Source organism: Xylophilus rhododendri (genome assembly GCF_009906855.1).
In the GTDB taxonomy this organism is placed as follows: Bacteria; Pseudomonadota; Gammaproteobacteria; order Burkholderiales; family Burkholderiaceae_C; genus Xylophilus; species Xylophilus rhododendri.
Map to the genome: position 1 here is coordinate 5167157 of NZ_CP047650.1, position 57671 is coordinate 5224827.

Consider the following 57671-nt stretch of genomic DNA (forward strand, 5'->3'; position numbering starts at 1 on the left):
TACGAGGACGAGGACCTGCTGGTGGTGAACAAGCCCGCGGGACTGGTCGTGCATCCGGCGCCGGGCAACTGGCGCGGCACGCTGCTCAACGCCTTGCTGGCGCGCCATCCGGCCGCCGCCACGCTGCCGCGCGCCGGCATCGTGCACCGGCTCGACAAGGACACCAGCGGCCTGATGGTGGTGGCGCGCAGCCGTCGCGCGATGGATGCACTGGTCAAGGCCATTGCCGCGCGCGACGTCAGCCGCCAGTACCTGGCGCTGGCGCACCGCCCCTGGAAGGGCGCCGAGGAGCGCGATATCGAATCGCCCATCGGCCGCGACGCGCGCAACCGCCTGCGCATGGCGGTGGTCGACCTGGCCCGGCAACCGGGCAAGACGGCGCGCACCCACTTCCAGCTGCTGGCCAATGCCGCCGAGGGCTGCTGGGTGCAGTGCGCGCTCTACACCGGCCGCACCCACCAGATCCGGGTGCACCTGGCCTCCATCGGCCATTCGCTGGTGTCCGATGCCCTGTACGGCGGAGGACCGGCCGGCGGCATGCAGCGCCAGGCGCTGCACGCCTTCCGGCTGGCCTTCGAGCACCCGGTCGACGGCCGGCCGCTGGCTTTCGAGGCGGCGCCGCCCGCCGACCTGATGGCCGCGCTGGCCGCATGGGGCCTCGCTTACAATCCTCCGCTGCCTGCCTAGGGCGCTCCCGACGGGGCGCCGGGTACGGCCACCACACCGCCGCAATACTGTCGGCATCCTGCGCCGCTCGCCCGGCGCCCCCCGGTCGCGGCACGCCGCGCCGCCGCCCACGCCCCGTTAACGCCAACGCCAGCCGAAAGCGCCCGACCATGAATACGGCGGATGCCAAGCGCATCCTTGAAACCGCCCTGATCTGCTCGCCCCAGCCCCTGCCGCTGCGCGAGCTGCGCCAGCTGTTCGACGACAGCCTGGGCGCCGACACCGTGCGCCAGCTGCTAGAAGACCTGCAGGCCGACTGGGCCCAGCGCGGCGTGGAACTGGTGCAGGTGGCCACCGGCTGGCGTTTCCAGAGCCGGCCGAAGATGCGGCCCTACCTGGATCGCCTGCATCCGGAGAAACCGCCGCGCTACAGCCGCGCCGTGCTGGAGACGCTGGCCATCATCGCCTACCGCCAGCCGGTCACCCGGGGCGACATGGAGGACATCCGCGGTGTGGCGGTCAACAGCATGGTCGTCAAGCAGATCGAGGACCGGGGCTGGATCGAGGTGATCGGCCACCGCGAAACCGTGGGCCGGCCGGCGCTGTTCGCCACCACCAAGCAATTCCTGGACGACCTGGGCCTGGCCTCGCTCGACCAACTGCCGCTGACCGACGGTGCCGCCGCCGAAAAGGCCTTGCGCGCCGCGCTGCAGGAAGAGGGCGGCGACGTGCGGCAGGGCGAGCTCTCGATCGACGACCTTCCGCCGGAGCGGCCCGAGCAGCCTGAACCGCCGCAGCCGGGCGAGCCCGCCGACGCGATCGATCTCGGCGAAGCCGACGCCCCCCCATTCGAGCCCAGCTCCGACCCCGCCGCGCCGGCGCCGGACCCGGGCACAGAAGATTCCAAGGACACGCCATGAACCACCCCACGCCCGAAGACGACCTGCCGCAGGACCCGAAAACGTCCCCGCAGTCCGACGCCGCTCCCGCGCCGCAGGCCACGCCCGCCGGCGCCGACGACGACCGTTTCGGCGATGTCCTGTCCGGCCGCTTCGACGTCGAAGCCGACGAGTCGCCCGAGCCCGAAGCCGCCGCCGCGCCGCCCAAGCGTGTGCTGCAGCCCCAGCAGGATTCCCCCAAGCTGCACAAGGTGCTGGCCCAGGCCGGCCTGGGCTCGCGCCTGGAGATGGAGCAGATGATCGAGGAGGGCCGCATCTCGGTGAACAACGAGCCGGCGCACGTCGGCCAGCGCATCCAGTACGGCGACCAGATCAAGGTCAACGGCAAGGCGGTGCGCATCCGCATCGATCCGCCGGCCGCGCGGGTGATCGCCTACCACAAGCCCGCCGGCGAAGTGGTGACCCACGACGATCCGCAGAACCGCCCGACGGTGTTCCGCCGCCTGCCGCGCCTGCATGCCGGCAAGTGGCAATCGGTGGGCCGGCTCGACCTGAACACCGAAGGCCTGCTGCTGCTGACCAACTCCGGCGAACTGGCCAACCGCCTGATGCATCCTCGCTTCGGCCTGGAGCGCGAATACGCGGTGCGGGTGCTGGGCGCGCTCAACAAGGAAGAAAAGCAGAAGCTGCTCGACGGCGTGCGCCTGGACGACGGCATGGCCCAGTTCGGCTCCATCGAGGACGGCGGCGGCGAGGGCGCCAACACCTGGTACCGCGTCACCATCTCCGAAGGCCGCAACCGCGAGGTGCGCCGCATGCTGGAGGCGGTGGGCCATGCGGTCAGCCGGCTGATCCGCATCCGATACGGCGCCATGCTGCTGCCGCGCGGCCTGAAGCGCGGCGCCTTCATGGAACTCGACGAGCGCGACATCAACTCCTTGATGGAAGCAGCCGGCGTGCCCAAGCCCGCGCGTGGCGAAAAACCGTTGGTGCGCGCCCCCGGCAAGCACCGCGAAGGCGGTGGCGCACAGGTGCCAGCCGCGCCCAGCCGCATCTTCGGTGCTTTCGGCAAGGGTGGCGGCGAGGGCGGTGCGCCGGCCAACACCGCCCGGCCCGCCGGTCCGCGCGGCGGCTACAAGAATGCCGCACGCGTCGAGGCGGCCCGCGGCGAGAAGGCCGAGGGCCAGCCCGATCCGCTCAAGACATCGCTCGGCTACATCGGCGCCGACAGCCTGAAGCGCCAGCGCCAGGAGACCCGCAAGACCAAGCCGCCGGGCGGCCCGCGCGGCCGAGGCCGCTGAAGCGGCGGCCCCTTAAAAAGGGCTTGTCACCGCAGGCTAAAATGCCGGGTTTTGCCGACTGGGCAAAATCCTCTTAGACATCCAGAACTCAGGAAACTCAGGAAAAACCATGGCCATCGAACGTACCCTCTCCATCATCAAGCCCGACGCCGTCGCCAAGAACGCCATCGGCCAGATCGTCTCGCGCTTCGAAGCCGCCGGCCTGAAGATCGCCGCTGCCCGCCTGGTGCAGCTGTCGCGCGCCGAAGCCGAACAGTTCTACGCCGTGCACTCGGCACGCCCCTTCTTCAAGGACCTGGTCGAATTCATGATCTCCGGCCCCGTCTTCGCGCAAGTGCTCGAAGGTGAAGGCGCGATCCTGAAGAACCGCGACCTGATGGGCGCCACCGACCCCAAGAAGGCCGACAAGGGCACCATCCGCGCCGACTTCGCCGACAGCATCGACGCCAACGCCGTGCACGGCTCCGACGCCGCCGAAACCGCCGCCGTCGAAATCGCCTTCTTTTTCCCCTCCCTGAACGTCTACGCCCGCTAAGCAGCGGCCGACGCACCGCGCATGAACACCCGGACCAATCTGCTCGACTTCGATCTCGACGGGTTGGCCGCGTTCTGCGAACAACTGGGCGAGAAGCGCTTCCGCGCCACCCAGCTGTTCCGCTGGATCCACCAGCGCGGTGCCTCCGATTTCTCCGCGATGAGCGACCTCGCGAAGTCGCTGCGCGAAAAACTCCCGGGCATCGCCGAAGTGCGTGCCCTGCCGGTCGCCGCCGAACATGTCTCGGCCGACGGCACCATCAAATGGCTGTTCGACGTGGGCGGCGGCGATGCGGTGGAAACCGTGTTCATCCCCGAGGACGACCGCGGCACCCTGTGCATCTCCTCGCAGGCCGGCTGCGCCGTCAACTGCCGCTTCTGCTCCACCGGCCACCAGGGCTTCAGCCGCAACCTGACCACCGCCGAGATCACCGCCCAGCTCTGGTACGCCGAGCACGCGCTGCGAAAGCGCCTGGGCACCACCGAACGCGTCATCTCCAACGTGGTGATGATGGGCATGGGCGAGCCGCTGCAGAACTATTCGGCCCTGGTGCCGGCGCTGCGCACCATGCTCGACGACCATGCCTACGGCATGTCGCGCCGCCGGGTCACGGTCTCCACCTCCGGCGTGGTGCCGATGATGGACCGCCTGTCGCAGGACTGCCCCGTGGCCCTGGCCGTGTCCCTGCATGCGCCCATCGATGCGCTGCGCGACAACCTGGTGCCGCTCAACCGCAAGTACCCGATCGCCGAACTGCTCGAGGCCTGCCGCCGCTACCTGGCCTTCGCCCCGCGCGACTTCATCACCTTCGAGTACTGCATGCTCGACGGCGTGAACGACCTGCCCGAACATGCCGACCGGCTAGCCGAGCTGGTGAAGGGGCAGGGCGGCTCGCCCGGCGTGTCCTGCAAGTTCAACCTGATTCCCTTCAACCCGTTTCCCGCGTCCGGCCTGAAGCGCTCGCCGCGCGAGCGGGTCACGGCCTTCGCCCAGCGGCTGAGCGATGCCGGCATCGTCACCACGGTGCGCAAGACGCGCGGCGACGACATCGATGCCGCCTGCGGCCAGCTGGCCGGCGACGTGAAGGACCGCACCCACGTGATGAAGCGCATCGCCCGGCAGCGCAGCACTCCGCTGGTGCCGGTGGCCGCGCAGGGGGAGTCCTGAGCCGATGCCAAAGACCTTGTTTCTGCTCCTTGCGGCCTGCCTCTGCCTGCTGACGGCCTGCGTGTCGCGCCAGATCACCACCCAGCAGCCGATCGGGCAGAACAACGAGGTCACCCGCCCCGAGCTGGTGACCGCATCGGACGAAAGCCCCGCCCGCCGCCGCGCCCGCATACGCATCGAGCTGGCCTCGGGTTATTTCGAGAACGACAAGACCACGGTGGCGCTGGACGAAGTCAAGCAGGCGATCGCCGCCGATCCCGACTACGCGCCCGCCTACGCCCTGCGCGGCCTGATCTACATGCGGCTCTCCGACTTCGACCTGGCCGTCGACAGCTTCCGCCGCGCCGTCACCCTCAATCCGCGCGACGCCGACACCCTGCACAACTACGGCTGGCTGCAATGCCAGCAGCGCCGTTACGACGAGGCAGACCGGCTCTTCAGCCAGGCCGCCAACACGCCCGGCTACGGCAACCGCGCCAAGACGCTGATGACGCAGGGCATCTGCGAGCTGCGCGCCGGCCGCAACGAACTGGCGCAGACCACGCTCTCGGCCGCCTACGACATCGATCCGGGCAACCCGATCGTCGGCTACACCCTGGCCAACATGCAATTCCAGCGGGGCGATGTGGAGCGCGCGCGTTTCTACATCCGCCGTGTCAACAACGGCGAATTCGCCAATGCCGAGTCCCTGTGGCTGGGCATCCGCATCGAGCGGCGCCTGGGCGACCGTGTCGCGACGGCGCAGCTGGGCGAACAATTGCGCAAGCGCTTCCCGCAGTCGCGCGAAGCCGCTTCCTTCGAGCGTGGAGCATTCGATGAGTGAGACGGACCAGCCCCGTCCGGCCGGCCCCGGCGCCGGCGCCCTGTTGCGGGACGCGCGCGAGCGAGCGGGTATGCATATCGCCTCCCTGGCCGTGATGCTGAAAGTGCCGGTGTCCCGACTCGAGGCGCTGGAGGCCGACCGCTACGACCTGCTGCCGGACCCGCCCTTCGTGCGCGCCCTGGCCGGCGGGGTGTGCCGCGCGCTCAAGCTCGATCCGGCGCCGGTGCTGGCCCTGCTGCCGCAGAAGCTGCCGCCGCGCCTGGGCGCCGACGTGAAGCGCACCGACGGCGCCACCTTCCGCACCGCCAAGGCCGCGCCCGCGAGCCTGGCCGGCCTGCGCAGCGGGCTGCGCCATCCGGCCGTGTGGCTGGTGGTGTTGATCCTGGTCGCGGCCGCGGTGTTGCTGCTGGTGCCCGCCGGCCGGCTCGATGCCTGGACGCAGATGGTGCTCGGCCCGCGCGGCGAGCCGGCGGTGCCGGCGCCGGTGGGTGGCGTGACCGATGTGACGCCGCCGTCCTCCGAACCGCCGGTCGCCGCCGTGGCGCCCGAAGGCCCTGAATCCATGCGCGGGCAGGCGGGGACAACGGTGGATGCGGCGCCCGCGCCGCAAGCAGCCGCGCCCGCGGCTGCACCGGTGCTGCAGGCTTCGCCGGCGTTGCCAGCGACGGCACCGGCTGCTGCGGCTGCAGCTGTCGCGGCCGATGGGCTCGTCAATTTCAACGCCACCGCCGCATCCTGGGTGCGCGTGAGCGACAGCCGCGGCGCCACCGTGTTCGAAAAAGTGCTGCAGCCCGGCACCGCCCAGAGCGTGGGCGGAACGCCGCCGCTGACGGTGGTGGTCGGCAATGCCGGCGCCACCGCGGTACAGGTGCGCGGCCAGGCGCTCGACCTCGTGCCGATCACCCGCAACAACGTCGCCCGCTTCGAGGTGAAGTGATGACCGTGTCCGATCTTTCCGCGTCTTTCCCGTCCGATTCCAGCGCCGGCCGGCCGATCGAGGTCGCCCATCCGCCGCCACGGCGCTCGCGCCAGGCCAGCGTGGTCTGGGGCCCGCGGGTGGTCACCATCGGCGGCGATGCGCCGGTGCGGGTGCAGTCCATGACCAACACCGACACGGTGGATGCGATCGGCACCGCGATCCAGGTCAAGGAACTGGCCCAGGCCGGCTCGGAGATGGTGCGCATCACCGTCAACACGCCCGAAGCCGCCGCGCAGGTGCCCTACATCCGCGAGCAGCTCGACCGCATGGGCATCGACGTGCCCCTGGTCGGTGACTTCCACTACAACGGCCACCGCCTGCTCACCGAATACCCGGCCTGCGCCGAGGCCCTGTCCAAGTACCGCATCAACCCCGGCAACGTGGGCAAGGGCGACAAGCACGACAAGCAGTTCGGCCAGATGATCGACGCCGCCCTGCGCTGGAACAAGCCGGTGCGCATCGGCGTGAACTGGGGCAGCCTGGACCAGGAACTGCTCGCTTCGCTGATGGACGAGAACAGCCGCCGCCCCCAGCCCTGGGACGCGCGCCAGGTGATGTACGAGGCGCTGATCACCTCGGCCATCGACTCGGCCCGCCTGGCCGAACGCATGGGCATGGACGGCCGGCAGGTGATCCTGTCCTGCAAGGTCAGCGGCGTGCGCGACCTGATCTCGGTCTACCGCGAGCTGGCGCGCCGCTGCGACTATCCCCTGCACCTGGGCCTGACCGAAGCCGGCATGGGCACCAAGGGCACGGTGGCATCGGCCGCCGCGCTGTCGGTGCTGCTGCAGGAGGGCATAGGCGACACCATCCGTGTCTCGCTCACGCCCCAGCCGGGCGAATCGCGCACCCAGGAAGTGGTGGTGGCCAACGAGATCCTGCAGGCGCTCGGCCTGCGCGTCTTCGTGCCCAGCGTCACCGCCTGCCCGGGCTGCGGCCGCACCACCAGTGGCACCTTCCAGGAGCTGGCCAAGCAGATCGACGACTTCCTGCGCATGCAGATGCCGGTCTGGCGCAAGACCTATCCCGGCGTCGAGAACCTCAAGGTCGCGGTCATGGGCTGCATCGTCAACGGACCTGGCGAGAGCAAGCATGCCGACATCGGCATCAGCCTGCCCGGCACCGGCGAGGCACCCGCCGCGCCCGTCTTCATCGACGGCGAAAAAGCCCTCACCCTGCGCGGCGAGAACATCGCCGCCGAATTCCAGCAGCTCGTAGAGCGCTACATCGCACAACGCTTCGGCAACCCGTCCACCGTGGCGGCCGCCTGATTTCTTCCCCAAATGGCTGACAACACACCCACCGCCGGCAAGGCCTCGCGCCTGGCCGGCGTGAAAGGCATGAACGACATCCTGCCGCCGGACTCGGCGCGCTGGGAGTGGTTTGAGGACAAGGTGCGCAACCTGATGTCGCGCTACGCCTTCCGCAACATCCGCACGCCCATCGTGGAGCCGACCGCGCTCTTCGTGCGCGGCACCGGCCAGACCACCGACATCGTCGAGAAGGAGATGTACTCCTTCGCCGACCGGCTCAACGGCGAGGAACTGACCCTGCGCCCGGAGAACACCCCCGGCGTGGTGCGTGCCGCCATCGAGCACAACCTCACCTACGACGGCGGCAAGCGGCTCTACTACATGGGCCCGATGTTCCGCCACGAGCGCCCGCAGCGCGGCCGCTACCGGCAGTTCTACCAGCTGGGCGTGGAAGCGCTGGGCTTCGCCGGCCCCGAGATGGACGCCGAGGTGATGCTGCTGGTGCACACCCTGTTCCAGGAACTGGGCCTGCGCAATGTGCGTGTGGAACTCAACAGCCTGGGTGTGCCGGCAGAACGCCAGGCCCACCGCGCCGCGTTGATCGAATACTTCGAAAAGCACGCCGAACTTCTGGACGAGGACGCCCGCCGCCGCCTGCATGCCAATCCGCTGCGCATCCTCGACACCAAGAACCCGGCCATGCAGGACCTGGTGCGCGCCGCGCCCCAGCTGCTCGACTACCTGGGCGATGACTCGCGCCGCCACCTGGAAACCGTGCAGGGCCTGCTGACCGCCTGCGGCGTGGCCTGGACCGTCAACCCGCGCCTGGTGCGCGGCCTGGACTATTACTCGCACACCGTCTTCGAATTCATCACCGACGAACTCGGCGCCCAGGGCACCCTGTGCGGCGGCGGCCGCTACGACGGCCTGTTCGAACTGTTGGGCGGCAAGCCGACCGCAGCGGTGGGCTGGGGCATGGGCATCGAGCGGGTGCTGGAACTGCTGCAGTCCCAGCAGACGCAGGACCTCACACCCGCGCCCGACGCCTATGCCGTCATCCCCGACGCGGCCTCGCTTGCGGTCGTCGTGCCGGTGCTGCAGGCCCTGCGCGCGGCGGGCGTGGCGGTGCAGATGCACGCCGGCACCGGCGAAGGCATGGGCAGCTTCAAGTCGCAGTTCAAGAAGGCGGACGCCAGCGGCGCAGCCTTCGCGCTGGTCTTCGGCGGCGATGAACTCGCGCGCGGCGAAGTCACCGTCAAGTCGCTGCGCGACGGCAGCGGCGCGCAGCGCCTGGAGTGCCTGGACGCCATCGCCTCCTGGGCGCCAACCCTACAATCCCGCGCTTGAAGCGCAGAGCGAAAAGCAAGCATCCATGGCCATCCATCTCGACCTCGAAGAACAAGAACAGCTCGACCAGTTGAAGCATTTCTGGGAGCGCTGGGGCACGCTGATCACCGGTGTGATCGTGCTCGTCGCCCTCGGCTTCGCCGGCTGGAACCTCTACAACTACTGGGACCGCCGCCAGGCGGCGCAGTCCGCCGTGCTGTACGACGAAGTCGAGCGCGCCGTGCAGGCCGGCGACGCCAGCCATGCCGAACGCGCCTTCCAGGACGTGCGCGAAAAATTCGGTCGTACCGTCTACGCCCAGCAGGCTGGCCTTGCCGCCGCCAAGCTGCTGCTCGACAAGGGCAACACCGACGGCGCCAAGGCCGCGCTGGCCTGGGTGGCCGACAAGGGCAGGGACGATGGCCTGCAGGCGGTCGCCCGGCTGCGCACCGCGGCCATCCTGCTCGATGCCAAGGCCTATGACGAGGCGCTCAAGCAGGTCGATGCCTCCATGCCGGCCGCCTTCGCACCGCTGGCCGCCGACCGCAAGGGCGACATCCTGGCCGCGCAGGGCAAGTCGGCCGACGCCGTGGCCGCCTACACCAGCGCCTGGAAGGGCCTGGACAGCCAGTCGGAATACCGCCGGCTGGTCGAAATCAAGCTCAACGCCCTGGGCGTCGATCCCCGTACGTCTGCAGGCGCAGAGGCCAAATCGTGAACCGTATGAACCAGAAGCTTTCCATGCGTCCGCTCTTCCTGGCGCTCGGCGTGGCCGCGGCCCTCGCGCTCGGCGGCTGCTCGATGATGCCGGACTCGATGCGCACCATCTTCGGCGGCACGCCGCCGCCCAAGCCGGCGGCGCTGGGCCCGAACGTGGTCAAGGTGGCGGTGCGCCAGGCCTGGTCGGCCAAGATCGGCTCGACCAGCACACTCTCGCTTTCGCCCCAGGTCGTCGGCGACACCGTCATGCTGGCCTCCAACGACGGCACCGTGGTGGCGCTGGACGGACGCAGCGGCCGCGAACTCTGGCGCGCCAGCGCCGGCGCGCCGCTGTCGGCCGGTGTCGGCAGCGACGGCAAGCTGACGGCGGTGGTCACCCGCAACAACGAGCTGGTGAGTTTTGCCGACGGCCGCGAAGCCTGGCGCCAGCCGCTGCCGGCCGAAGTCTTCACCGCGCCCTTCGTCGCCGGTGAACGTGTCTTCCTGCTGGCGGCCGACCGCTCGGTGCTCGCCTTCGACGGCAAGACCGGCAAGCGCCTGTGGCAGCAGCAGCGCAGCGGCGAGCCGCTGGTGCTGCGCCACGGCGGCGCGCTGCTGGCGGTGGGCGACACCCTGGTGGCGGGCCTGGCCGGTCGCATGGTCGGCATGAACCCGGGCAACGGCTCGGTGCGCTGGGAGGCGCCGGTGGCCGTCACCCGCGGTACCAACGACATCGAGCGCCTGGTCGACTTGGTCGGCCGCACCGCGCGCGACGGCAGCATCGTCTGCGCCCGGGCCTTCCAGTCGACCGTCGGCTGCGTGGATGCCTCGCGCGGCCAACTTCTGTGGGCGCGCCCGGCCGCCGGCTACACAGGCCTGGATCTGGACGACCAGCGCATCTACGGCACCGAAGCCAACGGCGTCATCAACGCCTGGAACCGCGCCGACGGCGAACGCGCCTGGACGGTGGAGCGCCTGCGTTACCGCAAGCTCAGCGCGCCGCTGGTGCTGGGCCGCTCGATCGCCCTGGGCGACGAAACCGGCCTGGTCCACATGCTCTCGCGCGAGGACGGCTCGGACGTCAACCGCCTGAGCACCGACGGCTCGCCGATCACCACTGCGCCGGTCGTGGTGGGAGACACGCTGGTCGTGGTCACCGCCAACGGCGGTGTCTACGGCTTCGTTCCCGAATAAGAAATCCGGGGCTTCAGGCCCCAAATCTCCATGAAACCGGTCATCGCCCTCGTCGGGCGCCCCAACGTCGGCAAGTCCACGCTGTTCAATCGCATGACGAAGTCGCGCGATGCCATCGTGGCGGACTTCGCCGGCCTCACCCGCGACCGGCACTACGGCAACGGCCATATCGGCCGCCGTGAATTCATCGTCATCGACACCGGCGGCTTCGAGCCCGATGCGGTCGACGGCAACATCTTCCACGAGATGGCCAAGCAGACGCGCCAGGCCGTCGCCGAAGCCGACGTGGTGATCTTCGTGGTCGATGCGCGGGCCGGCGTCTCCTCGCAGGACCACGACATCGCCAACTACCTGCGCCGCCTGGGCAAGCCCTGCGTGCTGGCGGCCAACAAGGCCGAAGGCATGCGCGAAGGCGTGCAGCTGGTCGAGTTCTTCGAGCTGGGGCTGGGCGAGGTGCACGGGGTTTCCGCGGCCCACGGCCAGGGCATCCGCGACCTGCTGGAACTGGCGCTGGAAACGCTGAACCTGCCGGAAGAGGACGAAGACGAGGAGGGCGCCGAGGACGGCGTCGTCAAGCTGGCCGTGGCCGGCCGGCCCAATGTCGGCAAGTCCACCCTGATCAACACCTGGCTCGGCGAGGAGCGCCTGGTTGCCTTCGACATGCCGGGCACCACCCGCGACGCGATCTCGGTGCCTTTCGAGCGCAATGGCACCAAGTACGAGCTGATCGACACCGCCGGCCTGCGCCGCAAAGGCAAGGTCTTCGAGGCCATCGAGAAGTTCTCGGTGGTCAAGACCCTGCAGGCCATCGAGACGGCCAACGTGGTGCTGCTGCTGATCGACGCCGCCGAAGGCGTGACCGACCAGGACGCCCATATCGCCGGCTACATCCTGGAGAGCGGCCGTGCCGTGGTCATCGCCATCAACAAGTGGGATGCGGTCGATGCCTACCAGCGCGAGCTGGTGCAGCGCTCCATCGAGACCCGGCTGGCCTTCCTGAAGTTCGCCGCCATGCTGTTCATCTCGGCCAAGAAGCGCCAGGGCCTGGGCCCGGTGTGGGATGCCATCGGCCAGGCGCACCGCGCCGCCATGCGCAAGATGCCCACGCCGGTGCTCACCCGGGTGCTGCTGGAGGCGATCCAGTTCCAGTCGCCGCCGCGCGCCGGCATGTTCCGGCCCAAGATGCGTTATGCCCACCAGGGCGGCATGAACCCGCCGGTGATCATCATCCACGGCAATTCGCTGGAGCATGTGCCGGCGGCCTACATCCGTTTCCTGGAAGGCCGTTTCCGCAAGGAATTCGACCTGGTCGGCACGCCCCTGCGCATCCAGATGAAGACTTCCGAGAATCCGTTCGCCGGCAAGAAAGCCGAGTGACCTTCCACCGCATAGGTCTGTTACGGAAATACGTGTCCGTGCGGCAGACAGGTCCAAATGCTGTGTTAAGGTGGTGTTTTACAACAACATAGTTTGAACACGGAGCATATCGTGAGCAACAAGGGCCAACTCCTCCAAGACCCGTTCCTGAACGCGCTTCGGCGTGAACATGTTCCGGTCTCGATCTACCTGGTCAACGGCATCAAGCTGCAGGGTCAGATCGAATCCTTCGACCAATATGTCGTGCTGCTGCGCAATACCGTGACGCAGATGGTCTACAAGCACGCCATTTCCACCATCGTTCCCGGACGCGCAGTGAATTTCTCCACTGCCGATACTTCCGACGATCCCGTTGCCTAAGTCGCGGCTGCCGCGAAGCGCAACCTTCCCGGCAGCATCAGCGTCGGTCAGCCTGAGTTCCGCGCATTGAATATCGACGAGTCAAACGATACCGCCCCGGCACCCGTGGTGCTGGTGGGGGTGGACCTGGGCTTTCCGAATTTCGACGGAGAACTTGAGGAACTCGGCCTGCTGGCCGAGACCGCCGGCCTGCGCCCTGTCGCCCGCATCGTGGCCCGCCGCAAGGCACCCGATGCGGCGCTGTTCGTGGGCAGCGGCAAGGCCGATGAAATCAAGATGCTCGCCGAGCACCATGGCGCCGTCGAGGTGCTGTTCGACCAGGCCCTGAGCCCGGCGCAGCAGCGCAACCTCGAACGCCAGCTGGGCATGCCGGTCAATGACCGCACCTTGCTGATCCTGCAGATCTTCGCCCAGCGTGCGCGCAGCCACGAAGGCAAGCTGCAGGTGGAGCTGGCCCGCCTGCAATACCTCAGCACCCGGCTGGTCCGGCGCTGGTCCCACCTGGAGCGCCAGACCGGCGGTGCGGGTGTGCGCGGCGGCCCCGGCGAGAAGCAGATCGAGCTGGACCGCCGCATGATCGGCGAGACCATCAAGCGCACCAAAGAGCGCCTGCAGAAGGTCAAGCGCCAGCGCGGCACCCAGCGGCGCCAGCGCGAGCGGCGCGAGACCTTCAACATCTCGCTGGTCGGCTACACCAACGCCGGCAAGTCGACGCTGTTCAACAGCCTGGTCAAGGCGCGTGCCTATGCGGCCGACCAGCTCTTCGCCACGCTCGACACCACCACCCGCCAGCTCTATCTGGGCGCGGAAGCCGGTTCGGTCTCGCTGTCTGACACCGTGGGCTTCATCCGCGACCTGCCGCACGGCCTGGTCGATGCCTTCCAGGCCACGCTGCAGGAGGCCATCGATGCCGACCTGCTGCTGCATGTGGTGGACGCGGCCAACCCGGACTTCGTCGAGCAGATCGCCCAGGTCCAGCGGGTGCTGCACGAGATCGGCGCGGCCGACGTGCCGCAGCTGCTGGTCTTCAACAAGATCGATGCCCTGCCGGACGAGCGCCAGCCGCTCTCGCCGCAGGACACCTACGAGATCGAAGGCGCCCAGGTGCCGCGCATCTTCCTCAGCGCCCAGAAGGGCACCGGCATCGCGCTGCTGCGTACCGTGCTGACCGAGGCCGTCACCGCCCACCGGGCGGCGATGGCCCGTCCGGAAGCCGGCCCATTGGCGGCTGCCGTCGACGAAGACGGCACAATGCCCTCCCACTCCACCAACGCGTCATAGTGAGATTTCGTGCAATGACTCTCCAAGCATCCGGCCAACGATGGGCAGGGCTGTCGGGCCGTATCCGGGGCATGTTCAACCTGAACGATCCGCGCTGGGGCCGCAACGAAGAGGGCGGCGACGCCCCGCGTCCCGGCCAGGAGCCACCGACCGGCCCGCGTGGCCAGGGCCCCAAGGATGGGCCACCCGATCTCGAAGAACTCTGGCGTGACTTCAACCGCAAGCTCGGCGGCCTGCTGCGCGGCGGCAAGGGCCGTAACGGCGGGCCCGGCGGCAGCGGCAACGGCGGCGGCGGTTTCCAGCCCGACATGAAGAATGCCGGTATGGGCATCGGCCTGATCGCCGGTGCGCTGGTGCTGATCTGGCTGGCCACCGGCTTCTTCATCGTGCAGGAAGGCCAGCAAGGTGTCATCACCCAGTTCGGCCGCTACAAGACGACCGTCGGCGCGGGCTTCAACTGGCGCCTGCCTTACCCGATCCAGCGCCACGAACTGGTCTTCACCTCGCCGATCCGCTCGGTCGACGTGGGCCGCGACTCCATCGTGCGCTCCACCGGCCTGCGCGAGTCGGCCATGCTCACGCAGGACGAGAACATCGTCGAGATCAAGTTCGCCGTGCAGTACCGTTTGAACGACGCCCGCCAGTACTTGTTCGAGAGCCGCGATCCGCAATCCGCCGTGATCCAGGCGGCCGAAAGCTCGGTGCGCGAGGTGGTCGGAAAGATGAAGATGGACTCGGCTCTGGCCGAGGAACGCGACCAGATCGCTCCGCGCGTGCGTAAGCTGATGCAGGACATCCTGGACCGCTACAAGGTCGGCATCGAGATCGTCGGCATCAACCTGCAGCAGGGCGGCGTGCGCCCGCCCGAGCAGGTGCAGTCCTCCTTCGACGACGTGCTCAAGGCCGGCCAGGAACGCGAACGCGCCAAGAACGATGCGCAGGCCTATGCCAACGACGTGATCCCGCGTGCCGTCGGCACCGCTTCGCGCCTGAAGGAAGAGGCCGACGGCTACAAGGCCCGCATCGTGGCGCAGGCGCAGGGCGATGCCCAGCGTTTCAGCGCGGTGCTCGCCGAGTACCAGCGCGCGCCGCAGGTCACCCGCGAGCGCATGTACTTGGACACGATGCAGAGCATCTATGCCAATGCGACCAAGGTGATCGTCGATTCCAAGCAAGGCTCGCTGCTGTACCTGCCGCTCGACAAGCTGATGCAGGCCCAGCCGGCGACGGCCCCGACGGCTGCCACCACCGCGGAAGCAGCCGTGGCCGCCACCATGGCCGGCGGCTCGGCCGCCAGCAGCGCGGCGCCGCCCACGGCCTATCCCGGCGATGTCCGCACACGCGACAACGAGCGCTCGCGCGATCGCGACTCGCGCTAGTACCCCCATAACAAGAGGCCCGGATCCGCTGTGAACAGAATCGGTTTCATCGTCACCTCCCTGCTCGTCCTGCTGCTCCTGATCAGCTCGACGGTGTTCGTCGTCGACCAGCGCCAGTTCGGCGTGGTCTATGCCCTCGGCCAGATCCGCGAGGTGATCTCCGAGCCCGGGCTGCACTTCAAGCTGCCGCGGCCCTTCCAGAACGTCTCCTATATCGACCGCCGCCTGCTGACGCTCGACAGCAGCGACACCGAGTCGATGTTGACCGCGGAGAAGCAGCGTGTGGTGATCGACTGGTACGTGCGCTGGCGCATCGTCAACCCGTCGGAATACATCCGCAACGTCGGCCTCGACGAGGCGGCCGGCGCCAACCAGCTCAACCGCGTGGTGCGCAATGCCTTCCAGGAAGAGATCAACCGCCGCACCGTGCGCGACCTGATCTCGCTCAAGCGCGACGAACTGATGACGGCCGTCAAGCGCGAGGTGCTCGAACGGGTGAAGGGCGACAAGCCCTGGGGCGTGGACGTGGTGGACGTGCGCATCACCCGCGTCGACTATGTGGAAGCGATCACCGAATCGGTCTACCGCCGCATGGAGGCCGAGCGCAAGCGTGTGGCCAACGAGCTGCGCTCCACCGGCGCCGCCGAGGGCGAGAAGATCCGCGCCGATGCCGATCGCCAGCGTGAAGTCGCGATCGCCAATGCCTACCGCGATGCCCAGAAGACCAAGGGCGAGGGCGATGCCGAGGCCGCGCGCAACTATGCCGATGCCTTCGGCCGCGATCCGCAGTTCGCCCAGTTCTACCGCAGCCTGGAAGCGTACAAGAGCAGCGTCGGCAAGAAGGGCGACGTGCTGGTCGTCGACCCGGCCACCTCGGACTTCTTCCGCACCTTCCGCAACGGTGCCTCGGGCGTGAGCCCGGCGGCGCCGGCAGCCTCCGGCCCGCGCCGCTGAGCGGCCGCGGGTGGACTGGACCGTCCTGTTGCAGGCCCTGGGCCTGCTGCTCGTTTTGGAGGGCCTGGGCCCCTTCCTGTCGCCGGGCCGGTGGCGCGCGGCGATGGCCCGGCTGGCGCAGCTCGGCGACCAGCCGCTGCGCCTCTTCGCCCTGGCCAGCATGCTGTGCGGACTGCTGCTTCTGTGGTGCGCACACTGAAATGAATCGGTGTCCCTGGCGGGTGCGTCAAGGTGTACCGGTAGAATTACGTTTTTAACAGCGTCCTACTTTTCATGTCCGCTTGGGTCCTACCGGATCACATCGCCGATGTGCTGCCTTCCGAGGCACGCCACATCGAGGAGCTCAGACGCGATCTGCTCGACACCGCTCGCAGCTACGGCTATGAGCTGGTCATGCCGCCGCTGCTGGAGCACCTCGAATCCCTGCTCACCGGCACCGGCGAAGCGCTGGATCTGCAAACCTTCAAGCTGGTCGATCAGTTGTCGGGACGCATGCTCGGCCTGCGCGCCGACACCACCCAGCAGGTCGCGCGCATCGATGCCCATCTCCTGAACCGCCAGGGCGTCACCCGCCTGTGCTACTGCGGCCCGGTGCTGCACACCCGGCCCGGCCGGCCGCATGCCACGCGGGAGCCGCTGCAGTTCGGCGCGGAAATCTATGGCCATGCCGGCGTGGAAGCCGATGTGGAAGTGCTGCGGCTGGCACTCGACTGCCTGGCTGCCGCCGAGCTCGGCGGCGTTCAGCTGGACCTGGGCGATGCGCGTATTCCCCGTGCGGTTCTGGCGCAGGTCGATGCGCCGGAGGCCTTGTTGAGCGAAGTCCGCGGCGCGCTGGCCGCCAAGGATGCCAGCGGGCTGGCCCAGCTCAGCCGTGGCTTCCAGCCGGCCGTGCGTGACGCGCTCGCCGCCCTGGTCGGCCTGTATGGCGGCTCGGAAGTGCTGGACGAGGCCGCCAAGGCGCTGGGCTCCTTCGGCGATGTCCAGGCGGCACTGCAGACGCTGCGCCGCCTGGCCGCCAGTGTCCCGGCCGAGCGCATCAGCTTCGACCTGGCCGACCTGCGCGGCTATGCCTACTACAGCGGCGCCCGCTTCTCCATGTACGTCGCGGGGGCGAGCGACGCCATCGTGCGCGGCGGCCGCTACGATGAGGTCGGCGCGGTCTTCGGCCGCAACCGGCCGGCCGTCGGCTTCAGCCTGGACCTGCGCGAGCTGGTCGGCGTGGTGCGCCCGCGCGAGCTGCGCGCCGCCATCCGTGCGCCCTGGTCCGACGATGCCACCCTGTCCCAAGCCATCGGCGCTCTGCGTGCCGGTGGCGAAACCGTGGTCTGCGTCATGCCAGGCCACGAGAGCGAGATCGACGAGTTTCGCTGCGACCGCGAACTGGCGCTGCGCGCCGGATCGTGGACCGTGTTATCCCTTTGAACTGATTTCCAGATCCCAAGATGAGCAAGACGAACGGGCCGGTTGCCGGCCGCAATGTGGTCGTGGTCGGCACCCAATGGGGTGACGAAGGCAAGGGCAAGCTGGTCGACTGGCTGACCGAGAGCGCGCAAGGCGTGGTCCGCTTCCAGGGCGGCCACAACGCCGGCCATACGCTGGTCATCAACGGCGTGAAGACCGCGCTGCACCTGATCCCCAGCGGCATCATGCGGCCGGGCGTGAAGTGCTACATCGGCAACGGCGTGGTGCTGTCGGCGGCCAAGCTGCTCGAAGAAATCGAGGGGCTGGAGAAGGCCGGCGTGGAAGTGCGCTCGCGCCTGCGCATCAGCGAGGCCTGCCCGCTGATCCTGCCCTTCCATGCAGCCCTTGACATCGCCCGCGAAGCCTATCGCGAGCGTGGCGGCAACCAGAAGATCGGCACCACCGGCCGCGGCATCGGCCCGGCCTACGAGGACAAGATCGCCCGCCGCGCCCTGCGTGTGCAGGACCTGCGCCACCCGCAGCGCTTCGCCGACAAGCTGCGCATCCTGCTGGACCTGCACAACCATGTGCTGACCCAGGTGCTGGGCGCCGAAGCCATCGACTACGACACCGTCTACAACGAGGCCATGGAGCACGCCAAGCAGATCATGCCCATGATCGCCGACGTCTCGCGCGAGCTCAACGACGCCCACCGCGACGGCGCCAACCTGCTGTTCGAAGGCGCGCAGGGCACGCTGCTCGACGTGGACCACGGCACCTATCCCTACGTCACCTCCAGCAACTGCGTGGCCGGCAACGCCGCCGCCGGTTCGGGCGTCGGCCCGGGCATGCTGCACTACGTGCTGGGCATCACCAAGGCCTACTGCACCCGCGTGGGCAGCGGCCCCTTCCCGACCGAACTCGACTGGGAAAAGCCCGGCACCGTCGGCTACCACCTCTCCACCGTCGGCGCCGAGAAGGGCGTGACCACCGGACGCAGCCGCCGCTGCGGCTGGTTCGACGCAGCCCTGCTCAAGCGCTCGGCCCAGGTCAACGGCCTGACGGGCCTGTGCATCACCAAGCTCGACGTGCTCGACGGCATCGAAGAGCTGCTGCTCTGCACCGGCTACGAACTCGACGGCGAAGTCACCGACATCCTGCCCATGGGTGCCGACGAGATCGAGCGCTGCAAGCCCATCTACGAGAAGCTCGGCGGCTGGAGCGATTCCACCGTGGGCGTCACCGTCTACGACGATCTGCCGGTCAACGCCCGCCTGTACCTGCAACGCATCGAGCAGGTGACCGGCGTGCCGATCGCGCTGGTCTCCACCAGCCCGGATCGCGACCACACGATCCTGATGCAGCACCCCTACCTGCCTTGAGCTCCAAGACCGTGTTCCCGCGTTTCCCCCAGACCTCGCCCCAGGAGTCCCCCCGATGCTGACCGAAGACGGCCAACACCTATATGTGAGCTACGACGAGTACCACAGCCTCATCGAAAAGCTCGCGATCAAGGTGCACCAGTCGGGCTGGGAATTCGACACCATCCTCTGCCTGGCACGCGGCGGCCTGCGGCCGGGCGACATCCTGTCGCGCATCTTCGACAAGCCGCTGGCCATCATGTCCACCAGCTCCTACCGCGCCGACGGCGGCACGGTGCAGGGCCACCTGGACATCGCCCGCTTCATCACCACGCCGCGCGGCGAGATCGCCGGCAAGGTGCTGCTGGTGGATGACCTGGCCGATTCGGGCCACACCCTGCATTCGGTGATGGACAACCTGCGCACCCACTACACGCCGATCACCGAGCTGCGCAGCGCGGTCATCTGGACCAAGGGCGCGTCCATCTTCACGCCGGACTATTCGGTGGAGTTCCTGCCGACCAATCCCTGGATCCACCAACCCTTCGAAGGCTACGACACCATGCGGCCGGACCGGCTGCTGGAGAAGTGGAAGATCTGAGATCCGGAGCCTGGGCTCCAGATGCAGCGAAGCCGGCGATGAGCCGGCTTTTTTCATGGTCCCGCCAGAAGCAGGGCAGGGCGCGCGGCCCCGTGTGCGACCTTATCGGTCAGACGGTACTGCGGCGCAGCACCACCTCGTCGAGCTTGTTGGCCAGCTGACCGATGGCCAGCGCAGCCGGGGAGCCGGGCGTGTTGACCAGCAGCAGCTGCCGGCGCATCACGCCGTCGCGCACGGCAGGATCGGCCGGGATGTCGCCCAGGTGCAGCAGCCGGATCGGACGGCCCGCGCCGGGCACCACGAAACGGTCGATCACCTGCTGCAGCTGGCCGGTGATGGCGCGGCCATCGCCGGCGCGTGCCGTCTGGTTGACGATCATGCGGATCTGGGTGCGCTTCTGCTGCATCGCCAGCACCTTGACCGCGGCATAGGCGTCGGTCAGCGAGGTCGGCTCGGGCGTCGCCACCAGCAGCACTTCGGATGCCAGCGACACGGCGAACAGCACCACGTCCGAGATGCCGGCGCCGGTGTCCAGGATGACCACGTCGTAGCGCGGCATGATGCTGTGCAGCACCTGCAGGAATTCGTTGCGCACCTCGGGCGTGAGCCGCGAATACTCGACCATGCCCGAGCCGGCCAGCAGCACCGAGAAGCCGCCGGGCGCGGCGATGATGGCCTGATCCAGCTGGGCGCGGCCGGTGAAGACGTCGTGCAGCGTGATCTTGGGGTGCAGGTTCAGCACCACGTCGAGGTTGGCCAGGCCCAGGTCGGCATCGAGCACGAGCACGCGGTGGCCGCGCTTGGCCAGCGCCGCGGCCAGGTTGGCAGACACGAAGGTCTTGCCCACGCCACCCTTGCCGCTGGTCACGGCGAGCACCTTGGCCGATGGGCCTGAGGGGCGGGGGATGGAAGGGGTCGGCGCTTCGCTCATTCTTTTATGCTTTCAGACAGCGCTAGCGGATGCATCATCGGGAGAGGCAGGTGCCTCCATCTCAGTATCGGCAGGACCCAGACCAAACAAAAGGCTTTTCTCTTCCGCGGTGACCGTGCTGTCGGCCTGGTCCTCGACGCAGACGCGGTTGCGTCCCAGGGACTTGGCACGGTAGAGCTCATGGTCGGCGCGTTCGATCCACAGGGCCGCGGTCGAGCGGATCCAGGGCATCGCGAACGCGCCGCCGATGCTGACCGTGATGGACAGCTCGACGCCGCTGGCGATCTGGATCGGCTCGGCCTCGATGGCCTCGCGGATGCGTTCGGCCACGACCTGGCCGAAGGCGGCCGACTGGCAGCCGGGAAGAACAATGGCGAATTCCTCGCCGCCGTAACGGGCCAGCACGTCCATGGGGCGCACGCAGGCGGTGAGGGTGCGGGCCACGGTCTGCAACACATGGTCGCCGACGAGGTGGCCGTAGGAATCGTTGACCGCCTTGAAGCGGTCGATGTCGAGCATCAGCAGCAGGGCCGACTCGCCCGAGCGGGCCACACGATCGATTTCGCGGTCCACGGCCGCGCGGAACTGGCGGCGGTTGGCCAGGCCGGTGAGGGGATCGCGCAGGGACAGAGAGCACAGGCCGTCGATGATGTCCTGCAGGTAACGCGCAGGCGACTCTGTGGAGATCGTCGTGATGTCGCCTTCACCGGGCTCGACGAGCGCGAGCGCTGTTTCCAGGCGAAGGTCGCGCAGATCGACGAGGGTGGAGGACTCCGGCTTGTGCACGTTGGCGTGGGGGCGTGAATCGATCGATGTTACCAGTAAGCCGTTCAACTATAACGGCTTGCGCTTACATGCCGGTAGTCTGGATGAAACGATTTCGTCTTTTTACCGCGAATTCAATAAGTGCCGGGACAATCAAATCTTTGACAATGTTTGCCTAAACAAATAATATCGCGGCATGAACGATGAATCACTGCCGTCCGCCGCGGCCCGCCCGCAAGTCCCGGTGTTCTGCCAGGTCGGTTCCGCCGAGGACACGGTGGGCTACCGCATGCGCCGCATCGTGAACCTGCTGGCCGGCGAGATCGAACGCCGCATGGAGCCGCTGGGCCTGACCGACGCCCAGTGGAAGCCGCTGCTGCGCATGTTCGCCTCCGGCGACACCACCGTGGCCACGCTGGCCCGCGGCTGCCACCTGGATGCCGGCGCGATGACCCGGCTGCTCGACCGGCTGGAGGCCAAGAACCTGTGCCGCCGCATCCGTTCGGTCGAGGACCGCCGCGTGGTGAACCTCGAACTGACGGACGAGGGCAGGGTGGCGGCGCGCCAGATTCCGGATGTGGTGGCCGAGGTGCAGGCGGTGGCCGCCGCCGGCTTCAGCCAGCAGGAGTTCGACCAGCTCAAGGAATACCTCGAGCGCATCCTGACCAACGTCCTGCCGTTCGGCGGCGATGCTGACGCGTCGGCGCAGCGTTCATCGGCATCCGTATCTGCTTCCGAGGGGTCCAAGAAATGACAAACAACGACAAGAAATCTTCCGCCGGCGGCGTGGTGCTGTATCTCGGCACGCTGGTGATCGCGCTGGGCCTGACCGCCTGCGCCAATATGTCCGGCATCGCGCCGCAGGCGCAGTTGCGCGAAGGCGTGTCGCTGGGCCTGCCTTCGGCGGCGACCGGCACGCCCGATCTCTTCGCCGACGGCGCCATGGCGGCCGACTGGTGGCGCGGCTTCGGCGATGAGCGCCTGGACGACCTGGTCAGCCAGGCCGTCGCCGACAGCCCCACGTTGAAATCGGCCGAAGCCCGCCTGCAGCGCGCCCAGGCCGCCGCCGACGTCACCCGCTCCAACGACGGCCCGCAGCTCAACGGCAGCGTGGACGCCACCCGCCAGCACTTCAGCGCCAACGGCATCTATCCCGCACCGCTGGGCGGCAGCACCTTCAACCTGGGCACGGTGCGCCTGTCCGGCAGCTACGAGCTGGACTTCTTCGGCAAGAACCGCGCGGCGCTGGAATCGGCGCTCGGCACCGCCAACGCCGCCGCGGCCGATGCCCAGGCCGCCCGCCTGCTCCTGGCCTGCAACGTGGCGCGCAACTACTTCCAGCTGGCGCGCCTGCAGGCGCAGCTCGAAGTGGCCCAGCGCACCCTGGCGCAGCGCCAGGAAACCCTGGGCCTGGTGCGCGACCGCGTCACCGCCGGCCTCGACACCCGCCTGGAAGAGCGCCAGAGCCAGGCCGGCATTCCCGAAGCCCGCCAGCAGATCGAATCCCTGCACGAGCAGATCGCCATCACCCGCAACGCCATCGGCGCCCTGGTCGGCCAGCCGCGCGGCATGCAGGAGCTCGAAGCCCTGCCGCTGGCCAGCTACGAAGGCGTCAAGCTGCCGGCCACGCTGCCCGCCGACCTGCTGGGCCGCCGCCCCGACGTGGCCGCCGCCCGTTGGCGAGTCGAGTCCGCCGCCAAGAGCATCGACGTGGCCAAGACCGAGTTCTATCCCAACATCAACCTGACCGCCTTCGTGGGCCTGAACAGCCTGGGTTTCGACAACCTGGCCCAGGGCTCCAGCCGCGAATGGGGCGTGGGCCCGGCGATCCGCCTGCCGATCTTCGATTCCGGCCGCCTGCGCGCCAACCTGCGCGGCCGCACGGCCGACTACGACGCCGCCGTCGAAAGCTACAACGGCACCGTGATCGACGCGGTCCATGACGCCGCTGACCAGGTCGCCTCCGCCAAATCCATCGTGCTGCAGCAGAACCAGCAGCGCGATGCCCAGGAGGCCGCCGAATCGGCCTACGACATCGCCCGCCAGCGCTACCGCGCGGGCCTGGGCACCTACCTCAACGTGCTCACCGCCGAGAACTCGGTGCTGGCCCAGCGCCGCCTGGCGGTGGACCTGGCCGCGCGCCGGCTCGACACCCAGGTCAACCTCATCCGTGCCCTCGGCGGCGGCTACACCGGCGAGACCACCGTGGCCGCCGTCACGCCGGCCGCGCAGCGCTGAGCCGCAGCTCGTCCCCCATTTCCGATCTCTCTCGAACCCGTCCGCTGGAGTCTTCCATGAACGCACCGCAAACCTCTCCGGCCGCCGCGCCCGCCGCCGAAGCCGGCAATCCCAAGCGCCGCAAGGCCCTGACCGCGCTGGCCGCCGTCGTCGTCATCGCCGGCCTCGGCTGGGGCGCCTACGAATGGATGGTCGCCAGCCACTACGAAGGCACCGACAACGCTTACGTGCAGGGCAACGTCATCCAGATCACCCCGCAGATCGGCGGCACCGTCATGGCCATCATGGCCGACGACACCGACTTCGTGAAAGCCGGCCAGCCCCTGGTCAAGCTCGATCCCGCCGACGTCCGTGTGGCCTACGAGCAGGCCGAGGCCAACCTCGGCCAGGCCGTGCGCCAGGTGCGCACGCTCTACGCCAACAATGGCCAGTTCCAGGCGCAGATCGCGCTGCGCCAGGCCGATGTGTCCAAGGCCAACAACGACATCGCCCGCGCCAACGACGACCTGAACCGCCGCCTCTCGCTCAACGGCAACGGCGCCGTCTCGAAGGAAGAGCTGGACCACGCCCGCGCCGTGCTCGACACCGCCAAGACCCAGCTCGCCGCCGCCCAGGCCGCGGTCAACGCGGCCAAGGAGCAACTGGTCAGCAACCAGTCGCTGACCGAGGGCACCAGCGTCGAGCAGCATCCCATGGTGCAGGCCGCCGCCGGCAAGCTGCGCGAGGCCTACCTGGCCACCCAGCGCGCCGCGTTGCCCGCGCCGGTGGACGGCTACGTCGCCAAGCGCACCGTGCAGCTGGGCCAGCGCGTGACCGCCGGCACGCCGATGATGTCCGTCGTGCCACTCAACCAGCTCTGGGTCGATGCCAACTTCAAGGAAGTGCAGCTGCGCAACATCCGCATCGGCCAGCCGGTCACGCTGACCGCCGACCTGTACGGCAAGAAGGTCGACTACCACGGCAAGGTCGCGGGCCTGGGCGTGGGCACCGGCGCGGCCTTCGCGCTGCTGCCGGCGCAGAACGCCACCGGCAACTGGATCAAGGTGGTGCAGCGGGTGCCGGTGCGCATCGCGCTCGATCCCCAGGAGCTCACCCAGAACCCGCTGCGCGTGGGCCTGTCGATGGACGTGGAAGTCGACATCACCAGCCAGGACGGCCGCATGCTCGCCGATGCGCCGCGCGACGCCGCCGTCACCCAGACCAGCGTCTACCACTCGCAGGACGAGGGCGCGGATGCCGAAGTGGCGCGTGTGATCTCCGCCAACGGCGGCTCGCCGGCCAAGCTGGCCGCCGCCAAGGCCGCATCCGCTGCGGGCAAACCGCTAGCCCGTGCCGCCGCGCCGCAGAAGCTGGCCCTGGCCGCCGTGGCCCATTAACAGCAGCGCACAGCGCAAGGCAGTCACCATGGCATCTCCTTCCGGTCCGGCATTGCCGCATCCACCGCTGGAAGGCACCGCGCGCATCTGGGGCACCGTCGCCCTGTCCGCCGCGACCTTCATGAACGTGCTCGACACGTCGATCGCCAACGTGTCGCTGCCGTCCATCGCCGGCGACCTGGGCGTCAGTTCCAACCAGGGCACCTGGGTCATCACCAGCTTCGCCGTGGCCAACGCCATCGCCGTGCCGCTCACCGGCTGGCTGTCGCAGCGCTTCGGCCAGGTGCGGCTGTTCATGACCAGCGTGATGCTGTTCGTGATCACCTCCTGGCTCTGCGGCCTGGCGCCCAACATGACGGTGCTGATCGCCGCGCGGGCGCTGCAGGGCTTCGTCGCCGGGCCGATGATCCCGCTGTCGCAGGCGCTGCTGCTGTCGAGCTATCCCAAGGCCCTGGCCGGGCTGGCCATGGCCATGTGGGCGATGACGACGCTGGTCGCGCCGGTGATGGGGCCGCTGCTCGGCGGCTGGATCACCGACAACATCTCCTGGCCCTGGATCTTCTACATCAACATCCCGGTGGGCTTTCTGGCCACCTCCATCGTCTGGAGCATCTTCCGAAAGCGCGAGAGCCCCACCAAGAGCCTGCCGATCGACTCGGTCGGCCTGGCGCTGCTGGTGGTATGGGTGTCGTCCATGCAGGTGATGCTGGACCTGGGCAAGGAGCACGACTGGTTCAACTCCGGCATGGTGCAGGCGCTGGCCGTGATCGCCGTCATCGGATTCCTGGCCTTCGTCGCCTGGGAGCTGACCGAGAAGCATCCGGTGGTCGACCTGTCGCTGTTCCAGAACCGCAACTTCTGGGCGGGCGCGGTCGCCATGTCGGTGGGCTACGGCCTGTTCTTCGGCAACGTGGTGCTGCTGCCGCTGTGGCTGCAGCAGTACATGGGCTACACCGCCACCGACGCCGGCATGGTGATGGCGCCGGTCGGGCTGCTGGCCATCGTGCTCTCGCCCTGGGTGGGCAAGAACGTCAGCAAGCACGACCCGCGGCGCTTCGCCACCATCGCCTTCCTGGTGTTCGCGCTGGTGCTGTGGATGCGGTCCAACTTCAACACCCAGGCGAGCTTCGGCACCATCCTGATCCCGACCCTGGTGCAGGGCGTGGCCATGGCCTTCTTCTTCATCCCGCTGGTGACCATCACCCTGTCGGAGATGACGCCGGAGCGTATTCCCGCCGCCTCGGGCCTGTCGAACTTCATCCGGATCACCGCCGGCGCCATCGGCACCTCGGTGGCCACCACCGTCTGGGAGAACCGGGCGACGCTGCACCATGCGCAGCTGGCCGAATCGATCAACCAGGGCAACGCCACCGCCACCGGCATCCTCAGCGGCCTGTCGACCAGCGGGATGGACAGCCAGCAGGCACTGGCCCAGGTCAACCGGCTGATCGACCAGCAGGCCTTCATGCTGGCGGCCAACGATGTGTTTTATGCCTCGGCGGCGATGTTCCTGCTGCTCATCCCGCTGATCTGGCTGGCGCATGCGCCGAAGAAGGGCGACGCGGGCGCGTCCGACGCCGCGGCGGGCGCGCACTAGCCAGCGCTTGCGACTTCCTCCACGAAAGCCGGCCCCGCGCCGGCTTTTGCTTTTGGCCGGTGGCGCGAAGTTTGCGGCGGCTACGCCACGAATCCGCTTTGTGCCTGCACTCTGCGGAACTTTGGCAATTTTTGTTACCTAAAATGACTTAAGTGACATTAATGGCAATATGAAGCAAACGCGGGCAGCGATTCCGGCACTCCGCCGGTACCAGGGCTTCACCCTGGTCGAGTTGATGGTGACGCTGGCGATCGTGGTGATCCTGGGCCTGCTGGCCGCGCCGTCGCTGCAGGGCTTGACGGCGAAGATCCGCCTGACGGGCGTGGGCAGCCAGTTCACCGGCAATCTGCTGCGGGCGCGCAGCGAGGCGGTCAGCCGCAATGCCTGCACGGTGATGTGCCTGAGCACGACCACGGGCGACACCATCACCTCCGACGCCAACGGCGTGACCGGCGGCCCCTCCTGCGCCAACACCGGCACCAACTGGCAGCAGGGCTGGATCGTCTTCTACCAGGAGAGCTGTTCCTTCGGCGGCGATACCAGCGCGATCCGGCCGGCGCAGCCCGCGGATTACATCGCCATCCAGCCGCCGATCGCCGCCGACTACCGGCTCGATGCCCAGGGCACCGGCGACGCATTCCGATTCTCCTTCGATGGCACCGGCCGTCCGCCGCAGGGTTCGGCGATCAGGCAGTTCAACCTGAACTACCAGAACACCACCAGCGCCTACACCCAGCAATACGGCTACAACATCTGCGTCGATGCCCTGGGCCGCACCCGCACCATCGCCTGGAACCTGAGCTGCTGAGGCCACACCCATGCAACGACCCAAACAACGCGGCATGACCCTGCTCGAAGTGCTGATCGCCATGCTGGTCATGTCGGTCGGCATGCTGGGCATCGCCGGCCTGCAGGCGGCGGTCAACAAGTACCAGACCGGCAGCCGGGTGCGCGGCAAGATGGCGCCGCTGCTGTCGGACATCGCCGAGCGTGTGCGCATGAATCCCACGCAGGCGGGGGACAACGTGATCACCGGCGTCGCCAGCACTTCGGCCTACGGCCTGTCGACCAGCTGGAGCGACCAGATCACCGATCCGTCCGCGCCGAGCAAGAACTGCGAGACCGGCACCGTCACCTGCTCAGCCGCCGAACGCGCCGCCTACGACATGGCGATCTGGCGCCAGCGGGTGCGAGCCGCCATGCCCACCGGCTCGGCCCTGCTGTCGGGCAACCGCGCCACCGGTTTCCAGGTCACCTTCATGTGGATGGACAAGGACCAGACCGACAAGGGCGGCGCCAGCACCAGCACGCTGGCCAGCGCCGCCACCTGCAGCACCGCCGCCGAAACCGCCAACAGCAACCGCCTGAGCCAGCAGAACTGCTGCCCCGCCGCGGCGAGCGCACCGGCGGGCGTGCGCTGCACCAACTTCACCTTCGTACCATGACAGGTTCTCCTGCGATGTCCGCGCGCCGCCAGGCCGGCTTCAGCCTGATCGAACTGCTGGTCGGCATGGCGCTGATGCTGCTCATCGTCACCGCCGCCAGCGTGATCTACCTCAACACCCGCGAGGCCGACAGCGCCCAGGCCCGCGTCAGCGAAAGCGTGGAGACCGGCACCTTCGCGCTGCAACTGCTGGAGCGCGACCTCACCCAGGCCTGGACCTACCCGGTGGTGATGCCGCCGGCTACGACCATCGCGCTCAATCCGCCCGCGGGGTGGGCCGGTGCACTCCTGCTGCAGACCTATCCGCCGGTGGGCTGGGCGCCCACGATCGCGGCCTACCAGTTCGGCGTCTATGGCTGCGACGGCGGGCAATACAACAGCATTACCGGCAATTGCGACGCGAACCCGTTGACGGGGGTCAACCGGTCACCGTCGGACTCGCTGGTCATCAACTATTTCTCCAGCGAAGCCAAGAAAACACCGATCGGCAACCGCAAGGATTGCACCGGCATCGACGTGGCCGGCGAGGACGCCGATTCGCCGAAAGGCGACACCATCAACGCCATCCGCCGGCTCAACGTTCCTGCCGCGCCTCCGGCGACAACAGGCACCATGGATCCGTGGCTGCCGCCGGGCTTCCCCGTCTTCGTCTCCAACCGCTACGGCCTGCTGGCCAGCACGGTGCAGGTCGACCGGCAGACCCTGACCACCTACAGCCTGGCCTGCAACGGCAATGGCAGCAACGGCGGCGCCACGCCGACCAACGTCTACCAGCCGCTACTGCAGGGCGTGGACGACCTGCAGATCACCTATGGCGCCTTCGATATCGATGCCAGCAGCAGCAGCGGCGCGGTTCAGCCCGCGCCCACGCGCTTCTACAAGGCCTCGGATGTCAACAACACCACCCTGCAGGCCATCACCATCGACGGCGTGCAGTACGCCGGCTGGAACCGCATCGTGGCGGTGCGGGTCTGCGTGATGACCAGCTCTATGGGCACCGCCGCGCGCCAGTTCGACAAGTCCGGCGCCCCGCGCACCTACCTCGACTGCACCGACGACACGCCCCAGAACTACCTGCCCGGCGACCGCTCCATCCGCACCCGCACCGTGCAGGTTCTGGCGGTGCGCAACCGCATGAACCAGATCTATTGAGGACGCGGCCGCGTATATGCCTTTCATGCACCGCCGTCTCCCATCCGCACCGCAGCGTCCGCCCCAGCGCGGCGTGGCCCTGATCGTGGTGCTGCTCTTCCTCATCGCCGTCACCGGCATCGCCCTGGTGGCGGCGCGGCGTGCGCTGGTCGACGAAGGCGTCGGCCGCAACCAGCTCGACATGCAGACCGCCCGCGAAGCCGCCGAGTCGGCCCTGCGCGATGCCGAACGCGACCTCTACGGCGCCGCGCCAGTGAATGCCGCGGCCATCTCCTGCACCCGGCCGCAGGCGGTTCCCTCGCCGGCCGACTTCGACAGCAGCTGCACCAATGGCCTGTGCAATACCGGTGACGTCACCTACGCCAGCTCGAACTGGTCGATCGCCGTGGCCAACAGCACCACCAACAGCGAAGCCTGGTGGCCGACCAGCAAGGGCGGCCTCTGGAACGACAACGTCGATTCGAAGCCCGGCCGCACCCCCGTCACCACCAGCAACTGCAGCTTCACCGGCGCGGTCCCCCTGGGCACCTACACCGGCGCCCCAGCGGTCCGCGGCGTATTCCGCCAGCCCGAATACCTGGTCGAGTATTTCGAACGCAAGTCCAGCGGCGGCCAGGAGGTCGATGCCTACCGCATCACCGCCCGCGGCTTCGGCTACAGCCGCCGCACCCAGGTGGTGCTGCAGACCGTCTATTCCCCCGAACAGTAAGCAGGCTGGAGAAATCCATGGCATCCATGTCCCGACTCCTCACCCGTGCCTTCCTGGCTTTCCTGGCCGCCGCCGCGCTGCTGCTGCCGACGCTGTCGGACTCCACGCCGGTCGATGTCTCGCGCCCGCGCGCCACCGTGCCGCCCAACGTCGTCACCACCTCCAACCGGCCGATGGTGATGCTGGCCACCTCCAAGGACCATTCGCTCTTCGGCCCGATCTACACCGACTTCGAGGACCTGGACGACGACGGCGTCATCGACACCACCTTCAAGCCCACCTTCAAGTACTACGGCTACTTCGACGCCACCAAGTGCTACCTCTACAGCCTCACCGACGGGCAGTTCAACCCGGCCGTGCTGGCCACCATCACCACCACCGGCAGCGGCGCCACCGCCACCACCAAGTACAGCTGCCCCAGCACCGCCAGCTACTGGGCCGGCAACTTCCTCAACTGGGCCACCATGACCCGGCTGGACACGGTGCGCAAGATGCTCTACGGCGGCTCGCGCTCCACCGACATCAACGGCACCACCGTGCTGCAGGGCGCCGACCTGGTCTGGGACGCCCACTCCTTCGTCAAGTACTACCGCGGCACCGACATCCGCGACTACACCCCCTTCACCACCGCCGCGCTCACCAAGACCACCGGCTCCAACGCCAACGTCTACGCCGGCCTGAGCCTGTGCACCACCGGCTCGACCGACGTCACCTCCACCACGCAGCCGGTGATGCGCATGGTCAAGGGCAACTACCGCTTCTGGTCCACCGTCGAGATCCAGCTCTGCCGCTGGCGCGAGGACTACAGTGCAGGCACCTTCGGCCCCAAGCTGGCGGCCTACTACAAGGATGCGGACAAGGGCAACGGCGGGGTCGCGCACGAGATCACCATTCCGTCCAAGTCCACCGACGGCGCCACCTATACCGGCATCACCAACCCCGAGCTGAACATCAACGTCAAGGTCTGCGTGCCTTCGCTGCTGGGCGACGAGCGTTGCCAGGCCTTCCCCTACAGCTCCACCACCAACTACAAGCCCTACGGCCTGCTGCAGGAGTTCGCCTATCCGCGCACCACCGGCACCGCGGCGCGCGCCGAGTTCGGCCTGATCACCGGCAGCTATGACTTGAACCACACGGCCGGCGCGCTGCGCAAGAACATCGGCGACCTGACCGACGAGATCAACGCCACCACCGGCGTGTTCTGCCACAGCACCGCCTCCGGCTGCGCCACCACCCTGGCCGACGGCCGCACCACCGGCAACGGCGCCATCAAGGCGCTCGACGCCATCCTGCTCTACGGCCGCTCCAACGGCGGCTACGGCAACGGCAACACGCCGAGCAACTCGCCCGACGGCAACCTGCCGGCCTGGGGCAATCCGATCGGCGAGATGCTGGTGCAGTCGCTGCAGTACTACGCGGGCCTTTCCAGCACCAACCCCAGCACCACCACCAACGACCGCAATTCCGGCCTGCAGGTGGTCGGCTGGCAGGACCCGCTGTCCAACAGCAACAGCACCCGCACCAACCTCTACGGCAATGCCATCTGCCGGCCGCTGCACACCCTGGTGTTGTCGCCCGCCGCGCTGAGCTTCGACGGCCAGGCCGGCACGCCCTTCGCCACGCTGCCCAACCGCAGCGGCACGCTCGACAGCTACACCGACGCCATCGGCGTGACCGAAGGCCTGGCCAACACCCTGCGCTCGGTCGGCTCGGTCAGCGGCAAGGGCCTGACGGCGGCCGACGACACCAACTCCTGCTCGGCCAAGACGGTCGGCTCGCTGTCCAACGTCAACGGCATCTGCCCCGAGGCGCCCGCCATGGGCGGCACCTACCAGGTGGCCGGCGCCGCCTTCTACGGCAACACCGCCAAGATCCGCACCGTCACGACGCCGCCGGCCGACATCGCCACCGTGGCCAATGCGCTCAAGGTCAAGACCCTGGCCGCCTCGCTCACCGGCGGCACGCCGCGCATCGACGTGCCGGTGCCGGGAACCAATCCCACCAAGTACGTCTACATCACCCCGGAAAGCGTGGAGGAGGGCGGCAAGGTCAGCGCGCCGCTGACCTTCGCCTCGGTGGCCACCGGCGCCAACAGCCAGGGCGGCACCTTCGGCTCGTTCATCGTCACCTGGAACGACATCCTGATGGGTGGCGACTACGACATGGACATCACCGGCTTCATCCGCTACGACACCATTCCCAACGCCGCCACGCCCAGCGGCTGGGACATCAAGATCACCACCGACATCCCCGGCGTCTGCGGCGGCGGCGGCGGCACCCACGGCTTCTCGGCCATCGGCGTGCAGACCGCCACCGGCGCCACCGCCAACGGCCGCTACCTCACCCACCAGCACAACGGCGGCAACACCAGCGCCCGCATCCTGTCGGCCACCATGCCGCCGACCAGCGAATACCTCTGCGGCGACGCCACCTACCGCGCCACGCCCATCGTGGCCAGCGCCGTCACCACCGCCAGCGGCGTGGCCTCCACCCAGACCAGCAACTACGCCAACACCGTCTGCGCCGTCACCGGCAACGGCACCACCTACGACCCGGGCATCCCCAACCTGACCAGCTACTGCTCGGTCAAGCCCTACGCCTATCCGGTGGCCATGACCTTCCGCATGGTCGGCGAGACCAACGCCCTGATCAAGGACCCGCTCTGGTACGCCGCCAAGTACGGCTACTTCACCTCCAGCCGCAACAACGGCGACGGCACCTACACCAACCTGACCACGCCGCCCGACCAGGCCAGCTGGGACAGCCTGCGCGCCGACGGCACCAGCGGCAGCGACGGCATCCCCGACGGCTACTTCCTGGCCCGGCGCCCCGACGTGCTCGAAGCCCAGCTGCGCCGCGCCCTGGCCGACATCGCCGGCAAGGCCAACACCGCGCCGTCCACCTCCGGCGTGCAGCTGGTCAGCGGCAGCTACCGCTACGACGTCACCTTCAACTCCGACACCTACGATGGCAACATCGAGGCCTATGCCGTCAATTCGAGCGGCGACTTCAACACCTCGCCCACCTGGCGCGCCGGTCCGTCCCTGGGCTGCCGCACCACCGGCCCCTGCACCGGCATCACGCCGGACAACGGCAACTCGCGCCAGATCATCACCAACTACGGCAACGGCGCTGCGGCCGGCGTGCCCTTCCGCTGGGCCTCGCTGCCCACCGCCTACCAGACGCAGATGACCACGGCCAGCACCAACGTGCTGTCCACCACCAACGCCACCGCCGCCGTGGCCTACATCCGCGGCGACCAGACCAACGAATCGGCCACCCGGCTGCGGGTGCGCGGCACCAATCCGCTGGGCTCCATCGTCAACTCCACGCCCTGGCTGCAGGACGTGCCCGGCGCCGGCTACACCGGCACCGCCTATGCCGGCTACACCGCCTTCCTGCGCAACAACCGCAGCCGCACCAAGCTGCTGTGGGCCGGCGCCAACGACGGCATGCTGCACGCCTTCAACTACGACACCGGCGCGGAAGTCTTCGCCTACGTGCCGGGCGTGCTGGCCAACCGCCTGGCCGAAATCCCGCTGCAGCGCACCGGCGCGGTCACCACCCTCAACGGCAGCAGCTTCGTCACCGGCACCGAGTCGCGGCCCGACGGCACCCTCTGGCCCTATGTGGACGGCAGCCCCTTCACCGCCGACGTGCGCCTGGGCGCGGACTCCGCCACCGCCGACGCCACCAACTGGCGCACCATGCTGGTCGGCAGCCTGGGCCGAGGCGGGCGCGGCATCTTCGCGCTGGACGTCACCGACGTCGGCCGCCTGCAGGCCGGCGAGAACGCCGCCTCCACCATCTTCCGCTGGCAGTTCACCTCCGACGACGACGCCGACCTGGGCTACATCGCCAACGACTGGACCACCAACGCCAACTCCAAGCAGGCGCAGCCGGTGGTGAAGTTCAACAACGGCAAGTTCGGCTTCCTGCTCGGCAACGGCAACAAGTCCACCAACGGCAAGGCCGTGCTGTATGCGATCTTCGCCGACGGCCCCACCGGCGCCAGCGGCGCCTGGACCTCGGGCACCGACTTCATCAAGCTGGCCACCAGCGCCGAGATCAACAACGGCCTGTCCCAGGTCACCTGGATCGACACCAACGGCGACGGCATGGTCGATTACGCCTATGCCGGCGACCTGCAGGGCAATATGTGGAAGTTCGACCTGAGCAGCACCACCCCCAGCCAGTGGAGCGTCGCCTACAAGGTCGCCTCGATCAACACGCCCCTGTTCACCGCCTCCAACGGCCTGACCCGCCTGCCCATCACCAGCGCGCCGCAGTACGTCTACGGCCCCTTCAACGGCACGCTGATCTTCTTCGGCACCGGCAACGCCTTCGAAAGCGCCGACTACCCCACCACCACCGGCCAGCGCATCTACGCCGTGCTCGACCGTGCCAGCTACGCCAACAGCGGTGTGGCGCCCTCGGTCGACCTCGGCCTGCTGGCGCAGCGCACGCTCTCGCGCGCCAGCGACGGCACCGTCACCATCAGCGGCACCGTCACCGACGTGAACTGGAGCACCCAGAACGGCTGGTACGCCGCGCTGCCCGGCACGTCCGAGGTGGTGGTGTCGGACGCCAGCATCCGCTCCGGCACCTTCGTCTTCACCAGCATCCGGCCGCCGGACGCCAACACCTACTGCACCACCCAGCCGGCCGTCACCCTGTTCGCCATGGACACCCTCTCGGGCGTGGCCAAGCGGGTGGTGCAGGGCGTGACCGTCACCGGCAGCGGCAGCTCGGCCACCACCAAGAACAACGTGGGCAGCACCATCATCGACCAGAAGGTCAAGGTGATCGACGACCGCACCGGCAAGGCCTTCACCAACCCCAACAGCGGCGGCGCCGTCTGCGGCGAAGGCCAGGTGGCGCGCCGCATCGTCGGTGCCAACACCAACAAGTCGATCTGCTTCAACTCCACGCCCCGCAAGCAATGGCGCGAAATCCCCAATCTGAGAACCGACAAATGACAGCAACCCGGAAGTCCGCTCGCGGCTTCACCCTGATCGAAATGATGATCGTGGTGGCGGTGATCGGCATCCTCTCGGCCATCGCCTATCCCGCCTACACCGAGCAGATCGCCAAGGGCAAGCGCTCGCAGGCCAAGGCCCAGCTCATCGCGGGCCAGCTGTGGATGGAGCGCTTCTATTCGGAGAACTACCGCTACGACCAGAACTCGGCCGGCACCGCCGTCACCGACAGCAGCCAGTTCCCCGCGCGTTTTTCCACCGTGCCGCCGGCGGGCGAGGGCACGACGGTCTACGACCTCGCGGTGAGCAACCCGAACCGGGACAGCTACCTCATCACCGCCACCCGCAAGGCCGGCAGCAGCATGGCCAGCGACAAGTGCGGCAACTTCACCATCGACAACCTGGGCCGCAAGAGCATCGTCGCCGGCAGCTACACCGGCTACGCCTCGGTGACCGCCGCCATCGCGGCCTGCTGGAACTGAGGCGCCGCCTAAGCCCGGCATAAGAAGGGCTGGTCAACATCCGTGCACCGCGCCAGGTTCGGCGCATCAACGGAGTTGCCGCCATGTCCTTCCCCGAAACCCTCGTCCGCACGCCCACCCGGCTGGCCGTGGCCTTGCTGGCCGCCGGCGCCATTGGTGGCGCAGGCGTTTCCGCCGTCGAATCGGTGCACAGCCGCAGCCATGCCCAGCCCGCGCCCGCCGTGCTGGCCGCGGCGCCCGGCGCCTCGATCGCGCTGCCGGACTTCTCCACCATCACCAAGCGCTACGGCCCGGCCGTGGTCAACATCAGCGTGATCGGCACCAAGGTGGCCGATGCCTCCGATGGCGATGCAGGCGATGCCGACGGCGCACCGACCGATCCCTTCTTCGAATTCTTCAAGCGCTTCCAGCAGCAGCAACAAGGCCAGCTGCAGGGCCAGGGCCGCCGTGCCCGGCCGCATGCCACGCCGATGCGCGGCGAGGGCTCGGGCTTCATCGTCAGCCACGACGGGCTGGTGCTGACCAATGCCCATGTGGTCAAGGGCGCGAGCGAAGTCACCGTCAAGCTCACCGACCGCCGCGAATACCGCGCCAAGGTGCTGGGCACCGATCCCAAGACCGACATCGCGGTGCTGAAGATCGACGGCAAGGACCTGCCGGTCGTCGCCCTGGGCAAGACCTCCGAGCTGCAGGTGGGCGAATGGGTGCTGGCCATCGGCTCGCCCTTCGGCTTCGAGAACACCGTCACCGCCGGCGTGGTCAGCGCCAAGAACCGCTCGCTGCCCGACGACAGCGCCGTGCCCTTCATCCAGACCGACGTGGCGGTCAACCCCGGCAACTCGGGCGGCCCGCTGTTCAATGCACGCGGCGAGGTGATCGGCATCAACTCGCAGATCTACAGCCGCACCGGCGGCTACCAGGGCGTGTCCTTCGCCATCCCGATCGACCTGGCCAGCAAGATCCAGCAGCAGATCGTGGCGCACGGCAAGGTCGAGCATGCCAAGCTCGGCGTGGCGGTGCAGGAAGTCAACCAGGCCCTGGCCGATTCCTTCAAGCTCGAATCGCCCGAAGGCGCGCTGGTGGCCAACGTCGAGAAGGGCGGGCCGGCCGAGAAGGCCGGGCTGCAGTCCGGCGACGTGATCCGCAAGGTGGACGGCCAGCCGGTGGTGTCCTCCGCCGACCTGCCCGCCGCGATCGCGCTCTCCGCGCCTGGCGACAAGGTGCACCTGGAGATCTGGCGCAAGGGCAGCAGCCAGGAATTGACCGCGACGCTGGCCAATGCCTCGGACAAGGGCACCGCCGTGGCCGACAAGGGCGCGGCCGACGAGCAGGGCAAGCTCGGCCTGGCCTTGCGCCAGCTGCAGCCCGAGGAAAAGGCCCGGTCGGGTGTGAGCACTGGCCTTCTGATCGAGGACAGCAGCGGCCCCGCCGAAATGGCCGGCGTGCAGCCCGGCGATGTGCTGCTGGCCGTCAACGGCACGCCGGCCCGCAGCGTTGAACAGGTTCGTGGCGTGGTCGCGGGTGCGGGCAAGTCGGTGGCGCTGCTGATCCAGCGGGGCGAGGAAAAGATCTTCGTTCCGGTGCGTGTAGGCTGAGTCGCTGCGATGCCCCTGGCACGAATCGTGAATCTGTTCACGGCTCGGTAGAAACCCGTAGGACAAGGCCTTTCTCGGGCCTTGTCCCCGGAACTCGGGTCCCCAGATCGCTCCAACCGGTTCCTCAACCTCACATCCCACTAAAGAGCCCATGCAGATTCGACGCCCCGCCAGCTCCCGTCTCCGCAGCCGCATCGCGCCCCTGTCCCTTGCCATCGTCGGCCTGCTGGGCCTGGGTGTTGCGGGAGGAGTGGCAGCCGCCGGGGTGTTCGAGGGCGACAGCCTGGGCATGCAGGCCACCAACCCGCTGGCACGCCTGGTGCCCGGCCCGCAGGCGCGCTGGAATTCGAGCATGGCGGCCTTCGCCGCATCCGACCGCGAACGCGCACCGGCGCCGGATGGCGTGATCTTCGTCGGCAGCTCCACCATCCGCATGTGGAGCCACCTGGCGCAGGATTTCCGCCAGCTGCCGGTGGTGCTCAACCGCGGCTTCGGCGGCTCCACCATGGCCGACTGCCAGTATTTCGCGCGCCAGCTGGTGCTGCAGTACAAGCCGCGCCAGGTTATGGTCTATGCCGGCGACAACGACCTGGCCGAGGGCCGCAGCCCGCAGCAGGTGGTCGACAGCTTCCGCGGCTTCGTGGAAACCGTGCGCCAGGAGCTGCCGGATGTGCGCATCTCCTACATCTCGATCAAGCCCAGCCCCTCGCGCGCCGCGCTGCTGCCCAAGATCCGCGAGGCCAACACCCTGCTGGCCGCCTATGTGCGCACCCTGCCCAACGCCGCCTACATCGACGTCTACAGCGCCATGCTCGACGCCTCCGGCGCGCCGCGCACCGACCTGTTCGGCCCCGACCGGCTGCACATGAACGATGCCGGTTATGCGCTGTGGACCTCCATCGTCACCGCCTACGTGACCCCCGCCGCCGGCAACAGCCAGACGGCCAGCGCCGTGCCCACCGAAACCGCCGCGCCGGTGCCGTTGCCCCTGGGCGCGCCGGGCCCGACGCCCACCGGCGTCGCACCACCGGTGGCGGCACGTCCGGCGCTCAACGCGATGCGGGCCGTCTACCGGCCCTGAAGCCGGCCCGGGCGGGGCTCGCGGCCTTCGTCTTCTGGCGGCTTGTCGATCCACAGCGTGAGCCGGGCCACACCGTACAGCGCGCCGAAGCAGGCGATCAGCAGCAGCGTGTCCTGCCACCAGGGCCGGTCGAAGCGGGCACCGAAGAAACTCAGCGTCAGCAGCACCACCACCAGGTGGGCGCAGAACACCGGCAGCGAGGCCTTGCCCAGCGTCTCCAGGTAATGCTGGCGCGGCAGGCGTTTGGTCAACGCCGGGCCGAAGCGGATCGTCAGGATGGTCAGCGCGATCAGGTCCAGCAGGCGCAGCGGTCCCAGCAGCCATTTGTCGAACAGCATGTTGAGCTTCTCGTCGGCCTCGAAGGGCGCCTGGCCCACTTTGTGGCGCCAGACCATGCAGGTCACCCCCACGAACACCGCCGCCACCAGCGCCCAGTTGGGAAAGGTGAAGGGTTTGGCCTTGGGATCGTTGCGGCTGGCGCCCATCCACAGGCCCAGCATCCACAGCAGCTGCCAGCCGTAGGTGGCGAAGGAGCCGGTCTCGTGGAAGGGCACCGGCATGGGGATCAGCGCCGAGGTGCCGTTGTAGATCCATTCGCCCAGGCCGAACTGGGCCAGCAGCCAGAGCAGGGCGCTGGTCGCCATCACCGGCGCCCAGCCGTGGCGCAGCGCCAGCGCCAGCACCCAGGGGCTGAGCAGCATGAACAGCACGTACAGCGGCAGGATGTCGAGCAGCGGCGGCTCGTAGATCAGCATCAGCGCCGAGACCAGGGCCACCAGCGGCCGCTGCAGGTAGAAGGACATCAGGTCGGTGACGGCGGTCTGCTCGTGCTTGATGCCGATGAAGGCGATCACCGTGAACAGGAAACCCAGCGTGGCGGCCTGGCACCAGTAGACCTTGAGTGCCCGCTTCCAGAAGGCGCGCTCCATCTCCGGCACGCTCTTCCTCCAGGCCAGCCGGCCGTAGACCAGGCCGGCCATATAGGCCGAAAGGAGCACGAAACCTTCCGCCGCCGAGACGAAGCCGAAAGGCTGGCCCAGCGGCGTGGTCAGCCGGGTCGGGAGATGGGTGAGGGTCATCAGCACCAGCATCAGCCCGCGCAGGGCGTCGATCTCCCAGCGGCGGCTGGAACTGGCGGGCGGAGCGGGCGACGCGGGCTGCGGCATGAATGGGGATGGCACGGAGGGTGCCGATTGTGGCAGTGCCCGGCGTATGAACGGTTTCAAGAATGCCAGGATTTGGGCTAGCCTTTCGGGTCGTCCAAGGCCAGGAAGGTTCCGAGTGTTGCTGCCGCGATTTTTTCACCGTCTCTTCCCGCTGTTCTCCGCCGCGGCCCTGCTGGCCCTGAGTGCCGCACCGGCCTCGGCCCTGCAGATCGCCAGCTTTTCGCCGCAGGGCGAGGTCGGCGAGGTCCGACAGGCGGTGGCCAGCTTCGATGCGGCGGCGGTGCGTTTCGGCGATCCGGCCGCCGCCGCCCCGCTGGCGGTGCGCTGCGAAGGCGCCGACGCCGCCGCGTTCAAGGGCCAGGGCCGCTGGACCAGCGAGCGCCGCTGGGTCTTCGATTTCGCCGCGCCCCTGCCGCCCGGCGTGCGCTGCACGGTCAGCCCCGAGCCGGCTTTCCGCCCGACGAGCGGCGATGCCCTGCCGGCCGGCCGGGTGTTCCGCTTCAGCACCGGCGGCCCCTTCGTGCGCAGCCTGCGGCCTTACGAGGGCGAGCGCATCGACGAGCAGCAGGTCTTCCTCCTGAGGCTGAACGGCGCGGCGACGGCCGAAAGCCTGGCCGCCCATGTCTGGTGCAGGGTCGAGGGCATCGGCGAGCGGGTGCCGGTGCGCGCCATCGGCGGTGCCCAGCGCGATGCCGTGCTGAAGGCGGTCAACGAAAGCAAGGCCGCCGCCGCCGCGCCGCTGGCCTTCGCGACCCTGGCCTGCAATCGCCGCCTGCCAGCGGTAGCCCATGTGGAGCTGGTTTTCGAGCCCGGCGTCGCCACGCCCAGCGGCATCGCCAGCCGTGTCGAGAAACGCTGGAAATTCCAGGTGCAGGAGGCCTTCGAGGCCGAAACCTCCTGCGAACGCGAGAACGCCCAGGCCGCCTGCCTGCCGATCCGGCCGCTGGCCTTGCGGTTCAACGCGCCGGTCACCCGCAAGCAGGCCGCGGCGGTGCGCCTGGCCGGCCCGCAGCAGGAGATGTCGCCGCAGTTCGACGAGGCCACCGGGCCGGACGACGCGGTGGTCGAGAGCATCCGCTTCACCGGCCCCTTCGTCGAACGCGGCAGCTACACCCTCAAGCTTCCGTCCGGCTTCCAGGACGCCGCCGGCCGCCCGCTGAGCAATGCCGCCGCCTTTCCCATGACCATCGCCATGGGCGCCTTGCCGCCGCTGGCCAAGTTCGCCGCCGCGCCCTTCGGCATCATCGAGCGCTACGCCGAGCCCGACAGCGAAAAGACCGGCAAGGCGATGCTGCCCGTCACCCTGCGCCATGTGGAGGCCGCGCTGTCGGTGAAAGCCGCCTCGCCCGGCCGGCCCTCGGGCCAGGTCAGCGACCTGCGTCCGCAGACCGATGCCGACATCCTCGCCTGGCTGGCCCGGGTGGAGCGCTACGACGAGAGCCAGGTGCCGCGCGAGCAGGCCGCCCGCGACATCCAGGGCCCGCTGCCGCCCAAGCTGCCGGACCAGGACGGCGTGGAATCGCGCAGCGTCTCCCTGCTGGCAGGCCGTGCCGATATCCGCACGCTGGCCCTGCCGGCGGCCGCCGCGGGCGATCCCCGGCCCTTCGAAGTCATCGGCATCCCGCTGGACCCGGGCTTCCATGTGGTGGAGATCGCCTCGCCGCGCCTGGGCGCGGCCCTGCTCGATCCGGCCTATGGCGCCGCCCGGCCCATGTATGTGCGCACCACCGCGCTGGTCACCAACCTGGGGGTGCATTTCAAGCTGGGCCGCGAAGGGGCGCTGGCCTGGGTCACCACCCTGGACAAGGGCCGGCCGGTGGCAGGGGCCGCGGTACGCGTGTCCGATTGCGCCGGCAAGGAAGTGGCCAGCGCCAGGACCGACGACAGCGGCATCGCGCGTTTCACCGGCCTGTCTTCCGAGCCGGCGCGCTGCGGCGCCCAGTTCGCCAAGGCCTGGGAATGGCGCCAGGCGTATTTCGTCAGCGCCCGCGCCGGCGACGACATGAGTTTCGTCTGGAGCGACTCGCAGCGCGGCATCGAGCCCTGGCGCTTCAACGTGCCCACCAGCCGCGCCGCCATGCCCGACCTGCAGGCCCACACCGTCTTCGACCGCACCCTGCTGCGGGCCGGCGAGACGGTGGGCATGAAACACATCCTGCGCCGCCAGAGCACCGAAGGCTTCGGCCTGCCGGCCAGCCTGCCGCAGACCCTGGTCATCACCCATGAAGGCAGCGGCCAGGAGTTCACCCAGCCGCTGGCCTGGCGCAACACCCCCACCGGCGGCTGCAGCGCCGAAAGCAGCTTCAGCCTGCCCAAGGCCGCCAAGCTCGGCAGCTATACCGTGGCCTTGCGCTACGAGCGCACCGCGCCCTCGAATGCCTCGTCTGGCGAGAACGACACCACACGCGGCCTCTCGCTGGACACCGGCAGCTTCCGCGTCGAGGAGTTCCGCCTGCCGGTCTACGAAGGCCGCATCGCGCCCGCCGGCAAGCTGCCGCTGGTCAATATCGACGCACTCGCGGCGCAGGTGCAGATCGGTTATGTGTCCGGCGGCCCCGCGGCAGGGCTGCCGGTGCGCTTGTCGGCCATGGTGCGCGGCAAGTCGCTGAGCTTTTCCGACTACGAGGGTTTCGCCTTCGATCCGCCCCGGCCGCGCCAGGACGCCAGCCGGGACAGCGGCCCCGACGACGAATCCGGCGAGGAAACCGCCCAGGCCGCCGACGACGCCCGGGTGGTCGCCGACAAGCTGCCCCTGGTGCTGGACCGCCAGGGCAACGGCAAGACCAGCATCCCCGCACTGCCCAAGAGCGCCGCCGCGCGCGAGCTGCTGCTGGAAGCGCGCTACGCCGACCCCAACGGCGAGGTGCAGACCCTGCGCAGCAGCCTCACCCTCTGGCCCGCCGCGGTGATCGCCGGCATCAAGGCCGAGAGCTGGGTGTCCATCGGCCAGAAGGCCAGCTTGCAGGCCCTGGCGCTGGACCTGGACGGCAAGCCGCAGGCCGACGTGCCCCTGTCGGTGCGGGCCACGGCACGCACGGTGACCAGCAGCAGGAAGCGCCTGGTCGGCGGCTTCTACACCTACGACAACCGCACCGAGACCAAGGACCTGGGCGAGATCTGCTCCGGCCGCAGCGACGCCCATGGCCTGCTGGCCTGCGAAGCCAGCCTGCCGCAGGCCGGCGAGGTCGAGCTGGTGGCCACCGCCCGCGACCGCGCCGGCAACCAGGCGCAGGCCGCCACCTCGGTCTATGTCACCCGCCAGGGCGAGATCTGGTTCGGCGGCGAGGACCATGACCGCATCGATGTCCTGCCCGAAAAGAAGAGCTACCAGCCCGGCGAGACGGCACGCTTCCAGGTGCGCATGCCCTTCCGCCGGGCGACCGCCCTGGTGGCGGTGGAGCGCGAAGGCATCGTCGAGACCCAGGTGGTGCAGCTGCAGGGCCAGGATCCGACCCTGAGCCTGAAGGTGAAGGAGACCTGGGGCCCGAATGTCTACGTGAGCGTGCTGGCCCTGCGCGGCCGGCTGCGCGAAGTGCCCTGGTACAGCTTCTTCAGCTGGGGCTGGCGCGCGCCGCGCGAGTGGCTCACGGCCTATCGCTTCGAAGGCCGCGACTGGGTGGCGCCCAGCGCCCTGGTCGATCTGAGCAAACCCGCCTACCGCTTCGGCATGGCCGAGATCCGGGTCAGCAGCAAGGCCCATACGCTGGACGTGCAGGTGGCCGCCGACAAGCCGCGCTACCCGGTGCGCGGCAAGGCGCTGGTCACCATCAGCGCGCGCCTGCCGGACGGCAAGCCGGCCGCTGGCGCCGAAGTGGCGCTGGCGGCGGTCGACCAGGCCCTGCTGGAGCTGATGCCCAACGACAGCTGGAACCTGCTGGACGCCATGCTGCAGCGCCGCGCCTGGGGCGTGGCCACCTCGACCGCGCAGATGGACATCGTCGGCCGCCGCCACTATGGCAGGAAGGCGGTGCCGGCCGGCGGCGGCGGCGGCCATGCCGCCACCCGCGAGCTGCTGGACACGCTGCTGCTGTGGAACCCGCGGGTGCTGCTGGATGCGCAGGGCCGCGCCACCGTCGAGGTGCCGCTCAACGATGCCCTGACACGTTTTCGCATCGTCGCGGTGGCGGATTCGGGCATCGGCCTCTTCGGCAGCGGCCAGACCACCATCGAGGCCACGCAGGACCTGCAGATCCTCAGCGGCCTGCCGCCGCTGGTGCGCGAGGGCGACCGCTTCCGGGCCCAGATCACCCTGCGCAACACCACCGCCAAGGCCATGAAGGTGCAGGCCCGCGCTTCGGCCGCGCCCCTGGTGCTGCAGCCTTTGAGCATCGACATCTCCGCCAACGAAGCCCGCGAAGTGGCCTGGGACGTGGTCGCCCCGGTCATGGCCGAGGAGGGCGGCGGTGCGCTGGCCTGGGAGATCTCGGTGCAGGACACGGCAGGCAACACCACCGCCAGAGACGCCCTCAAGGTGCGCCAGCGGGTGGTGCCGGCGGTGCCGCTGTCGGTCGGCCAGGCGGCGTTGGTGCAGGTGGACGGCAGCTACCGCCTGGATGTCGCCCCGCCGGCCGGCGCCTTGCCCGCCGAGGGCAGCAGGCGCGGCGGCATCAGCCTGGCCCTGCAGCCGCGGCTGGCCGACGGCCTGCCGGGCGTGCGCGACTGGTTCCTGAATTACCCCTTCGCCTGCCTGGAGCAGAAGACCAGCAAGGCCATCGGCCTGAGCGACGCCGCCCGCTGGCGGACCCTGGTGGCGGAGCTGCCCACCTATCTGGACAGCGACGGCCTGGCCAGCTACTTCCCGCCGCGCGAGGAGTCGGGCAGCCAGGGCAGCGACACCCTGACCGCCTACCTGCTGGCCGCCAGCCAGCAGGCCGCCGCCGCGCATGCCGAATTCGCGCTGCCGGCCGAGGCCCGCGACAGCATGCTGGGCGGCCTGACGGCCTTCGTCGAAGGCCGGATCGAACGCAAGTTCTGGAGCCCGCGCCGCGACCTCGACGAACGCAAGCTCGCCGCCATCGAGGCGCTGTCGCGCTACGGCAAGGCCCAGGGCCGCATGCTCGGCAGCATCGCCATCGTGCCGGAGCAGTGGCCCACCCATGCGCTGATCGACTGGCTGGGCATCCTGCAGCGTGTGACCGACGTGCCGCAGCGCGCCGAGCGTTTGGCCCAGGCGCAGCAGCTGCTGCGTTCGCGCCTGAGCTACCAGGGCACCCGCATCGGCTTCAGCACCGAACGCGACGACCAGTGGTTCTGGCTGATGGCCAATGCCGATGCCAACGCCGCCCGCCTGCTGCTGGCGGTGATGGACGAGCCCGCCTGGAAGGACGACCTGCCCGCCCTGGCCGCCGGCCTGATCGCCCGGCAGAGCCGGGGCGCCTGGTCCACCACCACCGCCAACCTCTGGGGCGGGCTGGCGCTGGAGCGCTTCTCGGCCCGCTTCGAAGCCACGCCGGTGAGCGGCTTCACCCGCGCCACGCTGGGCGCCGCCAAGGCGGCGGTGGACTGGAGCAAGGTCGAACGCGTGACTTCGGCCGATGCCGCGGGCGCCGCCAACACGCCCCGCGCCACGGCCGATGCCCTGGCCGGCCTGCGCGGCAACCGCATGCAGCTGCCCTGGCCGGCCACCGGCGCCGGCACGCTGGAGCTGAGCCAGCAAGGCAGCGGCAAACCCTGGCTCACGGTGCAGGCCGTGGCCGCGGTGCCGCGCCTGCAGCCTTTCGCGGCCGGCTATACCGTCAAGAAGACGGTCACGCCGGTGGAGCAGGCGGTCAAGGGTGTGTGGAGCCGGGGCGACGTGATGCGCATCACGCTGGAGGTCGATGCCGCCACCGACATGAGCTGGGTGGTGCTGAGCGATCCGATCCCCGGCGGTTCCACCATCCTGGGCAGCGGCCTGGGCCGCGATTCGCAGATCGCCACGCAAGGCCAGAAGGCAGCCTCGGGCGCCTGGCCGGCGTACGAGGAACGCAGCTTCGAGGCCTTCCGTGCTTACTACGACTACCTGCCGAGGGGCGGCTTCAAGGCCGAGTACACCGTGCGGCTCAACAATGTCGGCGAGTTCTCCATGCCGCCCACGCGGGTCGAGGCCATGTATGCGCCGGAGATGTTCGGCGAGGCGCCGAATGCGCGGCTGACGGTGGCCGCGCCGCGCTGAGGCCGGCCGCCGCGTTCAGCGCAGCACGCGGTCCTGCGGGGGCGGCGAGCGCCCGATCTCCTCGCGCAGGGCCTGCAGGCAATCCAGCCCGGCGGGGCGGATGTCGCCGTGCATGTGCCACACGATCGCCTTCAGGTGCCGCATGGCGTTGCTGCCCTCGCGAAAGCAGCGTGGAAAGCCCTCGCTCTGCCGGCACAGCAGGCACAGGCGCTCCATCACCTCCAGCCGGCAGGCGATGGACTTGCGATCCAGCATCTCGGTGATGGCCTCCAGCGCGAAGGAGTCGTGGATGTCGCCAGTCGCGTCGTGGCGCGCCGCTGCGCCGGGCCGGGGCGGCGCGACCAGCATGCCCAGCGGGTAGGGGCGCATCAGCTCCAGCAGCACGCGATCGCAGTCCTTCGCCGGTGTCGCGGCGATCGCCATGTCCAGCAGCTTCTGCATGCGGCTCGGCTGCGGCCGCCAGCGCTGGCTCAGCGTCGAGGCATGCATGTAATGCCGCAGCAGTCCCAGGCTGCAGGCCTGGATCCGTCGCAAGTCGGCGTCCGAGAGTCGCGCGTAGTCCTCCAGCATCAGCAAATCCTCGGCCACCGCGTCGAGGATGAGCAGCGCGCCGTGGCCCGGCCGCCGTTCGTAGAAGCCGACGCAGTCGACCATCAGCTCCAGGCGCTGCGCGGCCGGCATCAGGATCTTGCGCGGCCGCTCCAGGGCCTGGTGCACCAGTCGTTGATGGAAACTCGCACCGAATGGCCCGAAGCGCAGGGTGATGCGCGCCCGCCGGGCACACCAGGCCAGCTTGTCGCCTTGCCGCTCGGCGATGCCGGCCAGCAGCTGGCGGGCCTGGCCGGCCCATGACGCGGCGGCGGCGGTGTCGCCTCCGCGCAGCGCATCGGCATGCAGGTCCACCAGGTCGGCCAGCAGGGATTCCAGCTCGCCGTCCTGCAGCAGGCGGGCGATATGGCGTTCGGGATGGCGCAGCGTCTGGCGGATGTCGTCGAGGCGTATCGTGCGCAGGGCGCGGCAGCCGTGGCCCGCGTTGCGGCGGTCGGCCTCGCCGAGCTGGCCAAAGATGTGCATCTTGAGTTCGTCGGGCAGCCGTTCCAGTGCCGACAGGGCATGCCCTGCGTCCCGGTCCGCCGGGAGCTCGCCGGGGTCGGGGTCTGGCGGCTTCGGGATGCCGGTGTTCGGCCAGGGTGGAGAGTGGACGGTTTGCGAAGCTGCGGGAGCTGTTGGAGGCGTGTACATGCGGTCCAGCCTATCGAGCGCTTTTGCGGATCGGCATGCTCGCGGGCGAAGTCGTCGGCCTTCGTCCGAAGGCGGCTGCGGTGAAAATCCGGCCATGCACCAGATCTCCGCCTTGAGCTTTTCGCGTGCCGGCCGCCGGGTGCGCGGGCTCGGCTGCGCGATCGCACTGCTGGCCGCCACCGCGGCGCATGCGCTGCCGTCTTTCGATGAGGTGCGCGGCCAGTGGCGCTCTTCCGAGGTGCGCATCCTCGACCGCGACGGCGCGCTGCTGCAGCGCCTGCGCACCGATGCCAGCGTGCGGCGCGGCGACTGGAATGCCCTGGCCGACATCTCGCCCGCGCTGCGCACGGCCATGGTGATGTCGGAAGACCGGCGCTTCTACGAGCACAGCGGCGTGGACTGGCGCGCCGTGTCGGCCGCCGCCTGGGCCAATCTGTGGAACCGCCGCACACGCGGCGCCTCCACCATCACCATGCAGCTGGCCGGCCTGCTGGACGAGGACCTGCGGCGCGGCGGCAACCGCGGCATGGCGCAGAAGCTGGGCCAGGCCTTCACGGCAGAGCAGCTGGAAAAAGGCTGGCGCAAGGACCAGATCCTGGAGGCCTATCTCAACCTGGTGCCCTTTCGCGGCGAGATCGTCGGCATCGATGCACTGTCGCGCAGCCTCTTCGGCAAGGCGCCGCAGGGGCTGGATGCACGCGAATCGGCCCTGGCCGCGGCGCTGGTGCGCGCGCCCAATGCCGGCCGCGCGGCGGTGGCGCGGCGGGCCTGCGAGCTGCTGCGGCGCATGGAGCCGCAGCCGCTGTCCGACTGCACCGCGCTCGACATGTTCGCCGAGGGCGCGCTGCGCCGCCGCGCTTACCCGGCCGAGGAGGGCATCGCGCCGCATCTGGCGCGGCAGCTGCTGCGCCAGGCGCCGGAGCAGGCGCGGGCCGGCGCGGTGCTGCGCAGCACCGTCTCGGCGCCGCTGCAGCGCCTGGCCACGGCCACGCTGCAGTCGCAGCTGCGCGAACTGCACGGCCGCCATGCCGAGGATGGCGCCGTCGTGGTGCTCGACAACCGCAGCGGCGAGGTGCTGGCCTGGGTCGGCTCCTCTGGCGCGCTCAGCCAGGCGCCGGAGGTGGACGGCGTGCTGGCGCAGCGCCAGCCCGGCTCCACGCTCAAGCCCTTTCTCTACGGCGAGGCGATCGCCGAGAGGCGCCTGACGGCGGCCTCGCTGGTGATCGATTCGCCCGAGCAGATCCCGACGGCCGGCGGGCTCTATGTGCCGCAGAACTACGACCGGCGCTTCAAGGGCGCGGTGTCGGTGCGCACGGCGCTGGCCGCCTCGCTCAATGTGCCGGCGGTGCGCACGCTGGTGATGGTCGGCCCCGAGGGCTTCTTCCAGCAGCTGCGCCGGGCCGGGCTGGACCTGCGCGAGTCCGCCGGCTACTACGGCTACAGCCTGGCGCTGGGCAGCGCCGAGATCTCGCTGCTGCAGCTGGCCAATGCCTACCGCATGCTGGCCAACGGCGGCATGGCGGCGCCGGTGCGCCTGCGCGCCGACCAGCCCGCGCCCGCGTCGGCGCGGGCGCTCGATGCCGGCGCGGCCTTCATCGTGGGCGACATGCTGTCCGACCCCGACGCCCGCTCGCGCACCTTCGGCAGCGACAGCGTGCTGGCCACCCGCTTCTGGACCGCGGTCAAGACCGGCACCAGCAAGGACATGCGCGACAACTGGGCGATGGGCTGGTCGCAGCGCTACACCGTGGCCGTGTGGGTGGGCAATGCCAGCGGCGCGGCGATGTGGGATGTGAGCGGCGTGTCCGGCGCGGCGCCGGTATGGGCGGCGGTGATGGGCTGGCTGCACCGGCGGGAGCCGAGCCGGCCGCCGCTGCCGCCGGAGGGCGTGCGGCAGCAGGCCGTGCGTTTCGGCGCGGGCCTGGAGGCGCCGCGCACCGAATGGTTCCTGGCCGGCACCGAGCAGGCCCTGTTCGAGCCGGCGGACGGCCCGGGCCGGGCCACCGGCCCCATGGCCTCGGCGCGCATCCTGGAGCCGGCGCCCTGCACCATCGTCGCCCTGGACCCGGACATCCCGCCGCGCCACCAGCGCCTGCGCCTGGCCGCCGACACGGGCGGCGCATCCGCCGCCGGCCTGCAATGGCGCATCGACGGCAAACCGGCGGGGCAGGGCGCGCGGCTGGACTGGATGCCCTGGCCCGGCCGCCACCGCATCGTGCTGGCCGACCGCCAGGGCGTGGAGCAGGACAGCACCTGGATCGAAGTGCGCGGCGCCGGCCTGCGGCGCTGAGCGGCAGCCTGCACCGGCCTGCGGGCTTGTGCGGGCAGCGCCTGGGCGAGCGCCCACTAGAATGGCCCGCAGGCTGCGTATCCGCGCAGTGCACGTTTGCCGCCATGTTCACGTCGCCCCGCCGCACCTTCGCCCTGCTGGCCCTTGTGCCCATGATCTCCATCGCCGCCCTGTTCGGCATGGTGGTGCTGGACGGCCGCCACGACGTCACGCAGAACATGCGCCACAGCAATGCCAACCTCTCCAACACGGTGGAGGAGAACATCCGGCGCACGCTCGACTTCTACGACCGCTCCATGCTGGGCGTGCGCGAGGAGGTCGGCAAGCCCGAGGTGATGGCGCTGCCGCCGGACATCCGCAACCGGGTGGTGTTCGACAAGGCGGTGGCGGTCAACGGCGTGTCGAACATGACGGTGGCCGATGCCAGCGGCCAGGTCACCATGAGCTCGAACCCCAAGCTGGCCGCGAGCAATATCTCCATCGCCGACCGCGCCTATTTCATCCACCACCGCGACAACCTCGACCCGGGCCTGACCATCAGCGAGCCGCTGCTGTCCAAGCTCGACAACCAGGCGGTGATCATCCTCACCCGCCGCATCGACCTGCCGGACCACAGCTTCGGCGGCGTCATCGCCCTGTCGCTCAAGCTGCACAGCCTCGACGAGCTGTTCAACGCGGTCAACCTCGGCGACGGCGGCCGCATCACCCTGCTGCGCGAGGACGGCGTGGTGCTCGCGCGTTTCCCCTCGGACAAGGAAACCGCCGGCAGCTCGCTGGCCGACAGCCCGGTCATCCGGCGCTTCAAGGCCGGCGAGAACAACTTCGAGACCTTCTCCTCGGTCGACGGCGTGCAGCGCTTCTACGTGCTCAAGCGCATCACGCGTTATCCGCTCATCATCTCGGTGGCCCAGGCCACCGACCTGGCCTACAGCGCCTGGCGCCAGCGCACCCTCAGCCAGGGCCTGATCGTGCTGACGCTGCTGGTCGGCTGCCTGGCCCTGGCCTGGCTGTTCCTGCGTGAACTCGAAACCCGGCAGAGGACCGCGCACCGCCTGCGCAATGCCGAGCGCGACCTGCGCACCATCCTCGACGGCCTGCCCTCCATGGTCGCCTATTGGGACAAGCACCTGCTGATCCGCTTCGCCAACGCGCTCTACATGAAGACCCTGGGCGGAGGCACCGACGAGACCGGCTCGCCGGTCGGCGGCCTGATCGAAGGCCAGCGCCTCATCGGCACCAACGCGCCCTATTTCGAGCGGGCGCTGCGCGGCCAGCGCCAGGTCTTCGAGACGCCCGTCGTCGACGAGGCCGGCCAGCGCCGCTGGCTGCTGGTGAGCTTCGTGCCCGACCTGGAAGACGGCGTGGTGCAGGGCGTGTTCGTGCAGGCCAACGACATCTCGGACCGCAAGGCCGCGGCCGACCTGCTGTTCGACGAGAAGGAGCGCATCCGCGTGACCCTGGCCTCGATCGGCGACGCGGTGGTCAGCACCGATGGCGAAGGCCGGGTGACCTATCTCAACCCGGCCGCCGAGATCATGAGCGGCTTCGATTCGGCCGAGGCCATCGGCCTGGACGTGGCCCGGGTGATGCCGCTGCACGATCCCGGCAGCGATCCGACGGCGCGCAACCCGGTGGCGATGGCGCTCCGGGAGCAGCGCATCGTCAAACCCTCGGCCAGCGCCAGCCTGGTCAACCGGCGCCAGCTGCGCTTCGATATCGAGGACACGGCCGCGCCCATCCACGACCGCGAGGGCCGCACCATCGGCGCGGTGATGGTGCTGCGCGACGTCACCGCCGACCGGGCCATGACCCTGCGCCTGGCCCACCTGGCGCAGTACGACGCGCTCACCGGCCTGCCCAACCGGGTGCTGCTCTACGACCGGGCCTACCAGGCCATCACCCGGGCGGCGCGCGAGAAGACCGCCCTGGCCCTGATGTACCTGGACCTGGACGGCTTCAAGGACATCAACGACTCCCTCGGCCACGACGCCGGCGACGCGGTGCTGGTGCAGTTCGCCGAACGCATGAGCGCCACGCTGCGCGCTTCCGACACCCTGTCGCGCCAGGGCGGCGACGAGTTCATCCTGCTCGCGCCCATGCTGCGCGATACCCAGGCGGCCGAGATCGTGGCCGCCAAGATGCTGGCCATCGCCGCCGAGCCCTTCCATATCGACGGCCATGTGCTGACGGTCACCGCCAGCCTGGGCGTGGCCATGTTCCCGGCCGACGGCGACAGCTTCGACCTGCTCTCGCGCCGCGCCGATGCCGCCATGTACAGCGCCAAACGCGCCGGCAAGAACCGCTGGCGCTTCTACAGCGACGACGTCGGCCGGCATACCGAGCTGCGTTTCGCCGAGCATCGGCAAGAGCCCTGAACCCCACATCCTGGCCACCTGGCCGTTCGCGGCCCTCCCTCTCGCCACTCCATGACCGACCTGAGCAAGATCACCCACATCGATGTGCTGCAGCGCATCGCCCGCCGCCGCGTGCCGCGCATGTTCTACGACTACGCCGATTCCGGCTCCTGGACCGAGGGCACCTACCGCGCCAACGAAAGCGACTTCCAGAAGATCCTGCTGCGCCAGCGGGTGGCGGTGAACATGGAGAACCGCAGCACCCGCAGCACCATGCTGGGCCAGCCGGTGGCCATGCCGGTGGCCCTGGCGCCCACGGGCCTCACCGGCATGCAGCATGCCGACGGCGAGATCCTGGCCGCGCGTGCCGCCAAGGCCTTCGGCGTGCCCTTCACGCTGTCGACCATGAGCATCTGCTCGATCGAGGACGTGGCCGAGGCCACCGACCGCCATCCCTTCTGGTTCCAGCTCTACGTGATGCGCGACCGGGGTTTCATCGAACGCCTGATCGACCGCGCCAAGGCGGCCAACGTGAGCGCGCTGCAGCTGACGGTGGACCTGCAGATCCTGGGCCAGCGCCACAAGGACATCGTCAACGGCCTGAGCGCGCCGCCCAAGCCCACGCTGGCCAACCTGATGAACCTGGCGACCAAGCCGCGCTGGTGCTGGAACATGCTGCAGACGCCGCGCCGCACCTTCCGCAACATCGCGGGCCATGTGGAGGGCGTGACCGATCTCTCCAAGCTCTCGGCCTGGACCGCGCAGCAGTTCGATCCGCAGCTCAACTGGGGCGATGTGGAATGGATCAAGCGCCGCTGGGGCGGCAAGCTGGTCATCAAGGGCATCATGGATGCGGAGGACGCGCGCCATGCGGTGGACTCCGGCGCCGACGCGTTGATCGTGTCCAACCACGGCGGGCGGCAGCTCGACGGCGCGCCTTCGTCGATCTCGCAGCTGCCGCGCATCGCCGACGCGGTGGGCCGGGAGATCGAAGTGTGGATGGACGGCGGCGTGCGCAGCGGGCAGGACGTGCTCAAGGCCCGCGCGCTGGGCGCCCGCGGCGTGCTGATCGGCCGGCCTTTCCTCTACGGCCTGGGCGCCTTCGGCCAGGCGGGGGTGAGCCGGGCGCTGGAGATCATCCACCGCGAACTCGACCTCACCATGGCGTTCTGCGGCCGTACCGACATCGAGACGGTGGACAGCGGCATCCTGCTCGACGGCCGGCGCGACTGGTTCTGAGCCTTTCTCAGTACGCCGCTTCCAGGATCGCCAGGTAGTCGGCCTCGGCGGTGGCGCGCGGGTTGGTCTTGTGGGCGTTGTCCGCCAGTGCCTGGCGGGCCACCTGGGCCAGGTCTTGCTGCCTGACGCCGATGTCGCGCAGCCGGGGCGGGATGCCGATGCGGGCGTTCAATTCGGTCAGCCTCGTGCCGAGGTCGCTGCCGGGCGGCCAGCCGGCCTGGCGCGCCATGGTGTCCCATTTGTCGCCCAGCGCCGGCCGATTCCAGCGCAGCACATGGGGCATCAGGATCGCATTGAGCGTGCCGTGATGGAAGCCCAGCGCGCCCAGCGGATGGGCCAGCGCATGCACCGCGCCGATGCCCTTCTGGAAGCTGATCGCGCCTTCGAGCGAGCCCATCATCATGTTCCAGCGGGCGTCCATGTCGTCGCCCTGGGCCACGGCGCGTTCGAGGTGGCCGAAGATGCGCTGCATGCCGTCCAGCGAGATCGCATCGGCCGGCGGATTGACGGCCGGCGAGCAGTAGGTCTCGATGCAGTGCGCCAGCGCGTCCATGCCGGTGGAGGCGGTGACCGGGGGCGGCAGGGCGCGGGTGAGTTCGGGGTCGCAGATGGCGGCGCTGACGATGTCCGGACAGCGCACGCCGGCCTTGATGCCGTTGTCGAACACGATCACCGCCGAGCGGCCGACCTCGCTGCCGGTGCCGGCGGTGGTGGGCATCAGGAGCAGCGGCGGCGCATCCACGATGTCCGAGGGCGCGGCATGGCGGTTGCAGTAGTTCCACAGCGGCGGCGCGTTGGTGGCCAGCACCGCGATGGCCTTGGCCAGGTCGAGCGCGGCACCGCCGCCGATGCCGATCACGCCGTCGCAGCCGGAGGCTCGGTAGAGGGCAGCGCCGGCCGCTGCCGCGGCTTCGGTGGGGTTGACCGGCACGTCGTCGAAGACCGGGAAGCGGCCCGCGTCGCCAACCGCCTCCTGGGCCAGGGCGAAGACACCGGCCTTGATCACCCCCTTGTCGGTCACGAACAGCGGCAGGCGCATGCCGTGCTGCGCCATCAGCCGGGGCAGCACGCGGCGTTCGCCGTGGCCGAAGTGCACGGCGGTGAGGAATTGCAGGACGCTCATGTCTCGGGACTCCAGGTTCGCGCTCAGGCGGCGGGCCGCAGCCGCACCAGCTGCTTGCCCACGTTGGCGCCGGCCAGCATGTCGATGAAGGCGCGGGGCGCGTTCTCCAGGCCCTCGGTGATCGTCTCGCGGTACTGGAGCCTGCCTGCGGCATAGGCGCCGGCCAGCGCGGCGCTGGCTTGCGGCCACAGGTCCTTGTGGTCGGACAGCACGAAGCCGCGGATGGTCACCCGCCGGTTGAACACCTCACGCAGGTTCTTCATGCCGTAGGGCTCGGTGGCGTTGTATTGCGAGACCAGGCCGCAGAGCGGAATACGGGCGAAGTTGTTGCACAGTGGCAGGACGGCATCCAGGATCGGCCCGCCGACGTTGTCGAAGTACACGTCCACGCCCTGCGGCAGCGCGCGGCGCAGGGCCTCGGCGAAGTCGGGCGCGCGGTAGTCGATGCAGTCGTCGAAGCCATAGGCGCTGCGCACCAGCTCGCACTTGGCCGCGCCGCCGGCGATGCCCACCGCGCGGCAGCCATGCAGCCGGGCCAGCTGGCCGACCACGCTGCCCACGGCGCCCGATGCGGCCGAGACCAGCACCGTCTCGCCCGCCTTCGGCTTGCCGAAGGCGTGCAGCCCGACCCAGGCGGTGATGCCGGTGGAGCCCAGCGCGCCCAGGTAGGCGGTGGCCGGGGCGGCCGACACATCGACCAGCTGCAGCTCGGCCGGCGAGGCCACGCTGTAGTCCTGCCAGCCGAGCCGGCCGACCACCCACTGGCCTTCGACGAAGCCATCGGCGTGGCTTTCCACCACCTGGCCGACGGTGCGGCCGACCAGCACATCGCCGATCCGCATCACCGGCGCATAGGAGTCCTTCTCCTCCATGCGCATGCGGATGTAGGGGTCGACCGAAAGCACATCGTTGCGCACCAGCACCTGGCCGGGGCCGGGGCGGCCGACGGGCACGGTGGCGAGAGTGAAGCAGTCTTCGGTCGGCGTGCCGATGGGGCGGCGGGCAAAGCTGACCTGGCGTTGCGAGGCCGGGATCTGGGCAAGGGTCATGGGAGCAGTCTTCAGCCGATGGTGATGTTGGCGTCGCGAACCAGCTTCTGCAGCAGCTCGCGCTGGCGGTTCAGGAAGGCGCTGAATTCGGCCGTGCTGTTGGCCACCAGCACGGTGCCCTGGGGCGCGATGGCGGCGGCCAGCGCCGGATCCTTGGCGGCCTGCACGACGGCGGCCTGCATCTGCTGGATCGGGCCCTCCGGCGTGCCGGCGGCGGCGAACAGGCCGAACCAGTCGTCCATGTCGTAGCCGGGGAAACCTCGCTCGGCGATGGTCGGCACCTCCGGATAGGCCGCCAGCCGGGTGGCGCTGGTGACGGCCAGCATCCGCGTCTTGCCGGTGGCCAGGGTGCCGCGGGCGGTGGATGTGGTGATGAGGGCGGAGTCAATCTGCCCGCCCATCACGTCACGCGCCGCATCGGCCCCGCCGCGGTAGGGCGTGTGCAGCAGCTGCACCTTGGCGCGCTGCTGCAGCAGGGCCAGGGCGAGATGGCCCATGGCGCCGGAGGGCGGCGTGCCGCAGGAGACGGTGCCGGGCTTGGCCCGGGCCACCGCCAGGAACTCGTCGAGGTTCTGCGCCGGGAAGTCGTGCCGCACGACCAGCGCCTGCGGCGCACGCACCGCCAGCGTGACCGGCGCGAAGGCGCTGCGGTAGTCGAAGGGCAGGTCTTTGATCAGCACCGGGTTGGTCAGCTGGTTGGCCGCGTCCCACAGGAAGGTGTAGCCGTCCTTGGGCGAGCCGAGCACCGCGCTGGCCGCGACGACCGCATTGCCGCCGGTGCGGTTCTCGATGACCAGCGACTGGCCGAGGATCTCGCCCACCTTCTGGCCAACGGCGCGCGCCGAGGTGTCCGCCGCGCCGCCGGCGGAGAAGGGCACGACGATGCGCACCGGCCGGTTGGGCCAGGGCGCTTGGGCGAAGGCGGCGCCGGGGGCCAGGGCCGCGGCCAGGCTGGCGAGCAGGGCGCCGCGGCGCGACAGGCGCGGCATGCCCGCGGCATCGAATGCGGTTTTCATGGCTTGTCTCCGTTTGAATTCTCGTGTTCTGTCTTGCAGAACATCATTCCGATAATTCTAGGAGTGCCTCGTCTTGCTTCGCAATGCCGCCAAGGGTATGTCCCGGGGCCGGCGGCTCAGCCGACCTGGCCGCTGAGCCGCGCGGCGGCGGCCCGCACCGCCGGGATATAGCTTTCGCTGTAGCGGCTGACCGGCATGGTCAGGGTGAGGGCGGCGGCCAGGCGGCCATCGGCGCGGAAGACGGGCGCGGAGATACCGGCCACGTCCGAGAGCCGGTCGCCGCTGGCGGCGTAGAAGCCCTGTTCGCGGATGCGCTGGTGCAGCAGCGTTTCCTCCGCATCCGCGGCGGCAGTGGCGCTGGCGCCGAAGGCGCTCAGCACCCGGCCGCCGGAGCCGCGCCCGGCGGGCAGCAGGTCGCCGGCGCGGATGTGGTCGCGCACCGGATGCGGCGAATCGACCCGGTAGAGGCACAGGCGCTGAGCCCCTTGCGGCACGTGGTACGCCGCGCTCTCGCCGGTGATCTCGACCAGCTGGCGCAGCACCGGCAGGACCACCGGCTCCAGGGAGAAGGAGGCGGCGTAGATGGCATGCAGCCGCGCCACCTCCGCGCCCAGCGAATAGCGGCCGTCGTCGAGCTTCTGCACCAGCCGGCCGTGCTCCAGCGAGGCGAGCAGGCGCAGCACGGTGCTTTTGTAGAGCTTGGAGCGCTCGGCCAGCATGCCGAGCGTCAGCGGCTTGTCGCCGGAGCGGAACGCGGCGAGCAGGCTGATGGCGCGGTCGACCGCGGCTGCGCCGCCGGGGGCGGCATCGGTATCGGCGACCGATTCGGTCTGAGCTTTACGGGGCATGGCGGCGATCATCCATTCCGTGGGAAGGAACGGCGTTCGGGAAATCCCGGCGCGGGCTCAGGCGCTCATCAGCTCGCCGACGGGTTTGAGGTCTTCCACCCGGTCGCAGATGGACTTCATCACCATCATCATCGGAATACCCAGCAGCAGCCCCCACGCGCCCCAGAGCCAGCCCCAGACCAACACGCTGGCGAAGACGACCACCGGGTTCATGCTGCTGGCCCGGCTGGTGAGCCAGGGCGTGAGCAACTGGCCGACCACGATGTGGATCAGAACCGACACACCGCCCACCGTCAGCGCCATGTTGGGCGTGCCGAACTGCAGGAAGGCGACCAGGGCCGAGCCGCCGGTGACGATGGTCGAGCCCACATAAGGCACCAGGTTCAGCACCCCGGCCGCGATGCCCCACACCGGCGCGTATTCCAGCCCCAGCGCCCAGTAGCTCAGCCAGGTGGCCACGCCCACCAGCAGGCTCATCAGCAGCTGCACCATCAGGTAGCGCTGGATCTGGCCGGTGATCTCGTCGAGCACCTCCACCGTGATCTTCTTGCGGGTGAGGCTGGGCCCGGTGATCTTGACCAGCTTGCGGCGGAAGGAGTCGCCGGCGCACAGGGCGAAGAAGGTCAGGAACAGCACCACCGTCATCTGCCCGACCAGGGTGGCCAGGCCGACGGTGCCGCTCCAGAGGTAGTCGCGCACGTTGAAGGGCTGGCGCTCGACGATCACCCGGGTCACGCCGCGGATCGGCAGGGCCGGGCGGGCCTGCGTGGCCTGCTCCAGCTGGGCGGCGGCCTGCTGCACCGTGTCCAGGGTGCTGGGGCCGCCGCCGCTGTCGGCCATCGAGTCGCGCAGCTTGCGCGCGGCCACCGGCAGGCTGTCGATCAGGGCGGCCGCGTCGTCGCTCAGCCAGTACATGGTGCCGGCCAGGGCGCCGACGATGGACAGCAGCAGCACGGCGGCGCTGAGGGCGCGCGACACCCCGGCGCGCGCCAGCGTTTCCACGATGGGCGAGAGTGCGTAGGTCACCAGCAAGGCCAGCACCAGCGGGATCAGCACGGCCGCGGCCCAGTGCAGGGCCCACAGGCTGGCCAGGCCGGCCACGATGACCAGCGACAGGCTGCGCACGTTGATCGGCGTCTGCAGCAGGATGCGGGGCTGGTCGGGATCGCCGTCGGCCGGCGGCGGCAGGCGTACTGCGAAGTCCTCGGCGCCCGGAATCGGCGTGGCGCCCGGCGGCAGATCCTCGCGTGGGAGACGATCTACGACTTGGACAACAGGTTCGGGC

General features: G+C 69.4%; 45 protein-coding genes (2 of these 45 running past the window's edge). 36 read left to right on the plus strand and 9 right to left on the minus strand.

From position 1 onward, the window contains the following. The 20 genes from GT347_RS23920 to GT347_RS24015 all read left to right on the plus strand — a co-directional run. Positions 1–687: the 3' portion of an RluA family pseudouridine synthase gene (locus tag GT347_RS23920; RefSeq protein WP_160554573.1), read on the plus strand. It extends 396 nt beyond the left edge of the window; 687 of the gene's 1083 nt are visible here — the last part of the coding sequence; its start codon lies beyond the left edge, outside the window; the stop codon is at positions 685–687. Between the two features lie 149 nt (positions 688–836). Next, positions 837–1586, plus strand: coding sequence for an SMC-Scp complex subunit ScpB (gene scpB / locus GT347_RS23925; RefSeq protein ID WP_229722466.1), 750 nt, complete (start codon positions 837–839; stop codon positions 1584–1586). Then, positions 1583–2866, plus strand: coding sequence for a pseudouridine synthase (locus GT347_RS23930; protein WP_195812368.1), 1284 nt, complete (start codon positions 1583–1585; stop codon positions 2864–2866). The genes scpB and GT347_RS23930 overlap by 4 nt, the downstream gene beginning before the upstream one ends. Positions 2867–2975: 109 nt before the next feature. After that, positions 2976–3401 carry a nucleoside-diphosphate kinase gene (gene ndk, locus GT347_RS23935; RefSeq protein WP_160554574.1) on the plus strand — a complete coding sequence of 142 codons (426 nt, stop codon included), beginning with the start codon at positions 2976–2978 and terminating at the stop codon, positions 3399–3401. Positions 3402–3422: 21 nt separating this feature from the next. Continuing rightward, positions 3423–4568: a 23S rRNA (adenine(2503)-C(2))-methyltransferase RlmN gene (gene rlmN / locus GT347_RS23940; RefSeq protein ID WP_160554575.1), complete on the plus strand. Its 1146-nt coding sequence runs from the start codon at positions 3423–3425 to the stop codon at positions 4566–4568. Between the two features lie 16 nt (positions 4569–4584). Next, positions 4585–5391, plus strand: a complete 807-nt coding sequence (pilW, locus tag GT347_RS23945; protein ID WP_407704118.1) for a type IV pilus biogenesis/stability protein PilW — start codon at positions 4585–4587, stop codon at positions 5389–5391. Continuing rightward, positions 5384–6328, plus strand: a complete 945-nt coding sequence (locus tag GT347_RS23950; protein ID WP_160554577.1) for a helix-turn-helix domain-containing protein — start codon at positions 5384–5386, stop codon at positions 6326–6328. Before pilW ends, GT347_RS23950 begins: the two co-directional genes overlap by 8 nt. Positions 6329–6333: 5 nt before the next feature. Beyond that, on the plus strand, positions 6334–7641 hold the full coding sequence (gene ispG, locus GT347_RS23955; protein ID WP_229722468.1) for a flavodoxin-dependent (E)-4-hydroxy-3-methylbut-2-enyl-diphosphate synthase: 1308 nt from the start codon (positions 6334–6336) through the stop codon (positions 7639–7641). A 12-nt stretch (positions 7642–7653) separates the two neighbouring features. Further along, positions 7654–8970: a histidine--tRNA ligase gene (hisS, locus tag GT347_RS23960; protein ID WP_160554579.1), complete on the plus strand. Its 1317-nt coding sequence runs from the start codon at positions 7654–7656 to the stop codon at positions 8968–8970. 25 nt (positions 8971–8995) lie between these two features. Beyond that, entirely contained in the window at positions 8996–9667 is a 672-nt protein-coding gene (locus tag GT347_RS23965; RefSeq protein WP_160554580.1) for a YfgM family protein, read from the plus strand. A 23-nt stretch (positions 9668–9690) separates the two neighbouring features. Then, positions 9691–10842 (plus strand): outer membrane protein assembly factor BamB, encoded by a 1152-nt coding sequence (bamB, locus tag GT347_RS23970; RefSeq protein ID WP_229722470.1) that lies wholly within the window; start codon positions 9691–9693, stop codon positions 10840–10842. A 30-nt stretch (positions 10843–10872) separates the two neighbouring features. Next, positions 10873–12219, plus strand: a complete 1347-nt coding sequence (gene der, locus GT347_RS23975) for a ribosome biogenesis GTPase Der (RefSeq protein ID WP_160554582.1) — start codon at positions 10873–10875, stop codon at positions 12217–12219. A 111-nt stretch (positions 12220–12330) separates the two neighbouring features. Beyond that, positions 12331–12579 carry an RNA chaperone Hfq gene (hfq, locus tag GT347_RS23980; RefSeq protein WP_229722472.1) on the plus strand — a complete coding sequence of 83 codons (249 nt, stop codon included), beginning with the start codon at positions 12331–12333 and terminating at the stop codon, positions 12577–12579. Between the two features lie 66 nt (positions 12580–12645). Then, complete coding sequence (hflX, locus tag GT347_RS23985) at positions 12646–13860, plus strand: GTPase HflX (RefSeq protein WP_160554584.1); 1215 nt, start codon at positions 12646–12648, stop codon at positions 13858–13860. 14 nt (positions 13861–13874) lie between these two features. Continuing rightward, positions 13875–15239, plus strand: coding sequence for an FtsH protease activity modulator HflK (gene hflK / locus GT347_RS23990; RefSeq protein WP_407704119.1), 1365 nt, complete (start codon positions 13875–13877; stop codon positions 15237–15239). A gap of 30 nt (positions 15240–15269) precedes the next feature. Then, positions 15270–16193 (plus strand): protease modulator HflC, encoded by a 924-nt coding sequence (gene hflC / locus GT347_RS23995; protein WP_160554586.1) that lies wholly within the window; start codon positions 15270–15272, stop codon positions 16191–16193. 10 nt (positions 16194–16203) lie between these two features. After that, the gene (locus tag GT347_RS24000; RefSeq protein ID WP_160554587.1) at positions 16204–16392 is read left to right on the plus strand and encodes a DUF2065 domain-containing protein; all 189 of its coding nucleotides are present in this window, start codon (positions 16204–16206) and stop codon (positions 16390–16392) included. Positions 16393–16466: 74 nt separating this feature from the next. Next, positions 16467–17615 (plus strand): ATP phosphoribosyltransferase regulatory subunit, encoded by a 1149-nt coding sequence (locus GT347_RS24005; protein ID WP_160554588.1) that lies wholly within the window; start codon positions 16467–16469, stop codon positions 17613–17615. Between the two features lie 20 nt (positions 17616–17635). Continuing rightward, positions 17636–18976 (plus strand): adenylosuccinate synthase, encoded by a 1341-nt coding sequence (locus GT347_RS24010; RefSeq protein WP_160554589.1) that lies wholly within the window; start codon positions 17636–17638, stop codon positions 18974–18976. 55 nt (positions 18977–19031) lie between these two features. Beyond that, positions 19032–19556, plus strand: a complete 525-nt coding sequence (locus tag GT347_RS24015; protein ID WP_160554590.1) for a phosphoribosyltransferase — start codon at positions 19032–19034, stop codon at positions 19554–19556. A 109-nt stretch (positions 19557–19665) separates the two neighbouring features. On the opposite strand, the gene GT347_RS24020 is transcribed toward GT347_RS24015, so the two are convergent. Then, positions 19666–20487 (minus strand): MinD/ParA family protein, encoded by an 822-nt coding sequence (locus GT347_RS24020; protein ID WP_160554591.1) that lies wholly within the window; start codon positions 20485–20487, stop codon positions 19666–19668. 12 nt (positions 20488–20499) lie between these two features. Next, the gene (locus GT347_RS24025; RefSeq protein ID WP_229722946.1) at positions 20500–21273 is read right to left on the minus strand and encodes a GGDEF domain-containing protein; all 774 of its coding nucleotides are present in this window, start codon (positions 21271–21273) and stop codon (positions 20500–20502) included. A gap of 175 nt (positions 21274–21448) precedes the next feature. Between GT347_RS24025 and GT347_RS24030 the strand changes: the two genes are divergently transcribed. The 12 genes from GT347_RS24030 (at position 21449) to GT347_RS24085 (ending at position 37905) form a co-directional block, all read left to right on the plus strand. After that, positions 21449–22006 (plus strand): MarR family winged helix-turn-helix transcriptional regulator, encoded by a 558-nt coding sequence (locus GT347_RS24030; protein ID WP_160554592.1) that lies wholly within the window; start codon positions 21449–21451, stop codon positions 22004–22006. Continuing rightward, positions 22003–23490, plus strand: a complete 1488-nt coding sequence (locus GT347_RS24035; RefSeq protein ID WP_160554593.1) for an efflux transporter outer membrane subunit — start codon at positions 22003–22005, stop codon at positions 23488–23490. The genes GT347_RS24030 and GT347_RS24035 overlap by 4 nt, the downstream gene beginning before the upstream one ends. 56 nt (positions 23491–23546) lie before the next feature. After that, a complete protein-coding gene (locus GT347_RS24040; RefSeq protein WP_160554594.1) occupies positions 23547–24866 on the plus strand; it encodes an HlyD family secretion protein in 1320 nt (439 codons plus the stop codon). 28 nt (positions 24867–24894) lie between these two features. Continuing rightward, on the plus strand, positions 24895–26463 hold the full coding sequence (locus tag GT347_RS24045) for a DHA2 family efflux MFS transporter permease subunit (RefSeq protein WP_160554595.1): 1569 nt from the start codon (positions 24895–24897) through the stop codon (positions 26461–26463). A 169-nt stretch (positions 26464–26632) separates the two neighbouring features. After that, positions 26633–27271 (plus strand): GspH/FimT family pseudopilin, encoded by a 639-nt coding sequence (locus GT347_RS24050; protein WP_160555499.1) that lies wholly within the window; start codon positions 26633–26635, stop codon positions 27269–27271. 10 nt (positions 27272–27281) lie between these two features. Then, complete coding sequence (pilV, locus tag GT347_RS24055) at positions 27282–27908, plus strand: type IV pilus modification protein PilV (protein WP_160554596.1); 627 nt, start codon at positions 27282–27284, stop codon at positions 27906–27908. Positions 27909–27922: 14 nt separating this feature from the next. Next, on the plus strand, positions 27923–29059 hold the full coding sequence (locus GT347_RS24060; RefSeq protein ID WP_160554597.1) for a PilW family protein: 1137 nt from the start codon (positions 27923–27925) through the stop codon (positions 29057–29059). 25 nt (positions 29060–29084) lie between these two features. Beyond that, complete coding sequence (locus GT347_RS24065; RefSeq protein WP_160554598.1) at positions 29085–29768, plus strand: pilus assembly PilX family protein; 684 nt, start codon at positions 29085–29087, stop codon at positions 29766–29768. 26 nt (positions 29769–29794) lie between these two features. Further along, entirely contained in the window at positions 29795–34747 is a 4953-nt protein-coding gene (locus tag GT347_RS27880; RefSeq protein WP_160555500.1) for a pilus assembly protein, read from the plus strand. Beyond that, a complete protein-coding gene (locus GT347_RS24075) occupies positions 34744–35229 on the plus strand; it encodes a type IV pilin protein (RefSeq protein WP_160554599.1) in 486 nt (161 codons plus the stop codon). The genes GT347_RS27880 and GT347_RS24075 overlap by 4 nt, the downstream gene beginning before the upstream one ends. Before the next feature lie 83 nt (positions 35230–35312). Then, complete coding sequence (locus GT347_RS24080) at positions 35313–36824, plus strand: DegQ family serine endoprotease (protein ID WP_160554600.1); 1512 nt, start codon at positions 35313–35315, stop codon at positions 36822–36824. Positions 36825–36975: 151 nt separating this feature from the next. Then, entirely contained in the window at positions 36976–37905 is a 930-nt protein-coding gene (locus GT347_RS24085; RefSeq protein WP_160554601.1) for an SGNH/GDSL hydrolase family protein, read from the plus strand. Here the strand turns inward: GT347_RS24085 and opgC are convergent. Further along, a complete protein-coding gene (gene opgC, locus GT347_RS24090; RefSeq protein ID WP_160554602.1) occupies positions 37893–39071 on the minus strand; it encodes an OpgC domain-containing protein in 1179 nt (392 codons plus the stop codon). The genes GT347_RS24085 and opgC overlap by 13 nt on opposite strands. A gap of 46 nt (positions 39072–39117) precedes the next feature. On the opposite strand from opgC, the gene GT347_RS24095 reads away from it, so the two are divergent. Continuing rightward, positions 39118–45225: an alpha-2-macroglobulin family protein gene (locus GT347_RS24095; RefSeq protein ID WP_160554603.1), complete on the plus strand. Its 6108-nt coding sequence runs from the start codon at positions 39118–39120 to the stop codon at positions 45223–45225. Positions 45226–45240: 15 nt separating this feature from the next. Here GT347_RS24095 and GT347_RS24100 read toward each other — a convergent pair whose 3' ends face one another. Continuing rightward, positions 45241–46299 (minus strand): hypothetical protein, encoded by a 1059-nt coding sequence (locus GT347_RS24100; protein WP_160554604.1) that lies wholly within the window; start codon positions 46297–46299, stop codon positions 45241–45243. A gap of 262 nt (positions 46300–46561) precedes the next feature. Here GT347_RS24100 and pbpC point away from each other — a divergent pair, with 262 nt between their 5' ends. The 3 genes from pbpC to GT347_RS24115 all read left to right on the plus strand — a co-directional run bounded on the left by pbpC (position 46562) and on the right by GT347_RS24115 (position 52350). Further along, the gene (gene pbpC / locus GT347_RS24105; RefSeq protein WP_160554605.1) at positions 46562–48757 is read left to right on the plus strand and encodes a penicillin-binding protein 1C; all 2196 of its coding nucleotides are present in this window, start codon (positions 46562–46564) and stop codon (positions 48755–48757) included. Positions 48758–48861: 104 nt separating this feature from the next. Further along, positions 48862–51132, plus strand: a complete 2271-nt coding sequence (locus GT347_RS24110) for a bifunctional diguanylate cyclase/phosphodiesterase (protein WP_160554606.1) — start codon at positions 48862–48864, stop codon at positions 51130–51132. Between the two features lie 51 nt (positions 51133–51183). Then, positions 51184–52350 carry an alpha-hydroxy acid oxidase gene (locus tag GT347_RS24115; RefSeq protein ID WP_160554607.1) on the plus strand — a complete coding sequence of 389 codons (1167 nt, stop codon included), beginning with the start codon at positions 51184–51186 and terminating at the stop codon, positions 52348–52350. Positions 52351–52357: 7 nt separating this feature from the next. Here GT347_RS24115 and GT347_RS24120 read toward each other — a convergent pair whose 3' ends face one another. The 5 genes from GT347_RS24120 to GT347_RS24140 all read right to left on the minus strand — a co-directional run. Then, complete coding sequence (locus tag GT347_RS24120; RefSeq protein WP_160554608.1) at positions 52358–53473, minus strand: iron-containing alcohol dehydrogenase; 1116 nt, start codon at positions 53471–53473, stop codon at positions 52358–52360. 23 nt (positions 53474–53496) lie between these two features. Further along, positions 53497–54522: an NADP-dependent oxidoreductase gene (locus GT347_RS24125; protein ID WP_229722477.1), complete on the minus strand. Its 1026-nt coding sequence runs from the start codon at positions 54520–54522 to the stop codon at positions 53497–53499. Positions 54523–54533: 11 nt separating this feature from the next. Beyond that, complete coding sequence (locus GT347_RS24130; protein WP_160554609.1) at positions 54534–55538, minus strand: Bug family tripartite tricarboxylate transporter substrate binding protein; 1005 nt, start codon at positions 55536–55538, stop codon at positions 54534–54536. Positions 55539–55654: 116 nt separating this feature from the next. Next, the gene (locus tag GT347_RS24135) at positions 55655–56386 is read right to left on the minus strand and encodes an IclR family transcriptional regulator (RefSeq protein ID WP_160554610.1); all 732 of its coding nucleotides are present in this window, start codon (positions 56384–56386) and stop codon (positions 55655–55657) included. Positions 56387–56443: 57 nt separating this feature from the next. Beyond that, a protein-coding gene (locus GT347_RS24140; RefSeq protein WP_160554611.1) for an AI-2E family transporter crosses the window boundary here: on the minus strand, positions 56444–57671 show its 3' portion. It continues 2 nt past the right edge of the window; only the last 1228 of its 1230 coding nucleotides appear in the window; the start codon is cut by the window's right edge — 1 of its three bases falls inside, at position 57671; it ends in the stop codon at positions 56444–56446.

What these genes read in the sequence shown, in the direction of transcription:
- scpB (WP_229722466.1), top strand. Translation starts at nt 837, where the DNA reads ATGAATACGGCGGATGCCAAGCGCATCCTTGAAACCGCCCTGATCTGC.
- GT347_RS23930 (WP_195812368.1), top strand. Translation starts at nt 1,583, where the DNA reads ATGAACCACCCCACGCCCGAAGACGACCTGCCGCAGGACCCGAAAACG.
- ndk (WP_160554574.1), top strand. Translation starts at nt 2,976, where the DNA reads ATGGCCATCGAACGTACCCTCTCCATCATCAAGCCCGACGCCGTCGCC.
- rlmN (WP_160554575.1), top strand. Translation starts at nt 3,423, where the DNA reads ATGAACACCCGGACCAATCTGCTCGACTTCGATCTCGACGGGTTGGCC.
- GT347_RS23950 (WP_160554577.1), top strand. Translation starts at nt 5,384, where the DNA reads ATGAGTGAGACGGACCAGCCCCGTCCGGCCGGCCCCGGCGCCGGCGCC.
- hisS (WP_160554579.1), top strand. Translation starts at nt 7,654, where the DNA reads ATGGCTGACAACACACCCACCGCCGGCAAGGCCTCGCGCCTGGCCGGC.
- GT347_RS23965 (WP_160554580.1), top strand. Translation starts at nt 8,996, where the DNA reads ATGGCCATCCATCTCGACCTCGAAGAACAAGAACAGCTCGACCAGTTG.
- bamB (WP_229722470.1), top strand. Translation starts at nt 9,691, where the DNA reads ATGCGTCCGCTCTTCCTGGCGCTCGGCGTGGCCGCGGCCCTCGCGCTC.
- der (WP_160554582.1), top strand. Translation starts at nt 10,873, where the DNA reads ATGAAACCGGTCATCGCCCTCGTCGGGCGCCCCAACGTCGGCAAGTCC.
- hflK (WP_407704119.1), top strand. Translation starts at nt 13,875, where the DNA reads ATGACTCTCCAAGCATCCGGCCAACGATGGGCAGGGCTGTCGGGCCGT.
- GT347_RS24005 (WP_160554588.1), top strand. Translation starts at nt 16,467, where the DNA reads ATGTCCGCTTGGGTCCTACCGGATCACATCGCCGATGTGCTGCCTTCC.
- GT347_RS24010 (WP_160554589.1), top strand. Translation starts at nt 17,636, where the DNA reads ATGAGCAAGACGAACGGGCCGGTTGCCGGCCGCAATGTGGTCGTGGTC.
- GT347_RS24015 (WP_160554590.1), top strand. Translation starts at nt 19,032, where the DNA reads ATGCTGACCGAAGACGGCCAACACCTATATGTGAGCTACGACGAGTAC.
- GT347_RS24020 (WP_160554591.1), bottom strand. Translation starts at nt 20,487, where the DNA reads ATGAGCGAAGCGCCGACCCCTTCCATCCCCCGCCCCTCAGGCCCATCG.
- GT347_RS24030 (WP_160554592.1), top strand. Translation starts at nt 21,449, where the DNA reads ATGAACGATGAATCACTGCCGTCCGCCGCGGCCCGCCCGCAAGTCCCG.
- GT347_RS24035 (WP_160554593.1), top strand. Translation starts at nt 22,003, where the DNA reads ATGACAAACAACGACAAGAAATCTTCCGCCGGCGGCGTGGTGCTGTAT.
- GT347_RS24040 (WP_160554594.1), top strand. Translation starts at nt 23,547, where the DNA reads ATGAACGCACCGCAAACCTCTCCGGCCGCCGCGCCCGCCGCCGAAGCC.
- GT347_RS24045 (WP_160554595.1), top strand. Translation starts at nt 24,895, where the DNA reads ATGGCATCTCCTTCCGGTCCGGCATTGCCGCATCCACCGCTGGAAGGC.
- GT347_RS24050 (WP_160555499.1), top strand. Translation starts at nt 26,633, where the DNA reads ATGAAGCAAACGCGGGCAGCGATTCCGGCACTCCGCCGGTACCAGGGC.
- pilV (WP_160554596.1), top strand. Translation starts at nt 27,282, where the DNA reads ATGCAACGACCCAAACAACGCGGCATGACCCTGCTCGAAGTGCTGATC.
- GT347_RS24060 (WP_160554597.1), top strand. Translation starts at nt 27,923, where the DNA reads ATGTCCGCGCGCCGCCAGGCCGGCTTCAGCCTGATCGAACTGCTGGTC.
- GT347_RS24065 (WP_160554598.1), top strand. Translation starts at nt 29,085, where the DNA reads ATGCACCGCCGTCTCCCATCCGCACCGCAGCGTCCGCCCCAGCGCGGC.
- GT347_RS27880 (WP_160555500.1), top strand. Translation starts at nt 29,795, where the DNA reads ATGTCCCGACTCCTCACCCGTGCCTTCCTGGCTTTCCTGGCCGCCGCC.
- GT347_RS24075 (WP_160554599.1), top strand. Translation starts at nt 34,744, where the DNA reads ATGACAGCAACCCGGAAGTCCGCTCGCGGCTTCACCCTGATCGAAATG.
- GT347_RS24080 (WP_160554600.1), top strand. Translation starts at nt 35,313, where the DNA reads ATGTCCTTCCCCGAAACCCTCGTCCGCACGCCCACCCGGCTGGCCGTG.
- GT347_RS24085 (WP_160554601.1), top strand. Translation starts at nt 36,976, where the DNA reads ATGCAGATTCGACGCCCCGCCAGCTCCCGTCTCCGCAGCCGCATCGCG.
- opgC (WP_160554602.1), bottom strand. Translation starts at nt 39,071, where the DNA reads ATGCCGCAGCCCGCGTCGCCCGCTCCGCCCGCCAGTTCCAGCCGCCGC.
- GT347_RS24095 (WP_160554603.1), top strand. Translation starts at nt 39,118, where the DNA reads ATGAACGGTTTCAAGAATGCCAGGATTTGGGCTAGCCTTTCGGGTCGT.
- GT347_RS24100 (WP_160554604.1), bottom strand. Translation starts at nt 46,299, where the DNA reads ATGCACATCTTTGGCCAGCTCGGCGAGGCCGACCGCCGCAACGCGGGC.
- pbpC (WP_160554605.1), top strand. Translation starts at nt 46,562, where the DNA reads ATGCACCAGATCTCCGCCTTGAGCTTTTCGCGTGCCGGCCGCCGGGTG.
- GT347_RS24110 (WP_160554606.1), top strand. Translation starts at nt 48,862, where the DNA reads ATGTTCACGTCGCCCCGCCGCACCTTCGCCCTGCTGGCCCTTGTGCCC.
- GT347_RS24115 (WP_160554607.1), top strand. Translation starts at nt 51,184, where the DNA reads ATGACCGACCTGAGCAAGATCACCCACATCGATGTGCTGCAGCGCATC.
- GT347_RS24120 (WP_160554608.1), bottom strand. Translation starts at nt 53,473, where the DNA reads ATGAGCGTCCTGCAATTCCTCACCGCCGTGCACTTCGGCCACGGCGAA.
- GT347_RS24125 (WP_229722477.1), bottom strand. Translation starts at nt 54,522, where the DNA reads ATGACCCTTGCCCAGATCCCGGCCTCGCAACGCCAGGTCAGCTTTGCC.
- GT347_RS24130 (WP_160554609.1), bottom strand. Translation starts at nt 55,538, where the DNA reads ATGAAAACCGCATTCGATGCCGCGGGCATGCCGCGCCTGTCGCGCCGC.
- GT347_RS24135 (WP_160554610.1), bottom strand. Translation starts at nt 56,386, where the DNA reads ATGCCCCGTAAAGCTCAGACCGAATCGGTCGCCGATACCGATGCCGCC.